Genomic DNA, 57,671 nt, shown 5'->3' with positions numbered 1-57,671 from the left:
TCAGCCGGAGGCTTATGTCCCGTCCACAGATACCTACATCGCTAAGGACGCATCCACTAACGATGAGATCGATAAGCTCCGTCTCTCCGCTACAGCAGCCTTATGTGAGCGCAAGGATGTGATCGTGGTTTCGTCGGTATCCTGTATCTATGGCTTAGGTGCACCTCAGGAGTTTTTTGATATGATGATCTCTCTTCGCCCTGGAATGGAGAAGGACCGTGATGAGGTTATCAAACAGCTGATCGATATCCAGTACACAAGAAATGAGATGGATTTTCATAGAGGAACTTTTCGGGTGCGTGGCGATGTGCTGGAAATCTTTCCAGCTAACTCTACAGACCGGGCAGTGCGTGTGGAATTTTTTGGCGATGAGATCGAGCGGATCACAGATATCGATGTGCTTACCGGTGAGATCAAAAGTGTGGAAAGCCATGCGGCGATTTTTCCGGCGTCCCATTATGTTGTGCCTCAGGAGCAGATCCGCCGTGCGGCAGATGCCATCCTGGAAGAGATGAAACATCAGGTGGAATATTTCAAAAGTGAGGACAAGCTGATCGAGGCCCAGCGAATTGCCGAGAGAACCAACTTTGATGTGGAAATGATGAAGGAAACAGGATTCTGTTCCGGAATCGAGAATTATTCCAGACATCTGACCGGGCTTGCACCGGGGCAGCCGCCGTATACACTGATGGATTACTTCGGAGATGATTTTTTACTTATTATAGATGAGTCCCATAAGACAGTTCCCCAGGTAGGCGGTATGTATGCCGGTGATCAGAGCCGTAAACAGACACTGGTGGATTACGGCTTCCGACTTCCGTCTGCCAAGGATAACCGTCCATTGAGCTTTGATGAATTCGAGAACAAGCTTGATCAGGTAATGTTTGTATCTGCGACACCGGGAGAATATGAGTTTGACCATGAACTTCTCCGGGCAGAGCAGATCATCCGCCCTACCGGACTTCTTGATCCGAAGGTAGAGGTGCGTCCGATCGAAGGACAGATCGATGATCTTGTAGCAGAAGTAAATAAGGAAATTGAAAAGAAAAACAAAGTCCTGATCACGACTCTGACCAAACGTATGGCAGAGGACCTTACGGATTATATGAAGGATCTGGGAATCCGTGTCCGGTACCTCCATTCAGACATTGACACTCTGGAACGTGCGGAAATCATCCGCGATATGCGCCTGGATGTGTTTGATGTGCTAGTCGGGATCAACCTTCTGCGAGAAGGACTGGATATTCCGGAGATCACGCTGGTAGCGATCCTGGATGCAGATAAGGAAGGCTTCCTTCGTTCGGAAACATCCCTGGTACAGACTATCGGCCGTGCTGCCCGGAACAGCGAAGGCCATGTGATCATGTATGCAGATAATATGACAGAATCCATGGAAAAAGCAATCTCGGAGACAGAAAGAAGGAGAGCGATACAGGAGGCTTACAACAGGGAGCATGGCATCACTCCAACCACGATCAAGAAGGCGGTCCGTGATCTGATCGCTGTTTCGAAGAAGGTGGCAGAGACAGAAGTGAAGCTTAAAAAGGATCCGGAATCCATGAACCGAAAAGAACTGACGAAGGTGATCGCTCAGGTAGAGAAGCAGATGCGTGCTGCGGCAGCAGACCTGAATTTCGAGCAGGCTGCTGAGCTGAGAGACAAGATGCTCGAATTAAAAAAGAATTTGGAAGAATTAACGGAATAGGCTGCGAAGCAGCTGACAGTACAACACCCCTGGCTGTTACAGCCAGGGGTGTTGTCGGGTATGCTCGATCTGTTTTTAGGAAAAGCTTATTTTGTAGTTGAAAAGCCCAGGGAGCGCAGGGTGATGCCGGAGCCCTTGAGAAGATCAGCCCAATATGGAACAGCCATATCCAGAGTGTCGTTGGCAAGCTCGGAAGCATCTTTTTGTGTCAGGATCTCATAAGGATCTGTAAGCTTGGAAGAACTGATCCTGGGAGCGGCCTCTGTAACACAGACTGTGCCAGGCAGAATTGCCGATTCTGCCGGGAGTATGGCCAGTACAAAGACTGTCATCAGAGATATCAGGATTTTTTTCCATTTTTTCATAGCGATCCCTCCTTCGAAAAAATATGATGGTTCTCTTTATTGATTGATTATAAGTAAAATTCCGGAGAAGGGCACTGGCATTTGTGCCAGTAACTTTGTTATAAAGAAGAGAAGAAGTTATGTATGCTGTTCCCGATAGGCGGAAGGTGTGATCCCCATTTTCTTTTTGAAGCTGGTGCTGAAATAATATTGATTGGCATAACCACATTTCAGGCTGATCTCCTTCAGACTCATAGTAGTCGTAGTCAGGTAACGGGCGGCTGCGGAAATTCGCTGAGATGTGATAAAGTCACTGAGACTGATTCCCTGATTTTTTTTGAAAAGAGCACTTAAATAAGCAGGGCTTACATTGGCAGAGGCAGCAATATCATTGAGGCAGAGCGTATTGTCAGTGTAGTGTTCGTTGATATAGGAAATCACCAGTTCGCAGAGCTTCTGGTGATAATCATTCATGGAGGAATCAAGCTTCCGACATAAAAGATGGCACAGATCCTTCAGCCATTGACATAGCTCTTCCGTATTATGAAACTCATTTATGTGGTTGTAAACATACAAAATTTTAGCTTCAAGGTCATGCGTATCCAGATTTAATTCATAGAAAAATTTCAGGATCCGGCCAAGAAGAGAATAAATCTGTATGAAAGCGAAATTCTTTGTGCGAAATTTCTGAGTGAGCCAGTCGGAAAAATTCTGAAACCAGAGATCTATGGCAGCGGTATCCTTTTTGCAGAGAAGCCGGATCAGTTCATCCTCCTTTGTATCTGAAAAATCTGCAACAGACAGATCGGAACCCAGAGCCTCTCTTCCGTCAAAGATATTCTGATGCGGGAAAAAGAATCTGTATTCCAGTGCATGTACGGCGCTTTTGTAAGAATGGTTCAGGTTCCAGAAATCCTGGACAATTGTTCCGATACCTGCATTGAGAGAAAGTCCCAGTGGCTGGCAGGCATCTGCGATTGAGGAAATAAGTCCGCTGGTAAGCTGGCGGAAGCTGTTGGACTGACAGCCGCTGTGTCCCAGAATGCACAGATAGCCATCCATATCCGGGAGAAGATACACAAAATCAAGAGAAGCGGTTTCCTCAGTTATCAGATCCTGAAGGTTGAAAAGCTCCATCTGAAACTTTTCAATCCCGTAAACAGCTTTTAGATCCGGAGCATTTTCAAGCTCCAGAATAACAACTGTATAAAAATCATAATTCAGCTCCAGGTTCAGATACTTAAGATAAGGCTTCAGTCGGTAGGCTGCTTCAGAAGACGGAAGGTGTGTGATCTCGCGGAAAAATTTTTCTGTAAGAAGAGGCCTGCTTTGCTTCAGAAGCTGGAGATTTTTCTGTTCCTTTTCCATCAGTGCAAAAGCGTTTTTTACCTTCTGGATAAGATAGGCATAATCCAGAGGCTTTTCGATATAATCCAGAGCACCGAGGAGCAGAGCGCGTCTTGCATATTCAAATTTATCATAGGCACTGATCAGGATGATCTTCACCATAGGATTGATCTCAAGAGCTTGACGGCTCATGGAAATGCCGTCAAGATCAGGCATTTCAATGTCAGAAATGATCAGATCTACAGGCTCTTTTTTCATGGCTTCGATAGCAGAGGTTCCATTGTAGCAGACATGGATGATCTCTGCATTCAGTGTTTCCCAGTCTATGTTTTTTTCGATACCTTCTGCAGATAAGTAATTATCATCTACGATCATTATTTTTTTCATCGATATCTTCCTCCATCTGTTCGAATTCAATGGTGACGTATGTGCCGTTTCCGGGGTTGCTGCGGATCCTTACGGAACCGTTTCCGTATAATGGGTTGGAAATACGGGAACTTACGTTGGAAATTCCAAAATGCTTCTCATAATCAATAACATTATGCTCAATAGCATGGCGCAGCTGTGCAAGGGTTTCGGAGTCCATGCCGGCACCGTTGTCCTCAATGGAGATCACAACCGTATCATCGCCATAAAGAACATGGATCGAAATGAAAACAGCTGGTGTGCCCGAAGAAATCCCGTGCAGAATGGAATTTTCGAGAAATGGCTGAAGTGTAAACTTGCAGATCAGGAAATTTTCGATTCCATCTTCTGCTTCGATCTCCCAGTCCAGATTATCTTTATGACAGAGCTTTTCCATTTCCAGATAAAGCCGGGCAATTTCCAATTCATCTTTAATAGGAATAAGTTCCTTTGATTTACGCAGGGTAAGACGGTAAAAGGCAGTCAGATCTGCGATCATCTGATCAGCAATGTCAAGCTTTCCAAGGGACTGGCAGGTACGGATCGATCCCAGGATATTGTAAAGAAAATGCGGATTGATCTGTGACTGGAGCAGCTGGTATTTCAGACGTTCTTCGTTTACGGAAAGATTTACAATGGACTTCAGGTTTCCGGCTATTGTGTGTTGCATATCTTCAAAGGTGATGCCCAGTCTGTCAATCTCATCATACCTGGAAGGATCATCCGGGTGGGGAACAGTAACGATAGATAGATGTTCCGGGTCATATCCCAGCTGAAAGGCTTCCATTGCATAGGAAAGTGCAGTGATCTTCCGGGTAAGATTTTCGGAAAACAGGATAACGATGATAACAGTAAGGAGCAAGAAAATAAGGACAGTGATCAGTAAGGCACGGATCAGGATGTGCGTGTTGCCCTGAATATAGCTTTCCGGGATTTCGGTAACATGAAGCCAGCCATTGCTTAAGGTGCAGCAGTTATAATATTTGTCGCCGCTGTGAAAAGAAGAATCTGCATTTCCTTTGAGTTTCTGAAACTGTGCTTTGGAAATTCCGGATAAATTCAGTGAGGATGTATTTTTTGCTGCAATCTCTCCGTGATCTGTGAGAATGTAGCTGTATATGCGGGAATCCAAAGCAGCAGGCTGCAGATAAGTGGTAAGCTCTGAAGTGTCCAGAGCAATGCCGTAGGCGTATTCCAGAATACCGGTGGCCTGATTTTTCAGTGCCCGGACGCAGAGGATCACATCGGCAGATGACTTTTTTGTGGACAGTATTTTAGGCAGAGGCATATTGGAAACCGGTATCCAGACAGAGGAAAAGCCTGAACCGGAAACAATATTTTTATCCAGACCATATGCAGAAAGCTCATCTGTGGAAAAGAAGTACAGGCTTTCTTTTGAACCGAGCTGATCGGGCTGCAGAAAAACATATATATGGAAGAAATCGAATGTGGATTTATACAGCGAAATATTGTTTTTCACAGCGGTGAATTTTTTCAGTGCATCTACCTTATTAGAGGAAGGCTGATTTAGGGAGTACATTTGAAACTGTATGGTATCTGCTACATTTTCAACCTGACCGAGGCGGTCGTTCAGCTGAGAGACTAGCTGCTTGTCAGTCATTACGGCAGAATCGATGATATGATCTCTGGCAATGTTATAGGAAATGTGATAGCTGATGAAGGTCAGGGAAATCAGAGGTACCATAGTTGCAATCAGAAATGCGAGCAGGAGCTTATAGCGAAATGAGGAAAAACTGGGTGGGATACATTTGTAGAATTTCATAGTACATATTCTCCTTTATGTCAAAAACAAATTAATGAAACCGAATTCGGCTGTGAAAAAAGCCGTTACAAATATAGATTATATAAAAGGATTATAAAAAATTAACAACAAAAATACAAGAGAACGAAAAATAATATAAATAAATCATAAAATATTGTATTTAGAATGAGGGGGCTCTCTGGTATCCTTAAACCATCAAAAACAGGTGTGGACAAACACGAAAATGTCCAGAAAGGAAGAAAGATATGAAGAAAAAAGTAATGAGTGCAGTTTTGGCAGCAGCGATGGTTGTGGGTATGGCAGGTAACGTGGTTACTGTTTCCGCAAAGGAAAAATATGATCTTACCTTATACAGCGTCAACACCACAGACCCGGATTTTGAGGACTGGCTTGCAAATGTGGAAGATGCCACGGGCCTGAACATTAATGTAATTGCGGCACCTACAGATACAGATACCCGTCAGCAGAAGATCACCACAATGCTTTCCACAGGAGATACTTCCGTGGATGTCATTGAGATCAACGATGAGATGAGCGCGGCATTTAAAAATTCCGGATGGCTGGAAGGACTGAACGATACAGTAATGACAGATGATATCGCTGATCAGTTTGCCCAGGGATATGTAAAGGATATGATCACAGATAAGGACGGAAACATCGTCGGTGTTCCAGGCTATACAGGATATCTTGCATTCTGGGTAAATCAGGAGATCATGGATGAGGTCGGAATCAAATCCATTGATACAAAAGAGGATTTCATGAAGTATATGAAGGCTGTTTCCAAGGACGGAAGATTCGGCTACGGCGGTTCCTGGGAGAAAACCTATGCATTTAACGAGCTTGCACAGTTTGTAAACATGTTCGGCGGCGATTATTTTGACTGGACCAAAGAGGAAAACAAGGAAGCAGTTCAGTTCCTTCACGATCTGGTTGCTAATAAAGAAACATCCATCGAACAGATTGCAGATAAATATGACCAGATGAATCCGAAGATCAATGACGGAAAATACGGATGCTGGTTCATGTGGGGCCTTGGAACAGATTATGCAAAGGCAGATATGCTTGGCGCAGATAAGATCCACATGGAAATGGTACCGGATTTCAGCGGCAAGGGAGAGCGTGCGATCTTTACAGATTCCTGGAGCTATGTTCTCAATAAAGCATCCAAGAATAAAGATGCAGCTGTGAAATTCCTCCAGTATATGGCTGATGAAGGCGGAATGGAAGCTTCCTATAAAGCATTTGACAGATATCCTGCAAGAAAGGATGTTGCAGAGAAGGTAGTTCCGGATTCTGACCCGGCAAAAGAAATGTACAGCAGATATGCAAATGAATGCAATGTACAGGGACGTCCGATGGTGGCACAGACAATGGAATTTATCACCGATATGGGAACGATCTTCCAGTCCTGTATGAAAGACGAGATCACAGTTGATGAGTTCTGCAAGAAGGCTCAGGATGTGGTAGATATGTATAAGTAAAAGATATAAAAAAACAGCAATGTAAAGCAGAGGTAAAAGTCTGCTTTACATTGCTTGATGAACAGGGAGGAAAGTTCCATGACAATAAGTAAAAAAAATATGAAGTGGATACCGTGGCTTTTGATCCTGCCAGTTGTACTGATTCGAGGCTTTACAACAGTATATCCCATTCTGATGACTGTGAAAAACAGCTTCTTTAATATCAGTATCCTTGCAGGTATCAATGAATTTATAGGCTTCAAGAATTACCTGAAGGTATTTTCTGATCCTAAAGTGCTTACATCGATCAGCTTTACGGCAATATTTGTGGTTGCTTCCATGATCTTTCATGTGATCCTCGGAGTTATCCTGGCACTGATCCTGAATATGAAATTCAAAGGCCGCCGTTTTCTGAGGACCATCGTGCTGATCCCGTGGGCTATGCCTGCAGTAGTAGCCGGTATGGCTGCAAAATGGGCATTTAACAATGATTATGGTCTGATCAATGATTTTATCCGCTGGTTTGTACCGGGTTACCAGAACAGCTGGCTGATCAATACAGGTACTGCAAGAGCAGCGGTAATTGCAATGGACCTGTGGAAGGACCTTCCGTTCTTTGCAATTCTTGTACTTTCCGGACTTCAGTTTATTTCCGGCGATATCTATGAGGCAGCAAAGGTAGACGGTGCAAACGGGATCCAGAGCTTTTTCCGGATCACACTTCCGCTGATCGCAAAAAATGTCCTGACTTTATGTATTCCGTTCACACTCTGGAGACTGACAACCTTCGATCTGGTTTATTCCATGACATCTGGAGGCCCTGGAGAGGATACTGCGCTGATCGCATACAGAATCACAACAGAAGCATTTACAAATCTAAACGTAGGATATGCTTCGGCGCTGGCTATGCTGCTGTTTGTTGTAATGGCGATCTTCAGCTGGCTGAATATACGTGTTATGAATAAGTTTGACAGTTAGGGGGAATTATCGTGAAGAATACAGGAAAATATAATGTTTATCATGGAGTGGTAGCCGTTGGAAGATGGGTTCTGTTTGCAGTTGTGGCTTTTCTGATCCTGTTCCCGGTTTACTGGATCTTTATTTCTTCGATCACACCGTCAGGAGAATTGTTTAAAACACCGATCGATTATCTTCCGGATCATCCCACACTGGAAAGCTATAAATTTCTGATACAGAATGTAGGACTGCTTTCAAAGATCGGAAATACAGTTCTGATCGTAGGCATTACACTCGTGATCAGTACCGTGCTGTGTGCAATGGCTGCCTATGGCTTCTCAAGATTTAACTCAAAGGGAGTTTCTGTTGCATTTGCGTTTGTTCTGGCTACCATGCTGATCCCTGAGGTTGTCACAGCCCGCCCGCTGTATGAGTTTATGCAGAAGGTAAAGCTGTATGATACATATCCGGGACTTATCCTTCTTTATATCAGTACCGTTATACCGTTTACGGTTCTGATCCTCAGAAACTTTGTCGGTGAGATCCCGATCTCACTGGAGGAGGCAGCTGCTATTGACGGCGCATCTTTTTCACAGAGACTGTTTACGATCGTTCTGCCGCTGATGAAGCCGGCAATCGCTACGGTTTGCATTATCAACTTTATTACCTGTCTGAATAACTTTTTCACACCGTTGTTTTATTCAAATGGTATTCAGGTACTTTCTGTTTCCATCGTACAGCTTCCGTTACGTGACAACATGTATGGAGTTCCGTGGGATCTGGTCAGCGCCATGGGATGGATCATCCTTCTTCCGATCATTATCTTTGTAGCTGTTTTTGAGAAACAGATCATGGATGGTATCATGGCAGGTGGAGTAAAAGCGTAAATATAATATTTTTAATTTCCAAAAGAGAGGAGAAAACAGATATGTATCAGGCATTTACAGGCGGACTGGGAGGGATCGCACTTGCAAAGCATGGAAAAAGCCGTGCGATCAACGCAGAAAATCCTCATGGAGAAAAAGGCAGAGGCGGTATGGCTGCAAGTCATCTGGGACCGTCCAGAAAAGGAAGCCCGTGTCTCAGGGATATTGAGCCGGGAACTGTGGTAACTCTGGCAGAAATGGAAGGACCGGGACAGATCAATCATATCTGGATCACCGTTGATAACAAGACTACAGAGGCAGATTGCTTTGTACTGAGAGATCTTGTAATCCGTATGTACTGGGATGACGAGGAAACTCCTTCCGTGGAAAGTCCTCTGGGTGATTTCTTCTGCTGCGGATTCGGAAGAGAATGTTTTGTAAATTCTGTTCCGGTGGCTGTTGTTCCAAACAGGGGCTTTAACTGCTATTTCCCGATGCCGTTTAAGAAGAAAGCAAAGATCACACTGGAAAACCAGCATGCAAATAAAATCCCGGCTTTCTTTTATCAGGTAGATTACTGTCTCTATGATGAGCTTCCGGACGATATTGCTTATTTCCATGCGCAGTGGAGAAGGGAACGGTTGACAGAAAAAACAAAAGATTATACAATTTTGGATGGAGTAAAAGGAAAAGGCCATTATATAGGAACCTACATGGCACTTACCACACTGGAACGTTACTGGTGGGGCGAGGGAGAAATGAAGTTTTATATTGACGGAGATGAGGAGTATCCGACCATCTGCGGAACAGGAACGGAAGATTACTTTGGAGGTTCCTGGAGCTTTGCCAAACAGGTGGATGGAAAAACCGTGGAACAGAATTATAACACACCGTATCTGGGATATCCGTATTATTCTGCTCATGACGAACTGATCCACAATTTTTATCATAATGATGACTGCCCGCCAATGAGAGGCTTTTACAGATGGCACTTACAGGATCCGATCTGCTTTGAAGAGGATCTTCGCGTTACGATCCAGCAGATAGGCGTCGGATACCGTGGCCTGTTTGAACGACAGGATGATGTGGCAAGTGTAGCGTACTGGTATCAGACACTTCCTCATGCACAGTTCCAGCCGTTGATGTCAAAAGAGGATAGATGGCCCAGATAAAAAGGGTGGTAGAGATTGAAAAAACAGGTATTTTGCGGGGTATTTGCCCTGGCTCTGGCAGTGACAGGATGTGGAGCCCAGAAGAAGGAGACTGCATCTGATATTGTGCCGGAGAACAGACAGGAACTGACGATCCTTCATGTGGATGCAGACACAGAGGGCTTTGATTCTTTTATCAGTCAGGCGGAAAAGGATCTTGGAATAGAGATCCATATCGAAAAATGTCCGTCTAATGCGGACAATCGCCAGGCCAAAATAGCAACTCTTCTGACATCAGGAGATGATTCTGTTGATCTGATCACAGTAAATGATGAGATGATATCCGAATTTAAGCATAAGGGATTTCTTCTTCCGCTGGAAGATACGGTTATGACAGAGGAGACAGCGGCGAATTTTCCACAGGAATACCTGAAAGAAATATGCATGTCAGACGGACATATTTTTTCGGTACCGTTCAGGATGGATATTATGGCATTCTGGGTGAACCAGGAATTGCTGGATCAGGCTGGTCTGGACAGACTCTCCGGTCTCAGTGATCTTGAGATTCTTCAGAAAAAGCTTCAGAATACGGGAAAATATGCATACGGGGATGCATGGGAGATTTCCTACATATATAACAGTATCAGCGAGTATGTCAATTTTTTCGGAGGAGATTATACAGACTGGACGGATTCGAAAACCAGAGAAGCGGCAGGATATATGAAGCGAATGCTGGATACAGGGATGATATCAGAGGAGAATCTGATCGACCAGCATGATCAGCTGAGTGAAAAATTTATAAACGGCCAGTATGGATGTATGTTCATGTATACCGGTGCGTTGAGTACCTTTCAGAATGCAGGCGTGTATGGAAAAGATAAGATCCATATGGCACCATTTCCGGAATTTGACGAGAAGGTGACCAATATCGCAACCTGGCAGTATGTACTGAATAAAAATTCTGATCATAAAGAAGCAGCTCTGAAGTTCCTTCAGTATGTGTCCGGATATGAGGCCAGTAAAAATTACGGACAGCTGACAAAAATGTGTCCGGCAAGACTGGATGTGATCGAGGATAAGAATTTTGATCTGGATGGCATTGAAATGATCCGGCAATATCTGAAAGATTATAAGCTGAAAGCAAGACCACTGTGTGCCGATTCCATAGAAGCTATTTCGGCTATGGGTACGGAATTTCAGAAATATGTGCTGGGACAGAAAACAGAAGCGGAATTTTTTGCCGGGGCACAGAAATGCATAGACCAGTATTACAAAAAAGCATCGTACTGATGCTTTTTTTGTTGCGAAAAAATAAGAACTTTTTTTCAAAACATATTGACAAATATTTTACATGGTGATATCTTAAAGACTGTAGATGTTAGCACTCCACTAAAATGAGTGCTAACAGATATAAAAAAAGAATCAACATCCGTCAGGAAAGAATAAAAAGGAAAGGAGATGGATTCATGGAAGAGGTGTTGAATGAGCGCAAGCAAAAAATCTTAAAAGCAATCATCAAGACCTATATGGAAACCGGAGAACCGGTTGGTTCCAGGACCATTTCCAAGTATGCGGATCTCAATGTCAGTTCCGCAACGATCCGAAATGAAATGTCAGACCTGACAGATATGGGCTATATCGTCCAGCCTCATACCTCAGCAGGAAGGATTCCTTCAGATAAGGGCTACAGACTTTACGTCAATGAGCTAATGAAGGAGAAGGAAGCGGAGGTCGCAGAGCTGCGAGATCTGATCATTGAGAAGACAGATAAGATGGATAAGGTGCTTAAGAAGGTTGCGAAGGTTCTTGCTTCCAATACCAACTATGCTACCATGGTTTCCGTTCCGCAGTACAGCGGCAACAAGATCAAGTTCATCCAGCTGTCGAGGATGAGCGAGCTTCAGCTTGTGGCAGTGGTTGTCAGTGACAACAACACAGTCCGGAACCAGATCATCAATCTGGATGAGGAAATGGACGACCAGACGATCCTGAAACTGAATCTTCTTCTTAACACCAATCTCAATGGGATCCCGATCCAGGATATCAACCTTGGGATGATCGCCAGACTGAAGGAACAGGCAGGCAGCCACAGCGGTGTGGTGGCAACGGTTCTGGATGCAGTGGCAGCCACCATTCATGTGGAAGAGGAAGATATGGAGATCTATACTTCAGGTGCAACTAACATCTTCAAGTATCCGGAGCTTGCCGATAAAGAGAAGGCAACGGAGCTGATCTCCGCATTTGAGGAGAAGCATGAACTTGCCGATCTTGTAAAAGAACAGATGTCAGATGGAGAGAATACAGGAATCCAGGTTTACATCGGTGATGAGATGCCAATCCAGACCATGAAGGACTGCAGCATTGTAACTGCCAGATATGAACTGGGAGACGGAATGTACGGAACCATCGGGATCATCGGTCCCAAACGAATGGATTATGAGAATGTAGTGGACAGTCTGAAGGAACTGAAGAATCATCTGGATGACGTTTTGAAAAAGAAGAAAACTTAGAAAGGCGGTAGAAAAAAAGTGTCGGAGGAAACAAAGAAAACATCCGAAGAGCAGGAAGCGGAGAAGGAAATCCCCGTAACTGACGGAGATCAGGAAGAAGAAAACCTGACACCGGAGGGAGAAGATCTGCCGGAGGAAGAAAACAATACTCCAGGCGAAGAAGCTGCCTCAGAGGATAAAAAAGAAGAAAAATCAAAAACTTCCTTCTTCGGAAAGAAGAAAAAAGATAAATCTGAGCAGAAGGTGGAGGAACTTACCGATCGCCTGAAGCGTACCATGGCTGAATTTGACAATTTCCGTAAAAGAACGGAAAAAGAAAAATCCAGTATGTACATCATCGGAGCAAAAGAGATCGTTGAAAAGATCCTGCCGGTTGTGGATAACTTCGAAAGAGGTCTTGCACAGGCACAGGAAGGCGATGCTTTTGCAGATGGAATGAAAATGATCTACAAGCAGCTTACCACAACACTGGATGAGCTTGGTGTGAAGCCGATCGAAGCAGTGGGAAAGGAATTCAACCCGGATTTCCATAATGCAGTGATGCATGTGGAGGATGAAGAGGTTGGAGAGAACATCGTGGTGGAAGAATTCCAGAAGGGTTACACCTACAAGGATTTCGTAGTACGCCACAGTATGGTAAAGGTTGCGAACTAACTGACAACAAACTTTATTTTAACAGATACAGACTAAAACAGGAGGAAAAAATCATGGGAAAGATTATTGGTATTGACTTAGGTACAACAAACAGCTGTGTAGCCGTAATGGAAGGTGGACAGCCGACAGTTATCGCAAATACAGAAGGCGCAAGAACAACACCATCCGTTGTAGCATTCACAAAAACAGGAGAGCGTCTGGTAGGTGAGCCTGCAAAACGTCAGGCAGTTACAAATGCAGACAGAACGATCTCCTCTATCAAAAGAGAGATGGGTACCGATTACCGTGTAACCATCGATGACAAGAAATATTCTCCACAGGAGATCTCCGCAATGATCCTTCAGAAACTGAAAAAGGATGCAGAGGCATATCTTGGTGAGAAAGTAACAGAGGCAGTTATCACAGTTCCGGCTTACTTCAACGATGCTCAGCGTCAGGCTACCAAAGATGCAGGTAAGATCGCAGGTCTTGATGTAAAACGTATCATCAACGAGCCTACAGCAGCAGCTCTTGCATATGGTCTTGACAATGAGAAAGAGCAGAAGATCATGGTATACGACCTTGGCGGCGGTACATTCGATGTATCCGTGATCGAGATCGGTGATGGTGTTATCGAGGTTCTTTCCACAGCTGGTAACAACCGTCTTGGTGGAGATGACTTTGATAAGAAGGTCACAGATTACATGCTTTCCGAGTTCAAGAGAACAGAGGGCGTAGACTTAAGCAACGATAAGATGGCTCTTCAGAGACTGAAAGAGGCAGCTGAGAAGGCTAAGAAAGAGCTTTCTTCTGCAACAACAACAAACATCAACCTTCCGTTCATCACAGCTACAGCTGAGGGACCGAAGCATTTCGATATGAACCTTACAAGAGCTAAATTTGATGAGCTGACACATGATCTTGTAGAGATGACTGCAGAGCCGGTTCGCCGTGCACTGTCTGATGCAGGTATCACAGCTTCCGAGCTTGGCCAGGTACTTCTGGTTGGTGGTTCTTCCCGTATCCCGGCTGTACAGGATAAGGTAAGACAGTTAACTGGCAAAGAGCCAAGCAAGAACCTGAACCCGGATGAGTGTGTTGCACTTGGTGCTTCCGTACAGGGTGGTAAACTTGCAGGTGATGCAGGTGCCGGTGATATCCTTCTTCTGGATGTTACCCCACTGTCACTGTCCATCGAGACAATGGGTGGTATCGCAACTCGTCTGATCGAGAGAAATACTACAATTCCTACAAAGAAGAGCCAGATCTTCTCCACAGCAGCAGATAACCAGACAGCTGTAGATATCAACGTTGTACAGGGTGAGCGTCAGTTCGCAAAGGACAACAAATCCCTCGGCCAGTTCCGTCTGGATGGAATCCCGCCAGCACGTCGTGGAGTTCCGCAGATTGAGGTAACATTTGATATTGATGCCAACGGTATCGTTAATGTATCCGCTAAAGACCTTGGAACAGGTAAAGAGCAGCACATCACAATCACAGCTGGTTCCAATATGTCCGATTCCGATATCGACAAAGCTGTCAAAGAAGCAGCTGAGTTCGAGGCTCAGGATAAGAAACGTAAAGAGGCGATCGACACAAGAAACAATGCAGACTCCATGGTATTCCAGGTTGAGAACGCACTGAAAGAAGCTGGCGACAAGCTTGACGCAAACGATAAAGCAAGTGTTGAGGCTGACCTCAATGCACTGAAAGATCTTCTTGCACAGACAGCAAATGCTCAGGAGCTTACTGATTCTCAGGTTGCAGATATCAAAGCTGCACAGGAGAAGATGATGGAGAGCGCTCAGAAACTGTTCTCCAAGATGTATGAGCAGACTCAGGGAGCTCAGGGTCAGGCTGGTCCTGGACCGGATATGGGCAACATGGGCGGAAACGCTGGTGCTCAGGGCGGAAATGAAGCAGGATACGGCGATGATGTTGTAGATGCTGATTACAAGGAAGTCTAAGACAAGTAGGAAATAATTACAATGGCTGATAAAAGAGATTATTATGAAGTCTTAGGTGTGGATAAAAACGCCGACGACGCAACATTAAAAAAAGCATATCGTAAGCTGGCCAAGAAATATCACCCGGATGTAAATCCGGGTGATAAAGAGGCTGAAGCGAAATTCAAAGAGGCGACAGAGGCTTACTCCGTTTTAAGTGATGCCGACAAGAGAAGACAGTATGATCAGTTTGGTCATGCAGCATTCGAAAACGGCGGCGGAGGCGGTGCCGGCGGCTTTGGTGGATTTGACTTCAACGGTGCGGATATGGGAGACATCTTCGGAGATATCTTCGGAGACCTGTTCGGCGGCGGAGGCAGAACCAGACGGGCCAACAATGGACCGATGAAGGGTGCCAACCTTCGTGCACGTGTGAACATTACTTTTGAGGAAGCGGTTTTCGGATGCGAGAAAGAGCTGGAAATCGTTCTCAAAGATGAGTGTACCACATGTCACGGAACCGGAGCGAAACCGGGAACATCACCGATCACCTGTCCGAAATGTAAAGGCCAGGGCCAGATCGTTTACACCCAGCAGTCCATGTTTGGTATGGTACGTAATGTTCAGACCTGTCCGGACTGTAATGGAACCGGTAAGGTGATCAAGGACAAATGCAGTGCCTGCCGTGGAACCGGATATACCTCTTCCAGAAAGAAGATCCAGGTATCTGTACCGGCCGGTATTGATAATGGTCAGTGTATCCGTATCCGTGAAAAAGGTGAGCCGGGAACCAACGGCGGACCGAGAGGAGATCTGCTGGTTGAGGTAAATGTAGCCCGTCATCCGATCTTCCAGAGACAGGATATGAATATCTTTTCAACAGCTCCGATCACATTTGCACAGGCTGCACTTGGCGGTGAGATGCGTATTAATACCGTTGACGGTGAGGTTTCCTATGAGGTGAAACCGGGAACACAGACGGATACAAGAATCCGCCTGAAGGGCAAAGGTGTTCCGTCATTACGTAACAAGAACGTTCGTGGTGACCACTATGTAACACTGGTAGTCCAGACTCCGACAAATCTCAATGAGGAAGCAAAGAAAGCTCTGGAAGCTTTTGATGCGGCATGTGGAAACCGTCCGTCAGAGGACAGCACATCCGAGACTTCCGAAAAAACCGAAAAGAAGAAAAAAGGTTTCCGTGAGAAAGTAAAGGAAATGTTTGAGGAATAAATAAAGTGAAAACAGGAAAGAGGCACAAAATGCCTCTTTCTTTTTTTTCTGTATTCGTGTATATTAAAAGAAGTGCCCGTTTTCGGGACAATAGAAAACAGGCGACAGACTGGAATGAAAATCCGTAAATGTGTATACAGCATAAGGAGATATAAAAGATGAAATGGAACCGTTTTACACTTAAGACAAAAACAGAGGCAGAGGATATTGTGATCTGTACACTTGCCGAGGTGGGGATTGAAGGTGTGGAGATCCAGGACAAGCAGCCGCTGACCGATGAGGATAAGGCACAGATGTTTGTGGATATTATGCCGGAAGGACCAGCAGATGACGGGATCGCATATCTGAACTTCTATCTGGAAGAGGATGCGGATACCGAGGCAATCCTGAAAGATGTGAAGGCTGCACTGGAGGATCTGAGAAGCTTTGTGGATATTGGAGAGGCAACCATCACAGAATCCCAGACAGAGGACAAGGACTGGATCAATAACTGGAAACAGTACTTCCATCAGTTCTATGTAGACGACATTCTGATCGTACCGTCCTGGGAAGAAGTGAAGGCAGAAGATAAGGACAAGATGATCCTCCACATTGATCCGGGAACTGCCTTTGGTACAGGAATGCATGAGACCACACAGCTTGTGATCCGTCAGCTGAAGAAATTTGTGAAGCCGGGAATGGAGATCCTTGATGTGGGAACCGGAAGTGGAATCCTGGGAATCGTTGCACTGAAGCTTGGTGCAGGTCATGTGGTTGGTACAGATCTTGATCCCTGTGCAGTTCCGGCAGTGTCTGAGAACAAGGAGGCCAACCAGATCGAGGAGAAATCCTTTGACATGATGATCGGAAACATCATCGATGACAAAGAAGTTCAGAATCAGGTCGGATATGAGAAATATGATATCGTAACTGCAAATATCCTGGCAGATGTTCTGGTACCGCTGACTCCGGTGATCGTTGCACAGATGAAAAAAGGCGCTTACTACATTACATCAGGCATCCTGGATGTAAAGGAGGATGTCGTAGTGAAGGCTGTAAAAGATGCCGGACTAACGCTTGTTGAGGTGACTCATCAGGGCGAGTGGGTATCTGTGACAGCAAGAAAGGACTGATCTCATGCAGCGATTTTTTGTGGAACCTCATCAGATCGACAGGGACAGACATGAGATCCGTATCACAGGAAATGATGTCAATCATATTGTCAATGTGCTCCGCATGAAAAAAGACGAGGAGCTCTGGATCAGCGATAAGGAAAAAGAATATCACTGTGTGATCGAAAACGCGGGGGAGGATGAAGTCCTGCTTCATATCCTCTATGTACAGGAGCCGGATTATGAGCTGCAGAACCGTATTTATCTTTTTCAGGGACTGCCGAAGGCTGATAAGATGGAGCTGATCATCCAGAAGGCAGTAGAGCTTGGAGCATATTCCGTAGTTCCGGTTTCAACCAGACGCTGCGTGGTAAAACTGGATAACAAAAAAGCAGAAAAAAAAGTATCCCGCTGGCAGCAGATCGCAGAAAGTGCGGCAAAACAGTCCAAGCGTATGCTGGTGCCGGAGGTACATTCTGTGATGACCTTTAAAGAAGCCCTTGTCTATGCAAAAGAACTGGACGTTCTATTGATCCCTTATGAGCTTGCAAAGGGAATGAAAGAGACGAAAGAACTGATCCGGTCGATCGAACCGGGAAAAAGCATCGGTGTCTTTATCGGCCCTGAGGGTGGTTTTGAAGAGCAGGAAGTGGCAGATGCCATGGAAGCCGGTGCGAAACCCATCACCCTGGGACACCGGATCTTACGGACAGAAACTGCGGGACTCGCAGTACTTTCTGTTCTGATGTTTCAACTGGAGGATGAATAAACTATGGAAGCATATTTTGACAATTCCGCGACAACGAGATGCTTCGATGAAGTAAAGGATATTGTCTGCAAAACCATGACAGAAGATTTCGGAAATCCTTCTGCCATGCATAAAAAGGGAATGGAAGCGGAGAATTATGTCCGCAGAAGTGCCCAGACCATTGCAAAATTACTGAAAGTGAATGAAAAAGAGATTCTTTTTACCTCCGGTGGAACAGAATCGGATAACCTTGCTATCATCGGCGGCGTGGAAGCCAACAAGCGTATGGGAAAACATATCATTACAACGGCAGTGGAGCACGCGGCAGTGGCCCAGCCTTTTGCCTATCTGAAAGAACAGGGCTATGAGGTGACTATTCTTCCTGTGGATCATCAGGGCGTTGTAAAGCTGGATGCACTGGAAGCGGCTCTTCGTCTGGATACCATTCTGGTGTCTGTGATGTACGTGAACAATGAGGTGGGAGCCGTGATGCCGGTAGAAGAGATCGGAAAGCTTGTCCATGAAAAAAGTCCGAAAGCACTTTTTCATGTAGATGCCATTCAGGCATTCGGAAAGTATCGTATCTATCCGAAAAAGCTGGGGATCGATCTTCTTTCCGTGAGCAGCCACAAGATCCATGGACCAAAGGGCGTAGGCTTTCTCTATATTAACGAAAAAGTAAGAGTACAGCCGCAGATCCTTGGAGGCGGACAGCAGAACGGCATGCGTTCCGGAACGGACAATGTACCGGGAATCGCAGGCCTTGGCGTTGCCGCAGAGATGGTATATACGGATTTTGATAAAAAAATACAGCACCTTTATGACCTGAAAGAACGGATGGCAGAGGGACTTTCAAAGCTTGGAGACATCACCATCAACGGAATGCCTTTAAGAGAAGGGGCACCGCACATCATGAGCGTGACTTTTCATGGAGTCCGAAGCGAAGTCCTGCTCCATACACTGGAAGAATTCGGAGTATATATTTCCGCAGGAAGTGCATGCTCCAGTCATAAGAGAAAACCGAGTGCAACACTGACAGCTATGGGACTTTCAAGAGCGGATGTGGAGAGTACCGTCCGCATCAGTTTCTGTGAGGAAAATACCTTTGAAGAGGTAGATTACTGCCTGGAAGCACTGGGAAAAACAATTCCGATGCTGCGCAGGTATGCACGTCGATAGAGAATACAGAAGAAAGGGATTTTTATGTTAGTACATGCATTTCTGATCAAATATGCGGAAATTGCCCTTAAGGGAAAAAACCGCTATCGTTTTGAAGATGCTCTCGTACATCAGATGGAGATCGCACTCTCCAAGATCGAGGGAGATTTTGAAGTAAAAAAAGAGCAGGGAAGAGTTTATGTATTCTGCCCGGAGAATTATGATTACGATGAGGCTGTAGATGCGCTGCAGCATGTATTCGGTATTGTAGGCATCTGCCCGGTTATGATCTATGAAGAACAGGGCTTTGAGAAGCTTGCCGAAGATGTTGTGGGTTATATGAAGCAGTGGCATCCGGACTTTAACGGAAGCTTCAAGGTCTGGACGCGCCGCGCAAAGAAATCCTATCCGATCAGCTCCATGGAAGTCAGCGCTGAGCTTGGCGGACGTATCCTGGATGCGTTCCCGGAGGCAAGTGTAGATGTTCATCATCCGGAGCTGGATCTTTCTGTTGAGATCCGTGACAAGATTTACGTATATTCCCAGACCATTCCGGGCGCAGGCGGAATGCCCATCGGAACAAACGGAAAAGCCATGCTTCTTCTTTCCGGTGGGATCGACAGTCCGGTTGCCGGCTATATGATCGCAAAACGTGGTGTCAAGATCGATGCGGTATATTTCCATGCACCGCCCTACACCAGTGAGCGCGCAAAACAGAAGGTAGTGGATCTTGCCCGCCTGGTAGCCAAATACAGCGGACCGATCCGTCTCCATGTAGTTAACTTTACAGATATACAGCTTTATATTTATGATCAGTGTCCTCATGATGAGCTTACTATTATCATGAGAAGATATATGATGCGTATTGCCGAGCATTTCGCTAAAAAAGACCGTTGTCTCGGACTTATCACAGGTGAGAGCATCGGACAGGTTGCAAGCCAGACCTTACAGAGCCTTGCTTCTACAAATGAGGTCTGCACACTTCCGGTATATCGTCCGGTGATCGGCTTTGATAAAGAGGAGATCGTCCGTATTTCCAGAAAGATCGATACCTTTGAGACTTCTATTCAGCCGTTTGAGGATTGCTGTACCATCTTTGTAGCGAAACATCCTGTAACAAAGCCGAATCTTAAGGTGATCCGCCGTTCTGAGCAGAAGCTTTCTGAGAAGATCGATGAGCTTATGGAAACGGCTCTGAATACCACAGAGATCATTGAAATTCAGTGATCCGTTTTTAGATAAGAAAAAACAAACAGGGAACCTCGCTGCAGAGGTTCCCTGGAATTACCGATATATCAGGAAAAGGGAGTTCATTGAGAACAGAAGGATTCTGAAAGCATGAAAAAAGAGGAACTGTATCCGATACAGTTCCTCTCAAATATACAGTATAGATTAGTCGATTGTATATTTGGAAATAATCTGCATTACGTTATCCAGAGCAGCGCCATCTGCATGGATGTTGAGGTCGATCGGCTTGGAAAGATCCAGGCTGAAGATACCCATGATGGATTTTGCATCGATCACATATCTTCCGGATACTAAATCAAAATCGCAGTCGAATTTGCTGATCTCGTTTACGAATGCCTTCACCTTATCGATGGAGTTCAGTGAGATTTTAGCTGTTTTCATTATAATAACCTCCCTTGATAAATTTTTGTTGTTTTACAGCTTTCATCTTACCTGTCAGTACCCAAAAAGTCAAGGTGAAAAGAGATAAAAATTGTTTTAATAATTAGTTAAAGTGTAAAAAAAGTGAGGAAAAATGGGAAATAAAGTTGCATTACACAACCTGGGCTGCAAAGTAAATGCCTATGAGATCGAGGCCATGCAGCAGCTTCTGGAGGAGGCGGGATATGAGATCGTGCCTTTTGAGCCGGGAGCGGATATTTATGTGATCAATACCTGCACAGTAACCAATATTGCAGACAGAAAATCAAGACAGATGCTCCACAAAGCAAAAAAAATGAATCCGGAAGCGATCGTGGTGGCAACGGGCTGTTATGTACAGACCGGTGGCGAGAAACTGGAAAAAGACGAAGCCATTGATCTTGTTCTGGGAAATAACCAGAAGATCAATATTGTGGAGGCACTGGCCGAATATGCGGAAAACAAACCGGGTCATGGTTCCCATGTGATCAAGATCAATCAGACAAAAGAGTATGAGGAACTTTCCATTGATCGTACTGCAGAACATGTAAGGGCATATATCAAGGTTCAGGACGGATGCAATCAGTTCTGTACGTACTGTATCATTCCCTATGCAAGAGGCCGTGTCAGAAGCCGTAACATTGAAAGTGTGCTGAAGGAAGTCCATTCCCTTGCAGAAAAAGGGTATAAGGAAGTAGTTCTTACAGGAATTCATTTAAGTTCCTACGGCGTAGATTTTCCGGAGGAGAAAAAAGAGACACTGCTTTCCCTTATCCGTGCCGTACATGAGATCGAAGGAATCCAGCGTATCCGCCTGGGATCTCTGGAACCGGGAATCGTTACGAGAGAATTTGCCGAGGGGATTGCAGCGCTGCCAAAGGTATGCCCACATTTCCATCTTTCCCTGCAGAGCGGCTGTGATGAGACTCTGGAAAGGATGAACCGCAGATACAGAAGCGGGGAATACAGAGAACGCTGTGAGCTTTTAAGAGAAGTGTATGGAAATCCGGCACTGACAACGGATGTGATCGTAGGCTTTCCGCAGGAATCTGAGGAAGAATTCCGGAAATCCTATGATTTTGTGGACAGCATCCGTTTTTACGAGACTCATATCTTCAAATATTCCAGAAGACAGGGAACAAAGGCAGCTGCCATGGACGGACAGCTGACAGAGGCGGAGAAATCCTTCCGCAGTGAGAAGATGATCGAGCTGCATCATCGTCATGCAGGGGATTATGAGAAATCCATGCTTGGCAAAAACCTGGAGGTACTGATCGAGGAAGAGTATACAAAGGATGGACGGACCTGGTATCTGGGACACAGCCGGGAGTATATAAAAACTGCTGTACCGAAATCGGAAGCTTATGGCGTAAATGATATCGTAATCGTAAAGGCAGAAGGCTTTCTTGAAGAGCATATCATGACCGGTGAAGCCGTGGAGTGAAGAACGGGATCGTATGTTGAAAGGTTGTTTGTTCACTGGTAATATTTTGCGAAGCGTGTTACTGAGAACGGAGTGAACAGTAACGTTGACAGTTTGTATTCGCAATCCTCGTTAAATTTAAGATTGTAATTTATGTAAATTTATATTAAAATAAAAAGGAATATATTTTAAGGACGTGAGAGACAATGGCAGAGAATAATCTGGGAAATACACAGTATTTCAGAACAAAACCGGATCAGGAGCTTCAAGTAAAAGAAGTCCTGGATCTGGTGTACAATGCAATGGATGAGAAGGGCTACAATCCGGTGAATCAGATCGTAGGATATATTATGTCCGGAGACCCGACCTACATCACAAGCCACAAGGGTGCGAGAAGCATGATCATGAAGGTGGAGCGTGATGAGCTGGTAGAGGAGCTTCTCACCGAGTATATCAAGAATAAGTCCTGGGAACGGTAATATGAGAGTACTGGGACTGGACTATGGCTCGAAGACCGTTGGGGTTGCAGTGAGCGATCCCCTTGGCCTGACAGCCCAAGGTGTGGAAACCGTATGGCGCAAGCAGGAAAACAAGCTTCGTCGTACTCTGGCACGTATTGAAGAGATTATTTCGGAGTATCAGGTTACGGAGATCGTTCTGGGATACCCGAAAAACATGAACAATACAGTAGGAGAGCGGGCCGAGAAATCTCTGGAGTTTAAGGAAATGCTGGAGAAACGTACGGGTCTGCCTGTTGTTATGTGGGATGAGAGACTGACTACCATGGCGGCAGACCGTACTCTGGAGGAGACCGGTGTGCATAAGGAAGACCGTAAACAGTATCTGGATCAGGTAGCAGCAGTCTTTATCCTGCAGGGATATCTGGATGCTGCCGCACACAGAAGAGAGCAGCAGGAAGGCGTGGAAGAATGATCGGAAACGCAAATAGATATTTTGAGCGGATCAGGTAGCAAATGCGGATTGTGAATATCCGCTTGACAAGAACGGATAAGGAAGAATTAAATATGGAAAAAATAATATTTCAGTCAGACGACGGCACAGCTGCTGAGTTTTACGTAGAGGAGCAGACCAATATTGCGGGTGTGACTTATCTTTTGGTGTCCGATTCACAGGATGAGGAAGCAGACGCATATATTCTGAAGGATATTTCAGCTCCGGGAAGCACAGAAGCCTGTTATGAGATGGTCGAGGATGATGACGAACTTCAGGCTGTATATGCAGTTTTTCAGCAGATGCTGGATGACGTGAATTTTGAATGGAGGAGCGATTTTTGAAAAGCGAGAACAACGATGACAACAAAAATGCGGAGAGCAGAGTACAAGTTTCCGCAGGCGGTGCCAGAAGAACCGCAGCAAGACAAAAGAATGCCGGATCAAGAACAAGACAGTATCGTGGTGGCAGCAAAAACCGTCAGGATAAGCCTTTCCGGCCAACAGCAAAGAAAACAGCAGCCGGTGGTGCTGTAAAAAACAGCAGAAACACACAGAAACCGGCAAAGACCGGCGGCAGGCCATCCGGTCGGAAAACCGGCCGCAGAACAACATCCAAGCTTAAGATCATACCACTTGGCGGTCTGGAGCAGATCGGAATGAACATTACCGCTTTTGAGTATGGCGACAGTATTGTAGTTGTAGACTGTGGTCTTTCTTTCCCTGAGGACGATATGTTGGGAATCGATCTGGTCATTCCGGATGTAACATACCTTAAGGAAAATATTTCCAAGGTGAAGGGATTTGTGATCACTCATGGACATGAGGATCATATCGGAGCTCTTCCGTATGTGTTGAAAGAGATCAATGTTCCGATCTATGCTACCAAGCTGACACTGGGACTGATCCGCAACAAACTGAAAGAGCATAACCTTATGCGTTCTACCAAATTGAAAGAGGTAAAACACGGGCAGGTGATCAATCTTGGGGATTTCGCTGTGGAATTTATCAAAACGAATCACAGTATCCAGGATGCATCCGCACTTGCTATTTATTCACCGGTGGGAATCGTGATACACACAGGAGACTTTAAAGTTGATTATACACCGGTATTTGGAGATGCCATCGATCTGCAGCGTTTTGCAGAGATCGGCAAGAAGGGTGTGCTTGCACTGATGTGTGAGAGTACCAATGCAGAGAGACCGGGATTTACAATGTCCGAGCGTACAGTGGGACATGTATTTGATAATCTTTTTAATGAGTACCGTACATCCAGGATCATCATTGCAACCTTTGCATCCAACGTGGATCGTGTGCAGCAGATCATTAACACTGCATACCGGTTCGGAAGAAAGGTTGCTGTGGAAGGCCGCAGTATGGTCAATGTTATTTCCGTAGCGTCAGAGCTTGGCTATCTGCAGATCCCGGAGAACACACTGATCGAGATTGATCAGGTGAAGAATTATCCGGACGATAAGGTGGTTCTGATCACAACCGGAAGCCAGGGTGAGTCCATGGCGGCACTTTCCCGTATGGCAGCCAATATCCATAAAAAGATCACGATCAAGCCTAACGATACCATCATCTTCAGCTCCAATCCGATCCCCGGAAATGAAAAGGCAGTTTCCAAGGTCATCAACGAACTGTCTATGAAGGGAGCCAAGGTTATTTTCCAGGATGTCCATGTTTCCGGACATGCCTGCCAGGAGGAGATCAAGCTGATCTACTCCCTCGTAAAACCGAAATATGCCATTCCGATCCATGGTGAGTACCGTCATCTGACTGCACAGAAACACATTGTGGAAGATCTGGGAATCCCGAAGGAGAATATTTTTATCCTTTCTTCCGGAAATGTTCTGGAGTTGGACGGACAGGATGCCAAGGTGACAGGAAGCGTTCATACAGGTGCGATCTTCGTAGACGGACTTGGCGTTGGTGATGTGGGAAATATCGTACTCCGTGACCGTCAGCACCTGTCTGAAGATGGAATCATGATCGTAGTTATGACACTGGAGCGCCACAGTAATGTAGTTCTCGCAGGTCCGGATATCGTTTCCAGAGGTTTTGTGTATGTAAGAGAATCTGAGGATCTTATGGAGCATGCCAGACAGGTTGTGGAAACTGCACTGGATTCCTGCCTGGAGAACAATATCACGGACTGGGGCAAGATCAAAACCGAGGTCAAGGATGCCCTTGGAGAGTATCTGTGGAAACGGACCAAGAGAAATCCTATGATCCTGCCTATCATTATGGAGGCGTAGGTTCATGGATGAGATCAGCATGGAGATTGAGAAGCTTCTCGATGCTGTGCACAGAAGCGATGAATATCAGGAATATCAGAAACAGGCAGCCCAGCTTGAAGCGGATCCTGAGCTGAAAGCCAGAGTGATGAGATTCCGTGGAGATAATTTCAGACTGCAGAATCATTCAGACAAGGATGAGCTGTTCCATATTGCGGAACAGCTCAATCAGGAGTCTGCAAGTCTGAGACAGAACCTGAAAGTAAATGCCTATCTCGACGCAGAGCTTGCGCTGTGCAGACTGATGCAGCGGATATGCAGGACGCTGGTGGACGGGATCGACATACAGATTCCTGACTTATAGGAGGAAAGACTATGGCAGACACAAGAGACAAGGTTGGCAGGGCCGGCGTTTTTCTGGCTGGAGGGGTATTTAAAACCGCTGTATATATCTTTATTATCGTATTTCTGATCTGGGTTGGAAAATCAGCATATCAGTTTGGCTACGATGTGTTTAACCAGCAGGCTATGAGCCCGGGAGAGGGACAGCAGGTCACGGTAGTCATAAAAGAAGGTGCCTCTGCATATAAAGTAGGCAAGACACTGGAGCAAAAGGGTCTTATCAAGGATGCGCTTGCATTTACCATACAGGAAAGAATGTCCGCATATCACGGACAGATCAAAGCAGGTACATACCTTCTCAGTACAGCTTATACACCGACCAGGATCATTGCAGTGCTGTCAGGAGAAGAGAGCAAGGAAGGATCGAACAGCCAGTGATCGTAGAAGAACGCATGCAGACCTATATCAATTCACTGGATATGGGGAATACTCCATTTCTGCAGGAGTTGGAGACAAAGGCACTTGCAGACCGGGTGCCGATCATCCGGAGAGATATGCAGAGCTTTATGAGGATGCTTCTGGCACTGAAACAACCGAAGCGCATTTTGGAGGTGGGGACTGCCGTAGGCTTCTCCACACTTCTTATGTGTGAGTATGGGCCGGAAGATATGGAAATTGTTACCATAGAGAATTATGAAAAAAGAATTCCTGTCGCAAAGGATAATTTCAGGCGCGCAGGAAGAGAGTCACAGATCACGCTTCTGGAGGGAGATGCCGGAGAAATCCTGAAGAATCTTACCGGAACCTTTGATATGATCTTCATGGACGCAGCCAAGGGCCAGTATATCCACTGGCTTCCTGACGTGCTGAGACTGATGAAAGAGGGAAGCGTGCTGGTATCTGACAACGTGCTGCAGGAAGGGGATATTATTGAATCTCATTATCTTGTGGAACGGCGTAACCGTACAATCTATAAAAGAATGAGAGAATATCTCTGGCAGCTGACTCACAGTCCGGTGCTTCGTACATCGGTGCTTCCTCTTGGAGACGGAGCGGCTGTAAGTGTAAAAACAGGAGAACAGGTTTATGAAACGACCAGAACTATTGGTTCCGGCGAGCAGCCTTGAGGTTTTAAAGGTTGCCGTCATATATGGTGCAGATGCTGTTTACATCGGCGGAGAAGCTTTTGGACTTCGTGCAAAGGCTAAGAATTTTTCAAAAGAAGATATGTGTGAGGGAATCGCATTTGCCCATTCCCATGGTGTAAAGGTTTATGTGACAGTAAACATCCTGGCGCATAACCGTGATCTTGAGGGTGTAAGGGAATATCTTCAGGAACTGAAGGAGATCGGACCGGACGCACTGATCATCGCAGATCCGGGAATCTTTATGTATGCAAAGGAAATCTGCCCGGAGATTGAGCGTCACATCAGTACACAGGCAAATAATACCAATTATGAGACTTACCGTTTCTGGTATAACCTTGGTGCCAAACGTGTGGTAAGTGCAAGAGAGCTTTCTCTGGAAGAGATCCGGGAGATCCGGGCACATATTCCGGAGGATATGGAGATTGAAACGTTTATTCACGGTGCCATGTGCATTTCCTATTCCGGAAGATGTCTTCTCAGTAACTTTATGGCAGGAAGAGATGCCAATCAGGGAGCCTGTACCCATCCCTGCAGATGGAAATATTCTGTTGTGGAGGAGAAGCGTCCGGGAGAATACATGCCGGTATTTGAAAATGAGAGAGGAACTTTTATTTTTAATTCCAAGGATCTCTGTATGGTAGAACATATGGAAGATATCCTTACAAGCGGTATTGACAGCCTGAAGATCGAAGGACGTATGAAAACAGCTCTTTATGTGGCAACAGTGGCAAGAACCTACCGCAAAGCCATTGACGACTGTATGGAAAGTCCGGAAAAATATCATGCAAATATGCCGTGGTATCAGGAGCAGATCTCAAACTGTACCTACCGTCAGTTTACCACCGGATTTTTTTACGGAAAGCCGGATGAGAATACCCAGATCTATGACAGCAACACATATGTAAGAGAATACACATATCTTGGATTTGCAGAAGAGATCGATGAGAGAGGTCTGGCAAGACTGACACAGAGAAACAAGTTTTCTGTAGGAGAGACCATCGAGATCATGAAACCGGACGGAAGGAATATTCCGGTCACAGTGGAAGCCATTTATAATGAAGAGGGCGAAGCTATGGAGAGTGCACCACATGCTCAGCAGAGGATCTATGTGAAACTGACTGAGATGCCGGAGGTATTTGATATTCTCCGAAGAGGTGAATGATCCGAAAGGGTGGATAAGAGAGTAAAGGGGAGAACGAAAAGAACGTTCTCCCCTTTACTGATTTTCAGGAAAAAGAGTACGGAGTTTTCGAAGAGCGTTCTTTTCGATACGGGATACATAGGAGCGGCTGATGGAGAGATTTTCAGCAATCTCTCGCTGGGTCAGTGGCTCCTGACCATTCAAACCGTAGCGGCAGCAGATCACCTGGTATTCCTTTGGGGAGAGTACTGTCCGGATACAACGGAGAAGATAGGAAATGCTGTCCCTTTTGAAACAATCATCCACAACATCAACGGGTGGACTTTCAATGATATCGAGAAGGCTGATCTCGTTGCCTTCCCGGTCTGTGCCGATGGGCTCATAGAGAGAAACTTCTCTGGAACGTTTCCTGCGGGCACGGAACATCATGAGAAGCTCATTGTCAATGCACCGTGCAGCATAAGTGGAAAGCTTGGAAGTCCGGCTGGGATCAAAGGTGGAAATGGCTTTGATCAGACCTATGGTGCCTATGGAGATCAGATCATCCTGATCCTCGTCACATCCCTGATATTTTTTTGCAACATGTGCTACGAGGCGGAGATTGTGTTCGATAAGAATATTTTTTGCTTCCGGATCGCCCCTTTGGAGCTGCAGAAGATAGAACTGCTCTTCCGCAAAAGAAAGCGGTTTCAGAAAGGTTTTCAAGGGTTCACCTCAAAGGGGATTTCCTTATAGCTTATGAGCCGGACGTGCTTTTCGTGCTTTTCCAACAGAAACTTTATAAAAAGGACAGAGGCGAACACCTGTTGCGCCACATTCTGATCTGGTGTATAATCATAAAATACGAGTGACAACAATCAGTGTATATTGATGAGGAGTATATATTTTGAAAAAGAGGATAGAACAGCTTCTTAACGGAAAATTTATTTATGAACAGCCTGAGCTTCTGTTTTCACAGGACCGTATTTTCGCTACGCTGAAGGCAGGAGAGACTACAAAGGATGAGATTTATTTCGGTACCGATGACAACCGCAGGATCAGTGGCTTTGTGACTTCATCTGACCGGAGACTGGTGCCCGGATTTGACCGCTTTTCCGGAACCACAGTGCGCATGCCTTATGGGGTAGATGCAGAGGGAATGAAGCCGGGAGAGAGCTTTGAAGGCTGGCTGTGTTTTACTACCAGTATCGGAGAATATAAGCTGCCGTTCACTGTACAGGTACAGACGGAAGAGGTGAAGAGTGCAGGCAGAAAGGTATCTTCTCTGGAAGAATTTCTGCATATTGCAAAGGAAGATTTCCATGAGGCTTACCGGATCTTTACAGAACGACATTTTTCCCTGATCCTGAGTGATCAGAGTGAGAAGATCCGTTCTCTTTATGCAGGAATGTCACAGCAGCCGGTGACCTATCAGCATCTGGAGGAATTTCTGATCGCAGCCGGTGCCAAGGAAAAGGTGACATTGAGTCTGAACAGAGAAGAGGCCGGTTTTTATGATGTCAGTGAATCTGTTCAGGAATCCCTTTATATCCACAGGAGCGGATGGGGACACTTGCGGGCAGATATTGAGGTAAACGGGGATTTTCTGGAGGCAGGCAAGCATGTGGTCACAGAAGAGGATTTTATCGGAAGTACCTGTGAAATAAACTATGTGATCCGCCAGGAAAAACTTGGAAAAGGAAATCAGTACGGCGAGATCATTGTAAAAACCCCATACCAGAAACTGGTATATCACGTTCTTGCATCCAGAGGAACTGAGAGTGCCGTGAACCTGGATCTTCTGGAAAAACAGTACCGGATATCTCTGATGAAGGAATACCTGGGATATCTCTGTAAAAGAACAGATTTTCAGGCCTGGACAGCCTCTACTCATGAGAAGCTTGACCGTATGGGCGAAAACGGACTGAAATATCCGGAATATCAGCTTCTGGAAGCCTATCTTCTTCATCTGGAAGGAGAAGATGACCAGGCTTCAGAAATCCTTGAGCGTTATCAGAATAAATCCTTTCATCACAATGAACTGGAACTGGCAGGGATTTATCTGTATCTGTGTACACAGACCGGGCTGTACCGGGATAAGGAACAGGCCCTCCGCAAGGTACAGAATTTCCAGATGCAGAAGGAAGACAGCTTTATCCTTCTGAAACTGGTATTTGAAATGGATCATACGCTTTCTCCGTCAAAAAAGATCTTTCTGATGGAGGAACTTTTTGAGCGGGGATGTACAAGTCCTTTTCTGTATCTGGAAGCATGGAACAGTATTTGTGCAGATATGTCTCTGCTGCATCGAATCAATGGGTTCTGGGCCCAGGTATTCCTTTTTGCAGGAAAAGAACAGATGCTGACGGAAGAGCTGGTCATGCGCCTGGCATATCTTTCCGGTTATGAGAAAGCTTTTAACGAAAGTCTGTACCGTGCTATGGCCATGGGATGTGAAGCCTTTCCGTCGGATGATACCGTGGAAGCTATCTGTAAATATATTATGAAGGGAAATCCAAGAAAACCGGAATATTTTCAGTGGTTTTCCGCTGCCGTGGACCGCGGGATTCGGATCACACGGCTGTATGAATATTATGTGGAAACACTGGATACTTCTTATCGGAGAGTCCTGCCGAAACCGCTTTTGATGTATTTTACCTATAACAACAATACTCTCGGTGATTCCAAGCGTGCCTATCTGTATGCATGCATCATTGCAGGGAAGGAACGTGATCCACAGACATACGAAAGTTATCGTGAAAGCATGGAAGAATTTGCTTTCCGTAAGTTACGGGAAGGCCGGATGAATGAAAATTATGCCGCTGTTTATCAGGAATTCATGCGGGAACCATCGGACAGCGAAAAAGCGCAGGTGATCGCCTCCAGAATGTTTACCTGCCGGCTGTATACGGATGATCCGAAGGTCCGCAGTGTGATCGTCCGTCACAGACAGATGAAACAGGAAGAAATCTATCCGTGTATCCATGGGATCGCTTACCCAAGGATCTGCAGCGAAGATGCGGCCGTTGTATTTCAGGATGAAAAACAGAGACGTTATGCTGCTACGGTAGATTATAATCTGACACCACTTTTTGATGATCGTGAGATGGTTCCGGCAGTGCTGGAAAAAGGGGCGGATGAACCGGCTGTGCTTTTGTATTACTGTCAGGGTCAGGAGATCAGTCGTAAGAATCTGGGAATTTTTCAGAAACTGGTCCTTTCACCGGCGTTTACCGATGAATATAAGAGGCTGATCCGCAAAAAGATCCTGGATTATTATCGGGATCACGTGCAGGGAGAAGATCTGGATGCCTGTCTGGAGATGATGGATTATCGGGAATATGCCATGGTCGACCGGAAAACCCTTCTGGAGATCCTGATCCAGCGGGGACTGTTTCCGCAGGCTATGAGCGTGGTGGAAGCATTTGGATTTGAAGGAGTAGAGGAGCGTGCGCTTCTGAAGCTGGTAAGCCGTATGATCATCCGCTGTGACTGTGCGGAAGACGAAGAGCTGATCGCACTTTCCTCTCATGTATACCGACAGGGAATCTATGATGAAGTGATCCTCATGTATCTGATGAAATTCCGGTTTGGACCTGTGGATGAACTTCTGGATATCTGGAAAAGTGCCTGTGGGTTTGAGATGGATACCTATAATCTGGAGGAGAGGATCCTTTCTCTTCTGATGTTTAACTGGGATTACCGGCCAGAGGGTGCGGATATCCTGAAAGCATATATCCGTCATTCCGGAAAAGAGAGTGTGATTGGTGCGTATCTGACTCTGATGTCTTACGGAATGTTTGTAAAAGAAATGCCGGAGATGCCTGGACTTAAGGAGTATCTGAAAAATCGCAGAGAAAAGGAGTGGCCCGGAGACCGGATCTGTGACCTGACCCTTCTGAAACTGCTTTCCGAAGAAAAAACTGCTGATGAAGAAAATCTGGAAATGGAGGAAAAAATCCTCTCCTCCTGTGTAAAGGAAGGAATGCTATTTGAGTTTTTCCGGAATCTGGATCAGAGTATCCTGCGACCGTATCAGCTGGATGATAAGACTTTTGTAGAGTATCATACTTCACCGGAGACTTTGGTCACACTGTATTATTCCCTGGATACAGGACTTGGAACTGTACCGGACTATAAAAGTGAACCGCTCAAAAATGTCTATGAGGGAATTTTTGCCAGAGCATTTACATTGTTTTATGGAGAGACCCTGCGATATTATTTCCAGACAGAAGATGAAACCGGTGTACACAAAACGGAAGAAAAAATACTGACCATGAGCCAGAGTAATGACCAGGCATCCAGCAAATATCAGCTGATCAATCAAATACTCTGTGCAAGGAAACTGGAGAAAGATACGGAAGTGAAGGAGAAGCTGGCACAGTATCTCCGGCAGGAACAGTACGTTAATGAAATGTTTGTCATAGAGAAGGAACCGGAAAGATGAATGAAATTCGTGACTTGATCATAGGAATTGATATTGGAAAAGAATACACACAGATCTGTTATTATGACAGAAAAGCAGAAGAAGCCCGTTCTCTTTCCATGAAGGTAGGAGCCAGTCAGTACGAAGCTCCGGGCTGTATCTGCTATCGTACCGATCACGGTGATTACTGCGTAGGCCTGGAAGCAGAGTATTTTGCCAGGGAAAAGGGCGGGATCATGATCGGAAATATCTATGATATCTGTCAGAAGGAAGAAAAGATCCAGGTGGCAGGAGAGGAAAAAGAGCCGGCAGAGCTTCTGGCACATTTTCTAAGGGGAATCCTGAAATTTCTGGGAATCCAGGATATCGTAAAGAATACCCGGTGCCTTTGTATCACATCGCCGGAGCTTAGTACACTTCAGGTACGGAATTATCAGAAGGCCTGCAGCCTTGCAGGTTTTTCCCGTGAGAAATATATGCTTATGGACTATGGCGAGAGCTTTTATTATTATGCACTGGGACAGAAACGGGAAACCTGGAATCGAAGTGTAGGATGGTATGCCTTTGCAGGCGATACGGTAACTTTCCGGAAGCTGACCATCAACGGCTCTTCCAGACCGGTGCTTGTAAAACTGGAGGATCCGGTCAGTACAAAGCTTGAACCGGAAGAAGAGATCCGTGATGTGGAATTTTACCGTTTTATCAGTAAGACTCTCGGCAAAGAGCTCTTCTCCAGTGTGCAGATCACGGGAGAAGGATTTGACCAGCAGTGGGCACAGCAGTCTGTAAAGCTCCTGTGTCATCAGGGACGGAAGGTTTTTTACGGAAACAATCTTTTTGCAAAGGGAGCCTGCATAGCCGGTAAGGACAGGCTGGAGGATAAAAAACTCAAAGGTTACCGCTATTTAAGTGATTCGCTGGTGACTGCGGACGTAGGAATGGATATGCGGGTGATGGGCTCTCCGGCTTACTATCCGCTGATCGAAAGCGGCAGCAACTGGTATGAATGCAGTGCATCCTGCGAGCTGATCCTGGATGATACCAGTGAACTGGTATTTGTAGTAAGTATTCCGGAAGAAACCGAGAAGAAACGTGTGGCCATGGCACTTGAGGGTCTGCCAAAGCGGCCTAATCGGACTTCAAGGCTTTCCCTCACGCTGAAATACGTATCGCCGAGAGACTGTGAGATCACAGTAGAGGATCTGGGCTTTGGCGAAATGTATCCTTCCAGTGGGAAGATCTGGAGGGAACTGGTACGATGGGATGAGCAGGAAGAAAGGAAGCAGGCATGAGCGGATATATTTTATGTCAGGTAAAAAAGGCAGAGAAGCCGTTTTATATCGAAAATATCAGTACCAATATCTATTCTATAGAAGAACTCTGCTATTATCTTTATAACAATCTTTATCTTGTGGACAGCTCATTGATCAGCAGTAAGCTCTGTACCTGGCTGGAGGAAGAACTGGAGCTTCCGAAGCTTGCGGCCAAGCTGAAACCTTATATTGGAAGAGAGGCCGGACTTGAAGAAGTACTGTATCCGATATTTAAAGAGATCAATTATCTGGCTTATGAAGAGCTTAAGACCTTAAACGGGCGCATTGAAGCCAGAAAACGTGAACCTGAAGAAATACGGGAGAAACGCAAAGGTGATGCGCTGATGGAGAATCGGATGTATGTGAATGCACTCCGTGTTTATCAGAAGCTTCTGGAGCATGGCGGGAAAGAAATCACCGGAGAGATGCGTGAAAGGATCCTGCATAATCAGGGATGCGCATACAGTTACCTGTTCCAGATGGATAAAGCGCTGGATTGCTTTTGGAAAGCATGGAAGGAGAATCATTCAGAGAAAGCGCTGAAGGTTTATCTTCTGGCCTACCGCAGTGTTCACAGTGAAGAAGAATACAGGAAACGACAGGAAGATCTGAAGACAGATGAAATGGTAAGGCAGGAAACAGACCAGGCTCTGAAAAGCTTTGCCGGTCTCCCGGAGCAGCATATCGCATCCGGAGAAACCGACAGGATCCTGGAGGATCTCACAAGAGAATATCACAGAAGTACCGGCTCTTAAAGCTGTTCAAGAAGTCCCAGCAGGATCTGCCGGGCTTCTTTTTTTGTATATACGGATTCTTCCTCAGACAGGGAACAGAGGTAATCATTCAGGGCCTGTCCGATACTGGTCTCTTTCAGATAGATACAGAGAAAAGTATCTTTTTCGGAAAGAAAGCAGAGAAAAACGGAATAGTCAGACAGAACTTCCAGATGGATCCCGGTTTCAGGAAGTACGGAAGGCTTCAGGATCCTGCATTTTTCATGTCCCATATCTGTGTCAAGAAGATGCTTGAGGGCTTTTTTTCGTTCTTCTTTCGGAAGAGGGGTCTGATGGTAGGAATAAGGTCCGTCAAGGAGTCCGGTACGGGCAAATTTCCGGATCCCGCTCAGTGTAAAATAATTGCAGGAAAAGGCAGATTCTGTAAAAGAAAAGGAAGTCTGGTTCAGAACCGCTGCCAGCTGGGTATAGACCGGATTGGAAAGATCGATATCCCTGTTATCAAACAATGACTGAATAAAGCCCGGACCATAGGACATCAGTGCAAGGCAGGGATGAGATTCCAGTGCAAAATTTGTTGAGATCTTTGTCTGCATGATAGAACCAAAGATATTAAGGATCTTGTCCGGAGAATCCGACTGCAGGAAGAATTGGCTGGAATTCTCAAGAGCCCGCCGGAATTCCTGTTGATATGCGTGGATCGCTTCCGGATTTTCAGTAAAAATACAGGTCATCATATCCGAGGATAACAGCAGCAGCTTTTTTTCAGTGAGTAAGAAAAAAGGAAACAGTTCATAGCTGGAAAACTCTCGGCCTGTCTGAGTATAGTAATAATATGGCTGGTAGCCCACAAAACCTGACAGGATCGGAAGGAGTGTGCAGAGAAAGGTTTCCAGATTCATGTTGTAATCCGGTGAGGCGGACGGGTTCTGGTGAAGCGGCAGGATCTGGATCACCGGTGGCAGTTTCTCATATTTGGGATAAAGATGGGAAAAGATCTGTACAAGAAGCCGGCAGTTGGCCGGAAGGTTGGTACGGATCGTTTCAGAAGAACCGGAAGACAGGATGTCCTCAAAAAGGTTCAGGACCTTCTTTTCCACATCAAGAGAAAAAGTTCCACGGTAAAAGGGAAAGGATGGAAGCTTGAGAAAACCCTCCCGGGAAATGACCTGCTGGGAGCTGATAACACCCAGAAGCTCCTGTATATATTTGCGGTTGTAATATATTTCTTTTCCGATTTTTTCTATTTTGTATAATTCCATCAGTTCCCGGCGTTGGGAAGGATTGATCCGGAGGGAATCGCAGAACTGGCGCACAAAATCAATACCGGGAAGACGTTTCCCTGTGATCATACGTTGTAGCGAGGTACGGTCAAGTCCCGAAGAAGCAGATAACTGATAAACGTTTTCTCCTGTATCCTTTAGGTATTCCCGGCATTTGTTGCTGAAATCAGACATAGTAGTACTCCTTTTGGCACTTATATGACATTATTATACGAAAACAGATCATGAATTGCAATAATTTGTAAAAAAACAAGGCACAATTAGAAGCACATATTGCGTAGGTCTTTCTTTGAAAATAAAATGTTAATATCAGAAAGAGCATGAGGGAGGAAAACACGGCAATGGCAGTGATGACGATCGCGATATGTGATGAAATACGAAAGGATGCACAGAAGCTGTACAGGCAGCTTTCCACACTGGTCCCTGATGCAGAGCTCCTTCTGTATCGGACCAGAGAGAGTCTTCTGAAAGGACTGGCAGAGGGACACAAGATCTGCGATCTGATATTTCTGGGGCTGGATGGTGATCAGGGCAGGAGTCTGGAAACTGTACGGACAATGCGCCTGAAAGGACATTATATCCCGGTTGTGCTGGTGGCAGAGAATGAAAAATTCTATAAAGAAGCATTTGAAGTGTTTGCCTATAACTATCTGGTCAAACCGGTTGAAAGTGGAGAACTGGAACATGTTCTGGTACATATCCTGGAGGTGTGCAGGCGTGAAGGCGGAAGAGCGTTGTATTTTCGCTACAGGACACGGGTTTATACACTGCAGCACGATCATCTGGCATATATATCCAGTAGTCTTCACAGTGTGACATTTCATCTTACCGATGGAAAAAAGATCAGCTGCAGGGCCAGGCTGGGGGATTTTTCGGGACAGCTGTCAGACAGCAGCTTTCTGAGATGTCATCAGAGCTTTTGTATCAACATGGAGAAGGTAACTTCACTTAAGAAGAACAGTTTTGTGGTCGGACAGACGGAAATCCCAATTTCCAGAACATATCTGAAAACGGCCAGAAAGAAATACAAAGATTATCTGGCAGAGCAGAAGGTTTGCTCTTGACAGCTCCTTTTGGGTATGTTACTATAACCATACGCTTTCACGTGGTAGAGTGACCATGTGATAAAGGGATAACCGAAAAAAGGAGAATGACCATGAAGAAAAGAACAGTTGCAGTAGTAATGGCGGCAGCGATGACAATAGGAATGATGGTAACAGGAGTGAGTGTACAGGCAGGTGTTGAGGATAAGACCCTGATCGTAGGATTTGATGCTGAATATCCTCCGTTCGGATATAAGGATGATAACGGAGAATATGTAGGATTTGACCTTGACCTTGCCCAGGAAGTATGTGATAATCTTGGCTGGGAACTTGTTAAGAAGCCTATCAACTGGGATTCCAAGGATATGGAGCTGAACTCCGGAACGATCGACTGTATATGGAATGGATTTACTATCAACGGACGTGAGGATGACTATACATGGAGTGATCCATACATCAACAATGAGCAGGTGATCGTAGTTGCCAAGGATTTTGAAATTGAGAAGCTTGCGGATCTTAAGGGCAAGAACGTAGTTGTACAGGCTGCATCCGCTGCACTGGACGCATTGAACAACGATGACAATAAGGAACTGAAGGACAGCTTTGCATCTCTTACAGAGAATCCGGACTACAACACTGCATTTATGAATATTGATTCCGGAGCTGCAGACGCTGTTGCTGTTGATATCGGTGTTGCTAACTATCAGCTTTCCCAGAGAGGCAAGGATAAATATGTGATCCTTGACGAGCCAATCCAGAACGAGCAGTATGGCATCGGATTCAAGAAGGGAAATGATGAACTGAAGGATCTCGTATGGGATGAGGTCAAGAAGCTTGACGAGTCCGGTGAGGTTGACAAGCTTGCAGATAAGTATGAACTGGATAAGAGCATGCTCTGCATCAGCGAGGACAAGGATAAGACAGAGAATTCTGATTCAGCAGAAGCTGACACAGAAGAAAGTGCAGACAGCACAGAGAAAGAAACCGATTCTGAATCCAAATGATCCGGTACAGATCCGGCACAGTAAAAGCTGTGAAGATATTTTTTTAGCTATCCAACAGCAGTAGAAATAAGAAACATAGCAGAAGCTTTTGAAGCTTCCGCATAAAAAGGAAATGAGGGTGCTTCGGCGCAGAAAGAGCTGCCGTACACGCTCATTTCCTGTTGTTTACAGGAATTACAGGTATCAGTCCGATAAATGGGACTGATACTCCGAACCAGGAGGAAAAAAATGAGTTTTAGTGTAATGCTCCAGCAGCTGGCAGGAGGAATGCTGGTCTCTATTGAGATCTTTTTTGTAACCTTGCTGTTTTCTCTGCCGCTGGGACTTCTGATCTGTTTTGGCAGAATGTCCAGAAACAAAGTGATCCGTACCATTGTATCCGGGTACATATCCATCATGAGAGGAACGCCGCTGATGCTGCAGCTGATGGTTGTATATTTCGGCCCTTATTTTATCTTCGGGATCCGTATTTCCATGGGATATAGTCTGATCGCTGTATTTATCGCATTTGCCATCAACTATGCAGCTTACTTTGCAGAAATCTACCGCGGCGGCATTGAATCCATGCCGGTGGGACAGTATGAAGCTGCAAAGATCCTTGGATACAATAAGGTGCAGACATTTTTCCGCATCATCCTTCCACAGGTGATCAAGAGGATTTTGCCGTCTATTACAAATGAGGTCATTACGCTGGTCAAGGATACTTCCCTTGCGTTTGTTGTGGCAGTTGCGGAGATGTTTACCATTGCCAAGCAGATCGCAAGTGCACAGACAACAATGATGCCATTTGTGATCGCTGCGATATTTTATTATGTGTTCAACCTGATCGTGGCTGTTGTGATGCAGAAGGTTGAGAAAAGTATGAATTACTACCGCTAACCGGAATGGAGAGTATAAAATATGAAATTATTTGAAATGAAACATATCAAAAAAAGCTTTGACGGACTGGAAGTTCTCAAAGATATCTCTCTTGACGTGGAAGAGGGAGAAGTTTTAAGTATCATCGGTCCTTCCGGTTCCGGCAAGTCAACCATCCTGCGTTGTGCCACAGGACTTGAGACGCCGGACAGCGGCGAGATCATCAAAAACGGTGATGTGGGACTGGTGTTCCAGCAGTTCAATCTGTTTCCGCATTTTTCCGTACTGAAAAATATAGTGGATGCACCTCTGAAGGTGCAGAAGAGAAAGAAAGATGAGGTTTACGCCCAGGCAAGAAGCCTTCTTAAGAAAATGGGCCTTGCAGACAAGGAGAAGGCATATCCTTTTCAGCTTTCCGGAGGACAGCAGCAGCGAGTTTCCATTGCCCGTGCGCTCTGTATGAATCCGAAGATCCTGTTTTTTGATGAACCTACATCTGCACTTGACCCGGAGCTGACCGGTGAGATCCTGAAGGTTATCAAGGATCTTGCTCAGGAGCATATTACCATGGTGATCGTTACTCATGAAATGAATTTTGCAAGAGATATTTCCGACCGTATCATCTTTATGGATAAGGGTGTGATCGCAGTGGAGGGAACGCCGCAGGAGGTATTTTCTTCCGAAAATGGCAGAATGAAGGAATTTTTGGGAAAATTCCATCAGGGTATGGAGTAACAAACGGTTGCTTTTAAAGAGGCAATGTTATATAATTTCAAGAGGCGTGAATTAACCAGAACCGGGCAGATAACGGATCTTTCGCCATTCCGGCCCGGAGGTATGTGATCAGGAGGTAGTAATGAATACAGACAGATATGTTAGCCCGCTGTCAGAGCGGTATGCAAGTAAAGAGATGCAGTATATTTTTTCCCCGGACATGAAGTTCCGCACATGGAGAAAGCTGTGGATCGCACTTGCTGAGACGGAACGTGAGCTTGGCCTTAACATTACCCAGGAGCAGATCGACGAAATGAAGGCTCATGCGGATGATATCAATTATGATGTGGCTAAGGAGCGTGAGCGTCAGGTTCGCCATGATGTAATGTCTCACGTGTATGCGTTTGGCGTACAGTGCCCGAAGGCAAAAGGCATCATCCATCTGGGAGCAACCTCTTGTTATGTAGGAGATAATACGGATATCATCGTTATGACAGAGGCGCTGAAGCTTGTCCGCAAGAAACTTGTGAACGTGGTCGCAGAGCTTTCCAAGTTTGCAGCGCAGTATAAGGACCAGCCAACTCTGGCGTTTACTCATTTCCAGCCGGCACAGCCGACAACCGTAGGTAAGAGAGCAACTCTCTGGACTCAGGAATTCCTGATGGATCTTGAGGACCTTGAGTATGTATTAAGCACTATGAAGCTTCTTGGCTCCAAGGGAACAACCGGTACACAGGCTAGCTTCCTGGAACTTTTTGACGGGGATCAGGAGACCATCGACAAGATCGATCCGATGATCGCAGAGAAGATGGGATTCAGATCCTGCTATCCGGTTTCCGGACAGACCTATTCCAGAAAGGTTGATACCCGTGTGCTGAATATCCTTGCGGGAATCGCTGCAAGTGCACATAAGATGTCCAACGATATCCGTCTTCTTCAGCATCTGAAAGAAGTAGAGGAGCCATTTGAGAAATCCCAGATCGGATCTTCCGCTATGGCATATAAGAGAAATCCGATGAGAAGTGAGAGAATTGCTTCCCTGTCCAGATATGTGATGATCGATGCACTGAACCCGGCGATCACATCTGCAACACAGTGGTTTGAGAGAACTCTGGACGACTCTGCAAACAAGCGTCTCAGCGTTCCGGAAGGATTCCTTGCGATCGACGGAATCTTGGATCTCTGCCTCAATGTTGTAGACGGACTGGTTGTTTATCCGAAGGTTATCGAGAAGAGACTGATGTCTGAGCTTCCATTTATGGCAACTGAGAATATCATGATGGATGCAGTTAAGGCAGGCGGAGACCGTCAGGAACTTCATGAGCGTATCCGTGAGCTTTCCATGGAAGCAGGAAAGAACGTGAAGGTAGAGGGTAAAGATAACAATCTTCTTGAGCTGATCGCAGCAGATCCGGCATTTAACCTGACTCTTGAGGATCTTCAGAAATCCATGGATCCGTCCAGATATACAGGACGTGCCAAAGAGCAGACAGAGGCATTTATCGCCAATGTGGTACAGCCGGTTCTGGATGCACATAAGGATCTGCTTGGCGTTAAGGTTGAGATCAACGTATAATTCCAAGATGTTATAAACATTAAGAAATGAACACAGACAGGAATGACGTGTCTCTGTGTATTACAGGCAGAGAACATGTCGTTCCGAATAATAGAGAAAGACACAAGGAGGAACTGTGTTATGGTAACTGCAGTAGTAGGAGCAAACTGGGGAGATGAAGGTAAAGGCAAGATCACAGATATGCTTGCTGAGAAAGCTGATATCATCGTAAGATTTCAGGGTGGAGCCAATGCGGGCCACACCATCGTAAATGATTACGGTAAATTCGCACTTCATACACTTCCGTCAGGTGTGTTTTACGGACATACGACCAGTGTCATCGGAAACGGTGTTGCACTGAACATTCCGGTATTCTTCAAGGAGTACAACGAAGTAGTAGGCCGTGGAGTGCCGGCACCGAAGATCCTGATCTCCAACAGAGCACAGATGGTAATGTCTTACCACATTCTGTTCGATCAGTATGAAGAGGAGCGTCTTGGAGGCAAGGCTTTCGGTTCCACAAAATCCGGAATCGCTCCGTTCTATTCTGACAAATATGCAAAGATCGGCTTCCAGGTAAGTGAGCTTTTTGATGAGGAAGCACTGAAAGAGAAGGTTGTACGTATCTGCGAGACCAAGAACGTAACACTTGAGCATCTCTATCATAAGCCTCTTCTGAAACCGGAAGACATCATGAATGAGCTGATGGAATACAAGAAGATGGTTGAGCCATACGTATGCGACGTATCTCTCTATCTCTGGAATGCACTGAAAGAGGGAAAACAGGTTCTTCTTGAGGGACAGCTCGGAACTCTGAAAGACCCGGATCACGGAATCTATCCGATGGTTACATCCTCTTCCACACTGGCTGCTTATGGTGCCATCGGTGCAGGCCTGCCTCCATATGAGATCAAGAAGGTCGTAACCGTATGCAAAGCTTACTCCAGTGCAGTTGGAGCAGGTGCATTCGTTTCTGAGATCTTCGGCGAGGAAGCAGATGAGCTGAGAAAACGTGGCGGTGACGGTGGTGAGTTCGGTGCTACTACAGGCCGTCCGAGACGTATGGGATGGTTCGACTGTGTTGCATCCAAATACGGATGCCGTCTCCAGGGAGCTACAGACGTTGCTTTTACAGTACTGGATGTTCTGGGATATCTGGATGAGATCCCGGTTTGCACAGGCTATGAGATCGACGGAGAGGTAACAACAGAATTCCCGACAACTGTGCAGCTTGAGAAAGCAAAACCGGTTATTGAGAAGCTTCCGGGATGGAAATGCGATATCCGTGGAATCAAAAAATATGAGGATCTTCCGGAGAACTGCAGAAAATATGTAGAGTTCGTAGAAAAACATATTGGATTCCCGATCACAATGATCTCTAACGGACCAGGAAGAAGCGACATCATTTACAGATAATTATTTTTACAGTATCAGGATTATGACAACAGGAAGCGCCGGGGAAGAATTTCTCCGGCGCCCTTTTGTTTCAAAGAGATATTCAGTTAAAATAACAGATAGAATAGCGGATGTATCATGTGAAAGGAAGCTCAATGAAAAATTTTAAAAGAATCGCGGCACTTGCAGGTGTTGTCATATTACTTCTTATATTCTGCCTTCCAATGGCATTTGCCTGGGGAAGCAGTGAAAACGCCCAGGCTTTGTTCCGGGGGGCTTTTGCGGCAGCTGTTCTGGTACCGATCGTAGCGTATGTTTTCTGGATGGCGTACCGGATCTGGGGAAATAAGAAGCCGAGAGAGGATGAAAACCGTATGATCGAGAATATTATTTTTGATGTGGGAAATGTGCTGATGGGCTATGACTGGGAAGAGTATCTTCGGAGCTATGACTTCCCGGAAGAAAAGTATCAGAAAATCGCAGATGCAGTATTTCGAAACCCGATCTGGGAGGAACAGGACCGTGGACAGCATGAGGAGTCCTGGTATGTAGATAAATTTGTGGAAAGTGCACCGGAATATGAAGCAGATATCCGTGAGGTGGTACGACGTGATCCGGAGTGTATGCATCTGTATGATTATGCGGAAACCTGGGTGAAATATCTCAAAAATCAGGGATATCATCTCTATGTCCTTTCCAACTACGGAACTTATATGCTGGATCGTACAAAGCAGGATATGTCTTTTCTGAAATATATGGACGGAGTGGTATTTTCCTGTGATGTGCAGCAGATCAAGCCTGAGGTGGATATTTACAAAACACTTCTGAAGCGTTACAGCCTGAAACCGGAGAAATCGGTATTTCTGGATGATCGTGCCGTGAACTGTGAAGGAGCCGGAAAAGCCGGTATCCATACCATCCAGTTTGAGAATCTGAAGCAGGCGGCGAAGGCGCTTGAGAAGCTTGGTGTGAAATGACCTTCAGTGTGAAAAGAGAAACGCAGAGGGCCTGCACCATCGCGAAGCCCTCTGCATTCTAAAGGGGAGGATATGATAAGTATCTCCCGGAACGGCATCTGTTATACAGAAAATATATAAGATCTTGTAATCTTTTATTCCCTGTTCTTCTTCCGGTATTCATCGGGAGTCATTCCATATGTTTTTTTTAAAGTACGTATGAAATGCTCCGGACTTTCATACCCTATAAGTTCACAGATCGCAAGATTGTTGAGAGAGGTTTCACGCAGAGCATGACATGCCTGGTTCAGCTTGATATCCCGGATGATCTGTAAAAATGTCCGTCCGGTGCTGTCCTTTGTAAGGATGGATTCAATATCATTTTCGTGAAAACGCAGCAGCATGGCCCAGAACATGACCAGCATGGAGTTGAGAAAGGTGCAGCTGTATTTTGCGTGGCCGAGATATTCGATATAGAGATTTTCCAGCATGTCATGGATCTGTGCATCATTTCCACTGTGAAAGATCGGATAATTTCCCACGGTCTTGCGGTACAGCACATGGGCATAAAAATGCGTCAGGGCACTGTCAGCAGTCAGTGACTGGAAATGTGAAGCCGGTGGAAAGCGAGGATGAAATGATCTGCAGACTAGATCGTGTCAGCCTTCGTACCCTGCAAAACTGCATGCAGACCGTATTTGAGGACGGCCCTAAGAGAGACCGCCGTCTGTGGCTTGGAGATTTAAGACTTCAGGCGCTTGCAAATTATGAGACATTCCACAACATGAAGCTGGTAAAAAGATGTCTGTATCTGTTTGCAGGACAGACAAAGGACAATGGACAGGTAAGTGCCTGCCTTTTCACAGAACCGAAATTTATTGTGGATGATACCTTCCTTCTGGATTATTCCATGTTCTTCGGAGCAGCCCTCTGTGACTACTACGAAGCATCCGGTGACAAGGAGACCTTAAAGGATTTAAGTGCCTGTGCATACCGTCAGATGGAAATCGCAAAAGAGCAGTTTGCTGAAAAGATCGGGCTGTTCGTCAGTGGCGACGAAAAACAGATCAACTATGCAAGTCAGGTATGGATGATCCTGGCGGAAGTAGTCAGCGGCGAAGAAGGAGCAGAAATACTGGATCGTCTGGTGGAACTGAAACCGGAAAAAGGAATGGTTTCTCCGTATATGAACCATCATTTTGTGGAAGCACTTCTGATGTGTGGTAAAAAAGACCAGGCAATGGAATATATGAAATATTACTGGGGCGGAATGATAAGCCACGGTGCGGATACATTCTGGGAGCTTTATAATCCGGAAAATCCTGCAGAATCTCCATATGGAAGCAGCATTGTCAACAGCTACTGCCACGCATGGAGCTGCACTCCGACTTATCTTCTCAGAAAATATTTTAACTGAAGCAAGTAAGTCCCCTGCGGGGTTGCGGATTTATGTGATCAGCATAAATTCTGTGCATCGCGAAGCGTGTTACTGAGAATGGAGTGAACAGTAACTCTGAAACAGTTAAGACAGGCGGAAAATCCGCCTGCTCTTGACATTGCAGATTTGCACCTGTTATATATAAAGAGCAAGGGCAAAAAGCTCTGTGAAAGAACTTTTCACCCTTCATTATCATAGAAGAATCTTATTTACAGACTTTTTCTCACAGTCTCTCTGTAGTTTACTATTGCTTTTTTGGCAGCATCAAAATCCTTTTCTAGTACATAAATACATGTTGTTTCATTCTTATGATCAATTCCCGATGCAAAAGTATGATAAAAAATCAAGAAAAAAAGATTATTGATAAATGTTGCTTTTTTCAATCTGGTTTCATAAGGAATATTATTTTCATTCAACGTTTGTGTTAACCGCACGAGATGATCCATATTATCAGTTTCACATAATTTAATTTTTCCATTATCCTGAATATTCTTCATAAAACCACCTCCGTACTATATGTACACATATAAGAATAAATAATTTTATTTTGCCACTTGATACCTTTTTCCATTATCGTATGTATTATAATTTTCAGTTGTACTTATCAATAATTTTGTTGTTTTTAAATTTTCTGTTTCTTATTAAAAAACATAATTGCAGGATACACTAACATTTTTTCCATTCACAGTCCCACTGATGTAAGCACCAACTTTATGTCCTAATCCATATCCATACTTTCCTTTTGGCCAATTAGTTGTTGTATTATAGCTATTAATAAAGGTTGCACTACTCGATTTGCTATTAGTACCAAGATCTTGACCCCAAACTATTTTTTCCCTGTCATATTGTAACTTCCTGATATTTTTGTCCAATCATCTCCTGCAGTTTTATGGTAATCCCAAGTTCCATCATCGTACCAAGAAATTCGGGCATTTCCTTTCCATCCATAGAATGTATTGCTATTTGCTTGAGACGGTGCTCTTTTAGCACCGGCTTTTTCATCGCCTACAGATATAATGGCTATAATTTCCTTTCCATCAGCACTACGAGAACACTTAATGTTTTCATCTTCAACATTATATGAAGAGACGAAGCCACTTTTAACATCTTGAATTGTTACAGTTGTTACAATTCTATTTTTTACATCTTTTGCATCCAGCTTTGATGCTACTTTAACGTTATTATTATTTGCAAAAGCAGTTGTACATATAGAAAATAAACATAAAGCAGCAATCATACAGCAGCAATCATACATCTACATAACTATTTGTTAGTCTTCATAAATGTATCCCTCCACTTCTTATATCATTCGTTCTTTATAATAACTGCTAAGGACTGTAATAAGTGAAATACTGAATCCTATTCCCCATATTATAAAAAAAATTTTCTCAATATTCCCTGTTGTTAACGGAACTGTACTTGCTGAAAAGTAGCTATGTGATTAGAAAAATGACAGAATTGGTAATTTTAACGACAGAATCAGGCGAAACAATGCAATTTCCCAGAGTATCAAATAAATACGTCCGGGAATACGATTCTTCAGACATGCATGTGCCATCAAAACCAGACCAATAAACATACTTGAAATAATCAGCATCTGACGTATCATAGTCCAGCACCTCATTTCTCCAGCATTTTCTTTATCTGCCTACGTTCCTCCTCTGATAATTTTTCATGACTCACAAAGGAAGCAAAAAAATTTATTTTTGATCCGTGAAACAGTTTATCAATGAGTTCCTTTGTTTCAAATTCTTCAACATTCTCTTTGGAAATCAATGGTTTGCACATATAGTTGCTTCCATAACGTTCAATAGCTCCTTTTGCAACACATTTTTTAATAACCGTATAAGTAGTATTTTTATTCCAGCCAATCTCTGCGTTTAAAATTTCCGAAATATGTTTAGCTGAATCATCTCCCTCCTTCCATAAAACCTCCATAACTTTAAGTTCTGAATCATATAATTTCGTATTCATAATTACTCCTCTTAGACTATTGCAATAGTTTATGTATTCATACTATTATAATAGTCTCGAATTGTCAATCCAATCTGTTTCAAATCAAATGCCTGCTCCAATTCAAAAGTTACTGTTCAGGGGCAATGTCATTTACTTAAGAGGCAAATAATAGAAATATATTCGACAAGCGTCATAGGCTTACTATATTTAAGGATTTATCTGAAAACTGAGGCGGCTTGTTTGAAAAAAAGCAGTTCTTTATAGCAGTTATTTTTCTTAATGCAACAAAAATATTGGAAAACATCTGTTTATGGGTAACCTTAACAAAGGTAAGCAAAAATTTATTTTTTACTTCCCATTTATTGACAAAAGGTCTATATTAATCGTGAGCAGTTATCATTATCGGTAACAAAAGCTCATTGGTAGTTTGAACCTGGCTTGGTGGCGAAAGGTTCTATTAGGCCTGATTGCTTCGATATTATTGGCAATCAGGCTTTCTATATCTATTGCATTATTTTTAGTCCGGCTGCGAAGATCATCTCTGCATATTTTGATAGCTTCTGAGAAATTAATCTGATATTGCAGTTTTCGGGAATGATCCGGTAATTCAATATGCTGGGAAATAGCAGAACAGTAATTATGCATGATTGTTCTGGCAAACACTTCCTGAACGATATATGTATATTTTTTACTATGGAATGCTTTCAGGCATAACGGATATTTTAAGTCACGATATGCATTTTCCTGTGACCATCGGAGATGATAGAGTTCCTTGAGATCATCCATATCAAATTCAATATCAGGAAGATTTGTAATCAGATTTTCATAAATGCCTGGCGCAATCTCAATCCGGACAATCCGTAAGGATAGCAGATATTCTGTGGATGTTTCTGAAATAAAATCCATTGGAACATCTTTACAGACATAACGGTAATTCTCCAAAAGTTCCGGGTGTTTCAAATTCTTTTTGGCTTTAGTAAAAAATTTCCCTAAGTAAATGACATTGCCTCTGAACAGTAATTCAGTGTGATAAAATAACTCGGATATGAAACAGATGTATTTGATTTCTTCGCCAAAAGATGATATAATAAATAGAAATTGCGAAGCGGAATATAAATCTCCGTCTTATTTATCTAAAATTTTGGAAAAGAGGATCAGACAATGAGCGATATGACAATTCTTGAGCAGTGGCGTTCCATTGCTTATAATCAGAATGCAGATAAGAATAAGCTTCAGCGCTTCTGGGCAAATTATTTTAACATTGAGAAGAATATTTATGAGCAGCTTCTTGAGAACCCGGATGAGATCGTTTCCGGAACTGTAAAAGAGCTTGCTGAGAAATACGGTCAGGACGTTATGACTATGGTTGGTTTCCTTGACGGAATCAATGACAGTCTGAAGGTTCCGAACCCGATCGAGACTATGGATGAGGATACCAAGGTAAACCTTGCATTTGATAAAGAGGCTCTCTATAAGAACATGGTAGATGCCAAGGCTGACTGGCTTTACAACCTTCCTCAGTGGGACAAGATCTTCACAGAAGAGAAAAAGAAAACCCTCTACATGGAGCAGAAGAAATCCGGCACAGTTGTGAAACCGCACAAGGTCGGAAGAAACGATCCGTGCCCATGCGGAAGCGGCAAGAAATACAAACACTGCTGCGGAAGATAATGAGCGTAAAGAAGAATCTGGATTACATTATCGTGTTAGGTGCCCATGTGGACGGAACACGGATGACACTTGCCCTTCTGGAACGAGCCAGAAGGGCCCTTCTTTATCTTGAAGAAAATCCGGGTACGAAGGCAGTGCTCTCTGGAGGAAAAGGCGATGGAGAAAACATTTCCGAGGCAGAGGCTATGTATCGTTATCTTACCGGTCACGGAATAGACGGGGACAGATTGATACGGGAAGAGGAATCTACCAGTACGAAAGAGAATTTGGAATTCAGCTGCAGAAAGATCGGAACTACAGACTGTTCCGTAGGCGTGGTGACGAACAATTTTCATGTATGGAGAGGAGCAGCCATTGCAAGAAAATGTGGATTCCGGGAAGTGGCCATGGTACCTTCCAGGTATCGAAGCTGGCGTCTTTTTATCTACATTCCCCGTGAGATTCTGGCCATTATCAAAGACAAACTCATGGGAAATCTGTAGATCTGTGCGAGAAGAGAAATCTCAAAAATTTTGTCAACATGCGTTGACAAATAAAAATACTGCGCTTATAATGAACCACAGAAAAAGAAATAAAAAACACGTTGACGAGACGAGTAAGCTGTGAAACGTTACAGAGAGAGATGTGAAGTGCTGGAAACATCTTATCGGGAAACAGCCGAAGACTACCTCCGAGTGGCCCCAATCCGGTCCGGTGATTCCGTTATCATCATAATTAAGAGGCTTTGCATCCTGGCATGACTGGGCAGCAGAGCAAGCAGGGTGGAACCGCGAGAATGAATGAACTCGTCCCTTACAGTATGTGATGTACTGTGAGGGATTTTTTTATTGCAGAATCTCTTGCAAAAGCAGACACATACTGTGTACCATAGAAACTTCATTTAAAATGAAAGGAGAAAAAACAATGATCATTACATTAAAAGACGGCTCAAAAAAAGAATATGCGGAAGCAAAAGCTGTGATCGATATCGCATATGACATCAGCGAAGGCCTTGCACGTGCTGCATGTGCAGGAGAAGTAAACGGAGAGGTCGTAGATCTTCGTACAGTTCTTGACAGCGACTGTGAGCTGAATATCCTTACAGCGAAAGACGAGAAGGGCCTTGCAGTTCTCCGTCATACAGCATCTCACGTAATGGCACAGGCTGTACAGAACTTATACCCGGAGGCAAAGGTTGCCATCGGACCATCCATTGATACAGGCTTCTACTATGATTTCGACCACGAGCCATTTTCACGTGAGGATCTTGACGCCATTGAGAAAGAGATGAAAAAGATCATCAAAAAAGGCGCAAAGATCGAGCGTTTTACAAAATCCCGTGAGGATGCCATCGCATACTTTAAAGAGAAAAATGAGCCATACAAGGTTGAGCTGATCGAGGATCTTCCGGAGGGAGAAGAGATTTCCTTCTATTCACAGGGAGACTGGACAGACCTCTGTGCAGGCCCACACCTGATGAGTGTAAAAGGCATCAAGGCATTCAAACTTCTTTCTTCTTCCAGCGCATACTGGAGAGGCAGTGAGAAGAACGCAATGCTTACACGTATCTACGGAACAGCCTATGCTACAAAGGATGAGCTGAAAGAGCATCTGGAGCAGATGGAAGAAGCAAAGAGACGTGATCATAACAAGCTTGGCCGTGAGATGAAGATCTTCACAACTGTAGATGTGATCGGACAGGGACTTCCGCTTATCATGCCAAACGGTGTGATCATGATGCAGGAGCTTCAGCGCTGGATCGAGGATGAGGAGACAAAGCGTGGATACGTAAGAACAAAAACTCCTCTTATGGCAAAGAGCGATCTTTACAAGATCTCCGGACACTGGGATCATTACAAAGATGGTATGTTCGTACTTGGTGATGAGGAGAAGGACAAAGAGGTTTATGCACTTCGTCCGATGACATGTCCGTTCCAGTACTATGTATACAAAGCAGAGCAGCACAGCTACCGTGATCTGCCGATCCGTCTCGGCGAGACCTCCACACTGTTCCGTAATGAGGATTCCGGAGAGATGCATGGCCTGACACGAGTTCGTCAGTTTACTATTTCCGAGGGACATCTGATCGTAAGACCGGACCAGATGGTAAAAGAGTTCAAAGACTGTATCGCACTTGCCCAGTACTGTCTGCAGGTACTTGGTGTTGAGGAAGATGTAACCTATCATCTTTCCAAATGGGATCCGACAAACAAAGAGAAATACATCGGTGAGCCGGAGGTATGGGAAGAGACAGAAGGCCATATCCGCCAGATGCTTGAGGAGCTGAACATTCCATTCACAGAGGATGTGGGCGAGGCTGCTTTCTACGGACCGAAGGTTGATATCAACGCAAAGAACGTATACGGAAAAGAAGACACCATGATCACGATCCAGTGGGATGCACTTCTCGCAGAGCAGTTTGATATGTACTATATCGATGAGAATGGCGACAAACAGCGTCCGTACATCATCCACCGTACATCCATGGGATGCTATGAGAGAACACTGGCATGGCTCATTGAGAAATACGCAGGAATGTTCCCGACATGGCTCTGCCCTGAGCAGGTTCGTGTGATCCCGATCTCCGAGAAGTATAACGATTATGCACAGAAGGTTGAAGCTCAGCTGAGAGAAGCAGGAATCCGCTGCTCTGTAGACGGACGTTCCGAGAAGATGGGATACAAGATCCGTGAGGCACGTCTTGAGAGAGTACCTTACATGCTTATCGTTGGTGCAAAAGAGGAAGAAGAGGGTAAGGTTTCCGTAAGAAGCCGCTATCTTGGCGATGAGGGAATGAAAGAGCTTGGTGAGTTCATTGACTTCATCAAAGAAGAGATCAAGAACAAGACGATCCGTAAGATCGAGGTTCAGGAAGAGAAGAAATAAACAAAACAGATGATTGACGGATAAATAAAAGGCGACCCGTGTGATAGGCGGGCCGCCTTTATTTTTGATCCGGCAATATTGAGACCACGCTGTGATGCGGAGGCGGTCAGTATTGCCGGATATTTTTTATTTAAAATATTTCTCCCTGACGAGTTCAACCGGCATATCCAGTCCGGTCCAGATGTGGAAAGCCTTTACACCCTGGTGGAGCAGCATGTACATTCCGTTAAAGGTCGGACATCCGGCTTCCCGGGCTTCCCTGAGAAGTCTTGTTTCTCTTGGCTCATATACAACATCGGCTACGGTAAGTTCCGGATGGAACAGAGTCTTGTCCGGGATCACGGTGCCTGTCACATCCGGAACCATTCCCACAGAAGTTGCATTGATGAGGAGATTGCTTTCCTCCAGTGCGTCCTTCAGCGCAGTGTGATCATCCATCTCATGAAGGATCATCTCACATTCTGTCATATGAGACATTTTTTCTGCCATGGCAGCAGCACGTTCCCAGTAACGGCTGGTAGGACGTGCAAAAACATGGATCTTTTTTGCACCCTCCAGGGCGGACTGGCCGCAAATCGCCATTCCGGCACCGCCGACACCCATAACGGTGATGGTGCGCCCCTTTACATCACAGCCGGCATCTCTGGCAGACTGGGTAAATCCATAACCATCAGTATTAAATCCCTTTAATTTTCCATTGTCGTTGCGTACGGTATTTACCGCTCCGATCAGCTGGGCAGTGGGAGAAAGTTCATCCAGAAGTTCCACGATCTTATTCTTGTTTGGCATGGTCAGGTTAAAGCCTTTGATTCCGCAGGCTTTCAGTCCCTCCACTGCCTGAGGAAGGGTCTCCTCTGTCACATCAAAACAGAGATATATATAGTCAAGCCCGAGGTAACGAAATGCCTCATTGTGCATTAAAGGTGATACGCTGTGTGCAACGGGGCTTCCCAGAAGGCCGGTAAGCCCGGTATGTCCGGTAATATTGATCATTGTTCGATTCCCTCCTGTATCTCATATAATAGAATTTCTTTACGAAATATAATAAAAAATATTTTAGCACTATAAAGTACGAAAATCAACAAATACAAATATTGTACGGAAATTTATACATTTTTGTCGCCGATTCATAGAAAAAATCTATAAATGTCGAGACAGACAGAAACGACCCGATAAGTTAGAAGAATCGACATCCGGATTTGACAAAATATGCAAAGAGCCTGCCCTATAATAAATACACTTACCAAAGTTGAGAATCGATGGCAGACGAAACAGCAGTGGGGGAAGCTTATGTATCAGAGGATATACATAGATATCGTTTTTATGACGAATTTCCTTATGGATTACATGCTTTTAAGACTTGTGGGAAAATTTCTGCATCTTGACGGGAAACGCAGAAGATGTGTGATATCCGCTGCCTTTGGATCTTTTGTATCCTGCCTGCTTGTATGTGTACCTTTTAAGATCATTTTTCCTGCCGCTGTACTGATCCATGGCGGTTGCGCTTTTTTTATGGCGTCGTTTGCTTTTCGACTGAAAAAAGGCGGCCTTCTTGTAAAAACCATTCTGGCTCTGTATTTCACAGCTTTTGTGGTTGGCGGGATCTATCAGGCACTGGAAACGGAAAGAACCATGACGGTGAAAATATTTCTGCTTTTTCTGGCAGGGATTTATGGCACACTTTATACTCTGGGATGTGTGACCGAGACCTTCCGGTTTGGAAGAAGAAATATTTTTCCGGTCACTTTGAAATATCAGGGGAAGCTGCAGCAGACATACGGCTTTTATGATACCGGAAATCTCCTTATGGATCCTGTGAAAAAACAGCCGGTATCGATCATCAAACAGGAACTTTTGGGAAGCCTGATATCGAAAGAGCAGGTGAAAAAACTGATGGATATTAAAGATAAACCAGAGGCACTGGAAAATACAGGATTTGTCAGTCTGCAGCCGCATTTTCTGAGCTGTCATACCGCAGATGGAAAAAAAGGACTGCTGCTGGCAGTGATCCTTGATGAACTTCTGATCCAGACTCCCGAAAGGGTGGTACATGTAGGAAAACCGGTGCTTGCCATAACATCCGAGCCCTCAGCTTTGGGAGAAGAGTACGAGATACTTTTGAATTCCAGACTATTAAATTGAGAAGGGGGCTTATGTTATGAACAGAGCAGCTGCAAGATCCTATCCGTTTCAGGTAATCCGGAAATTTATGTTCAATCGTCCGGGAGAGGTTTTTTATATTGGTGGAAATGATATCCTTCCGGCGCCGTTGTCAGCGGAACGGGAGGCTGAAGTGATCGAAATGCTGGGAACAGAAAAGGAAAAAGAGGGAAAGTCGGTTCTGATCGAGCATAATCTACGGCTGGTGGTTTATATTGCAAAGAAATTTGATAATACAGGGGTAGGTGTGGAGGATCTGATCTCCATCGGAACCATAGGGCTCATAAAGGCTATCAATACCTTTGATCCGGTAAAAAATATCAAGCTTGCCACCTATGCATCACGATGTATCGAAAATGAGATCCTGATGTATCTGAGGAGAAACAGCAAAACAAAGATGGAGGTTTCCATTGATGAGCCGCTGAATGTGGACTGGGATGGAAATGAGCTGCTGCTTTCGGATATCCTGGGAACGGATGACGATGTGATCTCCAGACGTCTGGAAGATGAGGTGGAGATCGCACTTCTTGGAAAAGCCATCAGCAAACTGACAAAGCGGGAACAGATGATCATCCGTCTGCGATTCGGCATCGGAAATCGGGAAGGAAGCGAGAAAACACAGAAGGAGGTAGCGGATCTTTTAGGAATTTCGCAATCCTACATTTCCCGCCTGGAAAAGCGGATCATGAAGCGGCTGCGGAAAGAAATCGTAAAGTATGAATAGATGAAACCGGAAAAAACGGTTTACCGGACAGGTTTCCCTTATGGAGGAAGTAAAACCAAAAAATATTTTTGAGACACCACAGGGAGATGAGCGTCTTGGATGGACCGGTGATGCAGAAATCTTCTGCCGTACGGCATGCTTCCTTGAAAATACCTATTCCTTCTACCGAAAATGGCTCCGTGATGTGGAGGCAGACCAGACAGAGGAGGGCGGTGTTGCCCATGTTGTTCCGGATATCATTTCCGGAAACGAAGGGTATAATTGGCTCCTTGAGCAGGGAAGTCATTCGGCGGCAGAGAGAAGATTTGAAATTCCGGGAAATACAGTAGAATTTGTCAGAGACCTTCGATATAATAAATACAGAGTGTTTACAGAGCTACAGAATGAACAAAAGAAGAAGGGGTGTGGCAGAATGATCGACATTGCACATGCAAAACAGGAATTCGAAAAATATCTGGATGAATACGACCGGGAGGATGAACAGATCTGTCTGAAGATCGTACATACCTATGGCGTGGTGAAATACGCAGGAGAGATTGCCAGAAAAATGGAATGTTCCGGTGAAGATGTGGAACTTGCGGAGCTGATCGGTCTGCTTCATGATATTGGCCGTTTTGAGCAGATTCGTAGATTTCACAGCTTTGAGCCGGGAACCATGGATCATGCCGTGTTCGGTGCAGAACTTCTCTTCGGGGAGGAGAAGCTGATCCGGCGCTTCGTGGAGGATGATAAATTTGATGAGCTGATCGATGCAGCAATTCGGAAGCACAGTGATTTCAAACTGGAAGGAATCCACGATGCAAGAACACTTTTCCATGCAAAACTGATCCGAGATGCCGATAAGCTGGATAACTGCAGAGTAAAGCTGGAGGCGTCTGTTGAAGCCATGCTGGGAGTCTCTGAGAAAGCTGCAGGAGAAGGGCTGATCTCACCGGCAGTGTGGGAGTCCTGTCTCAGAAGAGAATCCGTGTTATCCGCAGACAGACATGTGCCGGTGGATTACTGGGTATCTTATCTTGCACAGTATTATGATATCAATTTTCCTGAGACCTGTGAGATCATCGAAGAAGAGGATTATATCACCAGGATCGCAGGCCGGCTGACGTACCAGGAACAGGATACCAGAACTAAGCTCCATATTCTCACAGAAGATCTGAACAGGTATCTGGAGATGCCGGCTGTGTCTGTGAAGGAATAGGAGTATAGCAGTTACTGTTCACTGGCCAATGTCCCGCGAGGTGTTTTTTGTGAGCGAAGGTCACAGAAAACCCGAGACATACCGCGCGAATTTATGCGATTAGCATAAATTCTGTGCATTGCGAAGCGTGTTACTGAGAACGGAGTGAACAGTAACTCATAGCAGAGAGACTTGTTATATTTTTTTGTTTGGGGTTGACTTTGAGGCGGTTTTCGCCTAAAATATATTAAAGATACGGCGATGATGAGAATAGTACACAGGGAATTATCTCAGAGAGGGATCTGCTTTGGTGGAAGGATCCTGTGCGTGAACTGTGGAACCGGCCTCGGAGCTCTGCGTGATTGAAGCGTGGCGTGTGTTTCCGGCGTTAACGGGTGTTGAGAGAACAGCTTTTCAGGCTGTTAACTGGGGTGGTACCGCCGAAGTCATTCGGTCCCTTGTGAGGGATTTGGATGGCTTATTTTTTTGTCCGTAAAACGGGATTGTAAATGCAGTGTACGGTTTATGGGACAGAAGAGTGAGCTGGAAGGATTCCGGATTGCTGTGGCTGCCTGACAGCCGGCAATATGTAACAGATCACAAGAAAAAGGAGATTTATCATGGCAAAAGAAAAGAAATTAGTACAGGCCATCACATCTATGGATGAGGATTTTGCTCAGTGGTATACAGACGTTGTTAAGAAGGCTGAGCTCTGTGGCTATACAAGTGTTAAGGGCTGTATGGCAATCAAACCTGCAGGTTATGCAATCTGGGAGAATATCCAGCATGAGCTTGACCGCAGATTTAAAGAAACCGGTGTAGAGAACGTTTACATGCCGATCTTTATCCCGGAGTCTCTTCTTGATAAAGAGAAAGATCATGTAGAAGGTTTTGCTCCGGAGGTTGCATGGGTTACTCATGGCGGCCTTGATCCGCTGCAGGAGAGACTTTGCGTGCGTCCGACTTCTGAGACTCTGTTCTGCGATTTCTACCAGAAAGAGATCCAGTCCCACAGAGATCTTCCAAAGGTATATAATCAGTGGTGTTCCGTTGTCCGTTGGGAGAAGACAACACGTCCCTTCCTTCGTTCCAGAGAGTTCCTGTGGCAGGAGGGACATACTGCTCATGCAACAGCTGAGGAAGCGGAGCAGCGTACCATCCAGATGCTGAACATCTATGCAGACTTCTGCGAGGAAGTTCTTGCGATTCCGGTCATCAAAGGCCAGAAAACAGACAAGGAGAAATTTGCAGGTGCTGAGGCTACTTATACCATCGAATCTCTGATGCACGACGGTAAGGCTCTCCAGTCCGGTACAAGCCATAACTTTGGAGATGGCTTTGCCAAAGCATTCGGAATCCAGTACACAGATAAAGATAATACACTGAAATATGTTCACCAGACATCCTGGGGAATGACAACCCGTATGATCGGTGCGATCATCATGGTTCACGGTGATAACAGCGGACTTGTTCTTCCTCCGAGGATCGCTCCGGTACAGACTGTGATCATCCCGATCCAGCAGCGTAAAGAAGGGGTTATGGAGAAGGCTGACGAGCTTCTTGCAGCACTGAAGGCAGCAGGCATCCGTGCAAAGGTTGACGCTACAGACAAGAGCCCGGGATTCAAGTTTGCTGAGCAGGAGATGCGTGGTATTCCGCTTCGTGTAGAGTGTGGCCCGAAGGATATCGAGAACGGCCAGGCAGTTCTCTGCAGAAGAGATACCCGTGAGAAATACACAGTATCCTTCGAGGAACTTGCAGATAAGGTAAAAGAGCTTCTGGATACCATTCAGCATGATATGCTGGAGCGCGCACGTGCACATAGAGAGGCGCATACTTATGTAGCAAAGAATTATGAGGAGTTCGGTGAGATCATCAACAGCAAACCGGGATTCATCAAAGCTATGTGGTGCGGTGATCGTGAATGTGAGGACAAGATCAAGGAAGATTTCCAGGCAACATCCAGATGTATGCCATTTGAGCAGGAGCAGTTAAGCGACGTTTGCGTATGCTGCGGAAAACCGGCTAAGAAGATGGTTTACTGGGGACGCGCATACTAAAATATAATTTATATTGCAGAAACAGCGGCGGGGCAAAATATGCTCCGCTGTTTTTATCCAATGCGTCGTAAAACCCCTTGCTTCAGCTATGGGGATATAAGACGCGTCCATCGAATTTATGCAAGTAATTGA

General features: G+C 45.0%; 53 protein-coding genes and 1 other annotated feature (1 of these 54 running past the window's edge). Of the genes, 41 read left to right on the top strand and 12 right to left on the bottom strand.

What is annotated here, in order from left to right; all coding sequences use genetic code 11:
• Positions 1-1,705, top strand: partial view of an excinuclease ABC subunit UvrB gene (uvrB, locus tag NE671_RS13400; protein WP_256164087.1) — the 3' portion only. Its footprint begins 284 nt before the window's first position; the window shows 1,705 of its 1,989 coding nt (coding positions 285-1,989); its start codon lies beyond the left edge, outside the window; the stop codon is at positions 1,703-1,705.
• 86 nt (positions 1,706-1,791) lie between these two features.
• On the opposite strand, the gene NE671_RS13395 is transcribed toward uvrB, so the two are convergent.
• From NE671_RS13395 to NE671_RS13385, 3 genes are all read right to left on the bottom strand, one after another.
• A complete protein-coding gene (locus NE671_RS13395; protein WP_256164086.1) occupies positions 1,792-2,070 on the bottom strand; it encodes a hypothetical protein in 279 nt (92 codons plus the stop codon).
• A 117-nt stretch (positions 2,071-2,187) separates the two neighbouring features.
• Positions 2,188-3,783, bottom strand: coding sequence for a response regulator (locus NE671_RS13390; RefSeq protein ID WP_256164085.1), 1,596 nt, complete (start codon positions 3,781-3,783; stop codon positions 2,188-2,190).
• Positions 3,758-5,584: a sensor histidine kinase gene (locus NE671_RS13385; RefSeq protein WP_256164084.1), complete on the bottom strand. Its 1,827-nt coding sequence runs from the start codon at positions 5,582-5,584 to the stop codon at positions 3,758-3,760. Before NE671_RS13385 ends, NE671_RS13390 begins: the two co-directional genes overlap by 26 nt.
• 245 nt (positions 5,585-5,829) lie before the next feature.
• On the opposite strand from NE671_RS13385, the gene NE671_RS13380 reads away from it, so the two are divergent.
• The 13 genes from NE671_RS13380 to thiI all read left to right on the top strand — a co-directional run bounded on the left by NE671_RS13380 (position 5,830) and on the right by thiI (position 20,564).
• Positions 5,830-7,065, top strand: a complete 1,236-nt coding sequence (locus tag NE671_RS13380; RefSeq protein WP_059085386.1) for an ABC transporter substrate-binding protein — start codon at positions 5,830-5,832, stop codon at positions 7,063-7,065.
• Positions 7,066-7,143: 78 nt separating this feature from the next.
• On the top strand, positions 7,144-8,022 hold the full coding sequence (locus NE671_RS13375; protein WP_044961978.1) for a carbohydrate ABC transporter permease: 879 nt from the start codon (positions 7,144-7,146) through the stop codon (positions 8,020-8,022).
• An 11-nt stretch (positions 8,023-8,033) separates the two neighbouring features.
• The gene (locus NE671_RS13370; RefSeq protein ID WP_021652326.1) at positions 8,034-8,888 is read left to right on the top strand and encodes a carbohydrate ABC transporter permease; all 855 of its coding nucleotides are present in this window, start codon (positions 8,034-8,036) and stop codon (positions 8,886-8,888) included.
• Positions 8,889-8,929: 41 nt separating this feature from the next.
• On the top strand, positions 8,930-10,039 hold the full coding sequence (locus tag NE671_RS13365; protein ID WP_173740412.1) for a glycoside hydrolase family 172 protein: 1,110 nt from the start codon (positions 8,930-8,932) through the stop codon (positions 10,037-10,039).
• 15 nt (positions 10,040-10,054) lie between these two features.
• The gene (locus NE671_RS13360) at positions 10,055-11,308 is read left to right on the top strand and encodes an ABC transporter substrate-binding protein (protein ID WP_244095949.1); all 1,254 of its coding nucleotides are present in this window, start codon (positions 10,055-10,057) and stop codon (positions 11,306-11,308) included.
• A 176-nt stretch (positions 11,309-11,484) separates the two neighbouring features.
• Complete coding sequence (hrcA, locus tag NE671_RS13355; protein ID WP_015527075.1) at positions 11,485-12,528, top strand: heat-inducible transcriptional repressor HrcA; 1,044 nt, start codon at positions 11,485-11,487, stop codon at positions 12,526-12,528.
• A gap of 18 nt (positions 12,529-12,546) precedes the next feature.
• Positions 12,547-13,182 (top strand): nucleotide exchange factor GrpE, encoded by a 636-nt coding sequence (gene grpE / locus NE671_RS13350; protein WP_059085388.1) that lies wholly within the window; start codon positions 12,547-12,549, stop codon positions 13,180-13,182.
• A gap of 53 nt (positions 13,183-13,235) precedes the next feature.
• Positions 13,236-15,128: a molecular chaperone DnaK gene (gene dnaK, locus NE671_RS13345; protein ID WP_015527076.1), complete on the top strand. Its 1,893-nt coding sequence runs from the start codon at positions 13,236-13,238 to the stop codon at positions 15,126-15,128.
• A 21-nt stretch (positions 15,129-15,149) separates the two neighbouring features.
• Positions 15,150-16,340 (top strand): molecular chaperone DnaJ, encoded by a 1,191-nt coding sequence (gene dnaJ / locus NE671_RS13340; protein WP_110102501.1) that lies wholly within the window; start codon positions 15,150-15,152, stop codon positions 16,338-16,340.
• 158 nt (positions 16,341-16,498) lie between these two features.
• Entirely contained in the window at positions 16,499-17,452 is a 954-nt protein-coding gene (gene prmA, locus NE671_RS13335; RefSeq protein ID WP_021652332.1) for a 50S ribosomal protein L11 methyltransferase, read from the top strand.
• Positions 17,453-17,456: 4 nt separating this feature from the next.
• Positions 17,457-18,200 (top strand): 16S rRNA (uracil(1498)-N(3))-methyltransferase, encoded by a 744-nt coding sequence (locus NE671_RS13330; RefSeq protein ID WP_092071274.1) that lies wholly within the window; start codon positions 17,457-17,459, stop codon positions 18,198-18,200.
• A 3-nt stretch (positions 18,201-18,203) separates the two neighbouring features.
• Complete coding sequence (locus NE671_RS13325) at positions 18,204-19,358, top strand: cysteine desulfurase family protein (RefSeq protein WP_110102500.1); 1,155 nt, start codon at positions 18,204-18,206, stop codon at positions 19,356-19,358.
• Between the two features lie 24 nt (positions 19,359-19,382).
• A complete protein-coding gene (thiI, locus tag NE671_RS13320; protein WP_015527083.1) occupies positions 19,383-20,564 on the top strand; it encodes a tRNA uracil 4-sulfurtransferase ThiI in 1,182 nt (393 codons plus the stop codon).
• Positions 20,565-20,729: 165 nt separating this feature from the next.
• On the opposite strand, the gene NE671_RS13315 is transcribed toward thiI, so the two are convergent.
• Positions 20,730-20,966, bottom strand: a complete 237-nt coding sequence (locus NE671_RS13315) for an HPr family phosphocarrier protein (protein ID WP_015527084.1) — start codon at positions 20,964-20,966, stop codon at positions 20,730-20,732.
• Between the two features lie 133 nt (positions 20,967-21,099).
• On the opposite strand from NE671_RS13315, the gene mtaB reads away from it, so the two are divergent.
• The 9 genes from mtaB (at position 21,100) to NE671_RS13270 (ending at position 28,249) form a co-directional block, all read left to right on the top strand.
• Positions 21,100-22,428, top strand: coding sequence for a tRNA (N(6)-L-threonylcarbamoyladenosine(37)-C(2))-methylthiotransferase MtaB (gene mtaB / locus NE671_RS13310; RefSeq protein WP_173740411.1), 1,329 nt, complete (start codon positions 21,100-21,102; stop codon positions 22,426-22,428).
• Between the two features lie 185 nt (positions 22,429-22,613).
• Positions 22,614-22,886 (top strand): IreB family regulatory phosphoprotein, encoded by a 273-nt coding sequence (locus tag NE671_RS13305; RefSeq protein ID WP_015527087.1) that lies wholly within the window; start codon positions 22,614-22,616, stop codon positions 22,884-22,886.
• 1 nt (position 22,887) lies between these two features.
• Positions 22,888-23,340 carry a Holliday junction resolvase RuvX gene (ruvX, locus tag NE671_RS13300; protein WP_092071282.1) on the top strand — a complete coding sequence of 151 codons (453 nt, stop codon included), beginning with the start codon at positions 22,888-22,890 and terminating at the stop codon, positions 23,338-23,340.
• Between the two features lie 92 nt (positions 23,341-23,432).
• Positions 23,433-23,702: a DUF1292 domain-containing protein gene (locus NE671_RS13295; protein ID WP_059086846.1), complete on the top strand. Its 270-nt coding sequence runs from the start codon at positions 23,433-23,435 to the stop codon at positions 23,700-23,702.
• Between the two features lie 281 nt (positions 23,703-23,983).
• The gene (locus NE671_RS13290; RefSeq protein ID WP_044962008.1) at positions 23,984-25,618 is read left to right on the top strand and encodes a ribonuclease J; all 1,635 of its coding nucleotides are present in this window, start codon (positions 23,984-23,986) and stop codon (positions 25,616-25,618) included.
• A 4-nt stretch (positions 25,619-25,622) separates the two neighbouring features.
• The gene (locus tag NE671_RS13285) at positions 25,623-25,961 is read left to right on the top strand and encodes a YlbF family regulator (protein ID WP_015527090.1); all 339 of its coding nucleotides are present in this window, start codon (positions 25,623-25,625) and stop codon (positions 25,959-25,961) included.
• 11 nt (positions 25,962-25,972) lie between these two features.
• Positions 25,973-26,377, top strand: coding sequence for an endolytic transglycosylase MltG (locus tag NE671_RS13280; protein ID WP_015527091.1), 405 nt, complete (start codon positions 25,973-25,975; stop codon positions 26,375-26,377).
• Positions 26,374-27,066, top strand: coding sequence for an O-methyltransferase (locus NE671_RS13275; RefSeq protein ID WP_021652340.1), 693 nt, complete (start codon positions 26,374-26,376; stop codon positions 27,064-27,066). The genes NE671_RS13280 and NE671_RS13275 overlap by 4 nt, the downstream gene beginning before the upstream one ends.
• The gene (locus NE671_RS13270; protein ID WP_015527092.1) at positions 27,026-28,249 is read left to right on the top strand and encodes a peptidase U32 family protein; all 1,224 of its coding nucleotides are present in this window, start codon (positions 27,026-27,028) and stop codon (positions 28,247-28,249) included. Before NE671_RS13275 ends, NE671_RS13270 begins: the two co-directional genes overlap by 41 nt.
• 54 nt (positions 28,250-28,303) lie before the next feature.
• Here the strand turns inward: NE671_RS13270 and sigK are convergent, their stop codons facing one another.
• Complete coding sequence (gene sigK / locus NE671_RS13265) at positions 28,304-28,933, bottom strand: RNA polymerase sporulation sigma factor SigK (protein ID WP_110102496.1); 630 nt, start codon at positions 28,931-28,933, stop codon at positions 28,304-28,306.
• A gap of 181 nt (positions 28,934-29,114) precedes the next feature.
• On the opposite strand from sigK, the gene NE671_RS13260 reads away from it, so the two are divergent.
• From NE671_RS13260 to NE671_RS13250, 3 genes are read left to right on the top strand one after another with little or no spacing between them, the layout of a single operon-like run.
• The gene (locus NE671_RS13260) at positions 29,115-32,654 is read left to right on the top strand and encodes a DUF5717 family protein (protein WP_256164083.1); all 3,540 of its coding nucleotides are present in this window, start codon (positions 29,115-29,117) and stop codon (positions 32,652-32,654) included.
• The gene (locus tag NE671_RS13255; protein WP_118752550.1) at positions 32,651-33,925 is read left to right on the top strand and encodes a DUF5716 family protein; all 1,275 of its coding nucleotides are present in this window, start codon (positions 32,651-32,653) and stop codon (positions 33,923-33,925) included. Before NE671_RS13260 ends, NE671_RS13255 begins: the two co-directional genes overlap by 4 nt.
• Complete coding sequence (locus NE671_RS13250) at positions 33,922-34,701, top strand: hypothetical protein (protein ID WP_015527094.1); 780 nt, start codon at positions 33,922-33,924, stop codon at positions 34,699-34,701. Before NE671_RS13255 ends, NE671_RS13250 begins: the two co-directional genes overlap by 4 nt.
• On the opposite strand, the gene NE671_RS13245 is transcribed toward NE671_RS13250, so the two are convergent.
• A complete protein-coding gene (locus NE671_RS13245) occupies positions 34,698-36,137 on the bottom strand; it encodes a hypothetical protein (protein ID WP_173734126.1) in 1,440 nt (479 codons plus the stop codon). The genes NE671_RS13250 and NE671_RS13245 overlap by 4 nt on opposite strands.
• Positions 36,138-36,304: 167 nt before the next feature.
• Here NE671_RS13245 and NE671_RS13240 point away from each other — a divergent pair, with 167 nt between their 5' ends.
• The 7 genes from NE671_RS13240 to NE671_RS13210 all read left to right on the top strand — a co-directional run bounded on the left by NE671_RS13240 (position 36,305) and on the right by NE671_RS13210 (position 43,509).
• Positions 36,305-37,027, top strand: a complete 723-nt coding sequence (locus tag NE671_RS13240; RefSeq protein WP_015527097.1) for a LytR/AlgR family response regulator transcription factor — start codon at positions 36,305-36,307, stop codon at positions 37,025-37,027.
• A 92-nt stretch (positions 37,028-37,119) separates the two neighbouring features.
• The gene (locus tag NE671_RS13235; RefSeq protein WP_256164081.1) at positions 37,120-38,010 is read left to right on the top strand and encodes an amino acid ABC transporter substrate-binding protein; all 891 of its coding nucleotides are present in this window, start codon (positions 37,120-37,122) and stop codon (positions 38,008-38,010) included.
• Positions 38,011-38,238: 228 nt separating this feature from the next.
• Positions 38,239-38,889, top strand: coding sequence for an amino acid ABC transporter permease (locus NE671_RS13230; RefSeq protein WP_022426149.1), 651 nt, complete (start codon positions 38,239-38,241; stop codon positions 38,887-38,889).
• A 21-nt stretch (positions 38,890-38,910) separates the two neighbouring features.
• A complete protein-coding gene (locus NE671_RS13225; RefSeq protein ID WP_021652351.1) occupies positions 38,911-39,603 on the top strand; it encodes an amino acid ABC transporter ATP-binding protein in 693 nt (230 codons plus the stop codon).
• 121 nt (positions 39,604-39,724) lie between these two features.
• Positions 39,725-41,158, top strand: coding sequence for an adenylosuccinate lyase (purB, locus tag NE671_RS13220; protein ID WP_173740406.1), 1,434 nt, complete (start codon positions 39,725-39,727; stop codon positions 41,156-41,158).
• 120 nt (positions 41,159-41,278) lie between these two features.
• The gene (locus NE671_RS13215) at positions 41,279-42,553 is read left to right on the top strand and encodes an adenylosuccinate synthase (protein ID WP_015527101.1); all 1,275 of its coding nucleotides are present in this window, start codon (positions 41,279-41,281) and stop codon (positions 42,551-42,553) included.
• A gap of 134 nt (positions 42,554-42,687) precedes the next feature.
• A complete protein-coding gene (locus NE671_RS13210) occupies positions 42,688-43,509 on the top strand; it encodes an HAD-IA family hydrolase (RefSeq protein ID WP_015527102.1) in 822 nt (273 codons plus the stop codon).
• A gap of 134 nt (positions 43,510-43,643) precedes the next feature.
• Here NE671_RS13210 and NE671_RS13205 read toward each other — a convergent pair whose 3' ends face one another.
• Positions 43,644-44,048, bottom strand: coding sequence for a helix-turn-helix transcriptional regulator (locus NE671_RS13205; protein ID WP_173740405.1), 405 nt, complete (start codon positions 44,046-44,048; stop codon positions 43,644-43,646).
• Between NE671_RS13205 and NE671_RS13200 the strand changes: the two genes are divergently transcribed.
• The gene (locus tag NE671_RS13200) at positions 43,991-44,905 is read left to right on the top strand and encodes an alpha-L-rhamnosidase-related protein (RefSeq protein WP_330605278.1); all 915 of its coding nucleotides are present in this window, start codon (positions 43,991-43,993) and stop codon (positions 44,903-44,905) included. The two genes, NE671_RS13205 and NE671_RS13200, sit on opposite strands and share 58 nt — an antisense overlap.
• 230 nt (positions 44,906-45,135) lie before the next feature.
• Here the strand turns inward: NE671_RS13200 and NE671_RS13195 are convergent, their stop codons facing one another.
• From NE671_RS13195 to NE671_RS13180, 4 genes are all read right to left on the bottom strand, one after another.
• Positions 45,136-45,423: a hypothetical protein gene (locus NE671_RS13195; protein ID WP_173740404.1), complete on the bottom strand. Its 288-nt coding sequence runs from the start codon at positions 45,421-45,423 to the stop codon at positions 45,136-45,138.
• Positions 45,424-45,752: 329 nt separating this feature from the next.
• Positions 45,753-46,163, bottom strand: a complete 411-nt coding sequence (locus NE671_RS13190; RefSeq protein ID WP_173740403.1) for a hypothetical protein — start codon at positions 46,161-46,163, stop codon at positions 45,753-45,755.
• 383 nt (positions 46,164-46,546) lie between these two features.
• Positions 46,547-46,900, bottom strand: coding sequence for a BlaI/MecI/CopY family transcriptional regulator (locus NE671_RS13185; protein WP_110102485.1), 354 nt, complete (start codon positions 46,898-46,900; stop codon positions 46,547-46,549).
• Positions 46,901-47,281: 381 nt separating this feature from the next.
• A complete protein-coding gene (locus tag NE671_RS13180) occupies positions 47,282-47,842 on the bottom strand; it encodes a transposase (protein WP_330605277.1) in 561 nt (186 codons plus the stop codon).
• 201 nt (positions 47,843-48,043) lie between these two features.
• Here NE671_RS13180 and NE671_RS13175 point away from each other — a divergent pair, with 201 nt between their 5' ends.
• The 3 genes from NE671_RS13175 (at position 48,044) to thrS (ending at position 51,418) form a co-directional block, all read left to right on the top strand.
• Positions 48,044-48,553, top strand: coding sequence for an SEC-C metal-binding domain-containing protein (locus tag NE671_RS13175; protein WP_021652360.1), 510 nt, complete (start codon positions 48,044-48,046; stop codon positions 48,551-48,553).
• Complete coding sequence (locus NE671_RS13170) at positions 48,553-49,035, top strand: YdcF family protein (protein WP_092071306.1); 483 nt, start codon at positions 48,553-48,555, stop codon at positions 49,033-49,035. Before NE671_RS13175 ends, NE671_RS13170 begins: the two co-directional genes overlap by 1 nt.
• Positions 49,036-49,456: 421 nt before the next feature.
• Positions 49,457-51,418, top strand: a complete 1,962-nt coding sequence (gene thrS / locus NE671_RS13165) for a threonine--tRNA ligase (RefSeq protein ID WP_022427353.1) — start codon at positions 49,457-49,459, stop codon at positions 51,416-51,418.
• 126 nt (positions 51,419-51,544) lie between these two features.
• Here the strand turns inward: thrS and NE671_RS13160 are convergent, their stop codons facing one another.
• Positions 51,545-52,411: a shikimate dehydrogenase gene (locus NE671_RS13160; protein ID WP_173740402.1), complete on the bottom strand. Its 867-nt coding sequence runs from the start codon at positions 52,409-52,411 to the stop codon at positions 51,545-51,547.
• A 297-nt stretch (positions 52,412-52,708) separates the two neighbouring features.
• Between NE671_RS13160 and NE671_RS13155 the strand changes: the two genes are divergently transcribed.
• The 4 genes from NE671_RS13155 to proS all read left to right on the top strand — a co-directional run bounded on the left by NE671_RS13155 (position 52,709) and on the right by proS (position 57,539).
• Positions 52,709-53,560, top strand: coding sequence for a sigma-E processing peptidase SpoIIGA (locus NE671_RS13155; protein WP_022427355.1), 852 nt, complete (start codon positions 52,709-52,711; stop codon positions 53,558-53,560).
• 16 nt (positions 53,561-53,576) lie between these two features.
• Positions 53,577-54,302: an RNA polymerase sporulation sigma factor SigE gene (sigE, locus tag NE671_RS13150; protein ID WP_015527110.1), complete on the top strand. Its 726-nt coding sequence runs from the start codon at positions 53,577-53,579 to the stop codon at positions 54,300-54,302.
• Between the two features lie 40 nt (positions 54,303-54,342).
• Positions 54,343-55,500 carry an alpha-L-rhamnosidase-related protein gene (locus NE671_RS13140; RefSeq protein ID WP_302467691.1) on the top strand — a complete coding sequence of 386 codons (1,158 nt, stop codon included), beginning with the start codon at positions 54,343-54,345 and terminating at the stop codon, positions 55,498-55,500.
• A 231-nt stretch (positions 55,501-55,731) separates the two neighbouring features.
• Positions 55,732-55,941 (top strand) — a binding site (T-box leader).
• 158 nt (positions 55,942-56,099) lie between these two features.
• On the top strand, positions 56,100-57,539 hold the full coding sequence (proS, locus tag NE671_RS13135) for a proline--tRNA ligase (RefSeq protein WP_173740401.1): 1,440 nt from the start codon (positions 56,100-56,102) through the stop codon (positions 57,537-57,539).
• Positions 57,540-57,671 lie beyond the last annotated feature (132 nt).

Origin of the sequence: Blautia sp. DFI.9.10 (assembly GCF_024461705.1) — a bacterium.
GTDB lineage: Bacteria > Bacillota > Clostridia > Lachnospirales > Lachnospiraceae > Blautia_A > Blautia_A fusiformis.
This window is presented reverse-complemented; position numbering and strand designations above follow the sequence as displayed.

Bases quoted from the DNA above. Each gene is read 5' to 3' on its own strand.
- NE671_RS13395 (WP_256164086.1), bottom strand. From the start codon at position 2,070: ATGAAAAAATGGAAAAAAATCCTGATATCTCTGATGACAGTCTTTGTA.
- NE671_RS13390 (WP_256164085.1), bottom strand. From the start codon at position 3,783: ATGAAAAAAATAATGATCGTAGATGATAATTACTTATCTGCAGAAGGT.
- NE671_RS13385 (WP_256164084.1), bottom strand. From the start codon at position 5,584: ATGAAATTCTACAAATGTATCCCACCCAGTTTTTCCTCATTTCGCTAT.
- NE671_RS13380 (WP_059085386.1), top strand. From the start codon at position 5,830: ATGAAGAAAAAAGTAATGAGTGCAGTTTTGGCAGCAGCGATGGTTGTG.
- NE671_RS13375 (WP_044961978.1), top strand. From the start codon at position 7,144: ATGACAATAAGTAAAAAAAATATGAAGTGGATACCGTGGCTTTTGATC.
- NE671_RS13365 (WP_173740412.1), top strand. From the start codon at position 8,930: ATGTATCAGGCATTTACAGGCGGACTGGGAGGGATCGCACTTGCAAAG.
- hrcA (WP_015527075.1), top strand. From the start codon at position 11,485: ATGGAAGAGGTGTTGAATGAGCGCAAGCAAAAAATCTTAAAAGCAATC.
- dnaK (WP_015527076.1), top strand. From the start codon at position 13,236: ATGGGAAAGATTATTGGTATTGACTTAGGTACAACAAACAGCTGTGTA.
- dnaJ (WP_110102501.1), top strand. From the start codon at position 15,150: ATGGCTGATAAAAGAGATTATTATGAAGTCTTAGGTGTGGATAAAAAC.
- prmA (WP_021652332.1), top strand. From the start codon at position 16,499: ATGAAATGGAACCGTTTTACACTTAAGACAAAAACAGAGGCAGAGGAT.
- NE671_RS13330 (WP_092071274.1), top strand. From the start codon at position 17,457: ATGCAGCGATTTTTTGTGGAACCTCATCAGATCGACAGGGACAGACAT.
- NE671_RS13325 (WP_110102500.1), top strand. From the start codon at position 18,204: ATGGAAGCATATTTTGACAATTCCGCGACAACGAGATGCTTCGATGAA.
- thiI (WP_015527083.1), top strand. From the start codon at position 19,383: ATGTTAGTACATGCATTTCTGATCAAATATGCGGAAATTGCCCTTAAG.
- NE671_RS13315 (WP_015527084.1), bottom strand. From the start codon at position 20,966: ATGAAAACAGCTAAAATCTCACTGAACTCCATCGATAAGGTGAAGGCA.
- mtaB (WP_173740411.1), top strand. From the start codon at position 21,100: ATGGGAAATAAAGTTGCATTACACAACCTGGGCTGCAAAGTAAATGCC.
- NE671_RS13305 (WP_015527087.1), top strand. From the start codon at position 22,614: ATGGCAGAGAATAATCTGGGAAATACACAGTATTTCAGAACAAAACCG.
- ruvX (WP_092071282.1), top strand. From the start codon at position 22,888: ATGAGAGTACTGGGACTGGACTATGGCTCGAAGACCGTTGGGGTTGCA.
- NE671_RS13295 (WP_059086846.1), top strand. From the start codon at position 23,433: ATGGAAAAAATAATATTTCAGTCAGACGACGGCACAGCTGCTGAGTTT.
- NE671_RS13285 (WP_015527090.1), top strand. From the start codon at position 25,623: ATGGATGAGATCAGCATGGAGATTGAGAAGCTTCTCGATGCTGTGCAC.
- NE671_RS13280 (WP_015527091.1), top strand. From the start codon at position 25,973: ATGGCAGACACAAGAGACAAGGTTGGCAGGGCCGGCGTTTTTCTGGCT.
- NE671_RS13270 (WP_015527092.1), top strand. From the start codon at position 27,026: ATGAAACGACCAGAACTATTGGTTCCGGCGAGCAGCCTTGAGGTTTTA.
- NE671_RS13255 (WP_118752550.1), top strand. From the start codon at position 32,651: ATGAATGAAATTCGTGACTTGATCATAGGAATTGATATTGGAAAAGAA.
- NE671_RS13250 (WP_015527094.1), top strand. From the start codon at position 33,922: ATGAGCGGATATATTTTATGTCAGGTAAAAAAGGCAGAGAAGCCGTTT.
- NE671_RS13245 (WP_173734126.1), bottom strand. From the start codon at position 36,137: ATGTCTGATTTCAGCAACAAATGCCGGGAATACCTAAAGGATACAGGA.
- NE671_RS13240 (WP_015527097.1), top strand. From the start codon at position 36,305: ATGGCAGTGATGACGATCGCGATATGTGATGAAATACGAAAGGATGCA.
- NE671_RS13235 (WP_256164081.1), top strand. From the start codon at position 37,120: ATGAAGAAAAGAACAGTTGCAGTAGTAATGGCGGCAGCGATGACAATA.
- NE671_RS13230 (WP_022426149.1), top strand. From the start codon at position 38,239: ATGAGTTTTAGTGTAATGCTCCAGCAGCTGGCAGGAGGAATGCTGGTC.
- NE671_RS13225 (WP_021652351.1), top strand. From the start codon at position 38,911: ATGAAATTATTTGAAATGAAACATATCAAAAAAAGCTTTGACGGACTG.
- purB (WP_173740406.1), top strand. From the start codon at position 39,725: ATGAATACAGACAGATATGTTAGCCCGCTGTCAGAGCGGTATGCAAGT.
- NE671_RS13215 (WP_015527101.1), top strand. From the start codon at position 41,279: ATGGTAACTGCAGTAGTAGGAGCAAACTGGGGAGATGAAGGTAAAGGC.
- NE671_RS13210 (WP_015527102.1), top strand. From the start codon at position 42,688: ATGAAAAATTTTAAAAGAATCGCGGCACTTGCAGGTGTTGTCATATTA.
- NE671_RS13195 (WP_173740404.1), bottom strand. From the start codon at position 45,423: ATGAAGAATATTCAGGATAATGGAAAAATTAAATTATGTGAAACTGAT.
- NE671_RS13190 (WP_173740403.1), bottom strand. From the start codon at position 46,163: ATGATTGCTGCTTTATGTTTATTTTCTATATGTACAACTGCTTTTGCA.
- NE671_RS13185 (WP_110102485.1), bottom strand. From the start codon at position 46,900: ATGAATACGAAATTATATGATTCAGAACTTAAAGTTATGGAGGTTTTA.
- NE671_RS13175 (WP_021652360.1), top strand. From the start codon at position 48,044: ATGAGCGATATGACAATTCTTGAGCAGTGGCGTTCCATTGCTTATAAT.
- NE671_RS13170 (WP_092071306.1), top strand. From the start codon at position 48,553: ATGAGCGTAAAGAAGAATCTGGATTACATTATCGTGTTAGGTGCCCAT.
- thrS (WP_022427353.1), top strand. From the start codon at position 49,457: ATGATCATTACATTAAAAGACGGCTCAAAAAAAGAATATGCGGAAGCA.
- NE671_RS13160 (WP_173740402.1), bottom strand. From the start codon at position 52,411: ATGATCAATATTACCGGACATACCGGGCTTACCGGCCTTCTGGGAAGC.
- NE671_RS13155 (WP_022427355.1), top strand. From the start codon at position 52,709: ATGTATCAGAGGATATACATAGATATCGTTTTTATGACGAATTTCCTT.
- sigE (WP_015527110.1), top strand. From the start codon at position 53,577: ATGAACAGAGCAGCTGCAAGATCCTATCCGTTTCAGGTAATCCGGAAA.
- NE671_RS13140 (WP_302467691.1), top strand. From the start codon at position 54,343: ATGGAGGAAGTAAAACCAAAAAATATTTTTGAGACACCACAGGGAGAT.
- proS (WP_173740401.1), top strand. From the start codon at position 56,100: ATGGCAAAAGAAAAGAAATTAGTACAGGCCATCACATCTATGGATGAG.